Annotated in this window: 49 protein-coding genes and 1 pseudogene (1 of these 50 running past the window's edge); 26 read left to right on the forward strand and 24 right to left on the reverse strand. The window is 59.6% G+C overall.

Annotated elements, in window-relative coordinates; genetic code table 11:
• Positions 1–89 precede the first annotated feature (89 nt).
• The 3 genes from AC3WKX_RS08100 to AC3WKX_RS08110 are packed head-to-tail and all read left to right on the forward strand — an operon-like array spanning position 90 to position 1,944.
• Positions 90–461: a septal ring lytic transglycosylase RlpA family protein gene (locus AC3WKX_RS08100; RefSeq protein WP_003216071.1), complete on the forward strand. Its 372-nt coding sequence runs from the start codon at positions 90–92 to the stop codon at positions 459–461.
• 50 nt (positions 462–511) lie between these two features.
• Positions 512–1,567, forward strand: coding sequence for a calcium/sodium antiporter (locus AC3WKX_RS08105; protein WP_102604561.1), 1,056 nt, complete (start codon positions 512–514; stop codon positions 1,565–1,567).
• The gene (locus tag AC3WKX_RS08110; RefSeq protein ID WP_003216068.1) at positions 1,564–1,944 is read left to right on the forward strand and encodes a carboxymuconolactone decarboxylase family protein; all 381 of its coding nucleotides are present in this window, start codon (positions 1,564–1,566) and stop codon (positions 1,942–1,944) included. The genes AC3WKX_RS08105 and AC3WKX_RS08110 overlap by 4 nt, the downstream gene beginning before the upstream one ends.
• On the opposite strand, the gene AC3WKX_RS08115 is transcribed toward AC3WKX_RS08110, so the two are convergent.
• The 5 genes from AC3WKX_RS08115 to kdgD all read right to left on the reverse strand — a co-directional run bounded on the left by AC3WKX_RS08115 (position 1,941) and on the right by kdgD (position 8,488).
• Complete coding sequence (locus tag AC3WKX_RS08115) at positions 1,941–2,882, reverse strand: AEC family transporter (RefSeq protein ID WP_102604562.1); 942 nt, start codon at positions 2,880–2,882, stop codon at positions 1,941–1,943. The two genes, AC3WKX_RS08110 and AC3WKX_RS08115, sit on opposite strands and share 4 nt — an antisense overlap.
• A gap of 175 nt (positions 2,883–3,057) precedes the next feature.
• On the reverse strand, positions 3,058–4,611 hold the full coding sequence (gene garD / locus AC3WKX_RS08120; RefSeq protein ID WP_088422717.1) for a galactarate dehydratase: 1,554 nt from the start codon (positions 4,609–4,611) through the stop codon (positions 3,058–3,060).
• A 13-nt stretch (positions 4,612–4,624) separates the two neighbouring features.
• Positions 4,625–5,989 carry an MFS transporter gene (locus AC3WKX_RS08125; protein WP_003216062.1) on the reverse strand — a complete coding sequence of 455 codons (1,365 nt, stop codon included), beginning with the start codon at positions 5,987–5,989 and terminating at the stop codon, positions 4,625–4,627.
• Between the two features lie 87 nt (positions 5,990–6,076).
• Positions 6,077–7,522, reverse strand: coding sequence for an aldehyde dehydrogenase family protein (locus AC3WKX_RS08130; protein WP_003216060.1), 1,446 nt, complete (start codon positions 7,520–7,522; stop codon positions 6,077–6,079).
• A gap of 54 nt (positions 7,523–7,576) precedes the next feature.
• Positions 7,577–8,488: a 5-dehydro-4-deoxyglucarate dehydratase gene (kdgD, locus tag AC3WKX_RS08135; protein ID WP_003216058.1), complete on the reverse strand. Its 912-nt coding sequence runs from the start codon at positions 8,486–8,488 to the stop codon at positions 7,577–7,579.
• Between the two features lie 224 nt (positions 8,489–8,712).
• On the opposite strand from kdgD, the gene AC3WKX_RS08140 reads away from it, so the two are divergent.
• Complete coding sequence (locus AC3WKX_RS08140) at positions 8,713–9,867, forward strand: hypothetical protein (protein ID WP_003216055.1); 1,155 nt, start codon at positions 8,713–8,715, stop codon at positions 9,865–9,867.
• A gap of 202 nt (positions 9,868–10,069) precedes the next feature.
• On the opposite strand, the gene AC3WKX_RS08145 is transcribed toward AC3WKX_RS08140, so the two are convergent.
• The 8 genes from AC3WKX_RS08145 to rplM all read right to left on the reverse strand — a co-directional run bounded on the left by AC3WKX_RS08145 (position 10,070) and on the right by rplM (position 15,878).
• Positions 10,070–10,819, reverse strand: a complete 750-nt coding sequence (locus AC3WKX_RS08145; protein WP_008437251.1) for a FadR/GntR family transcriptional regulator — start codon at positions 10,817–10,819, stop codon at positions 10,070–10,072.
• A gap of 170 nt (positions 10,820–10,989) precedes the next feature.
• Positions 10,990–11,409, reverse strand: a complete 420-nt coding sequence (locus tag AC3WKX_RS08150; protein ID WP_003216051.1) for a ClpXP protease specificity-enhancing factor — start codon at positions 11,407–11,409, stop codon at positions 10,990–10,992.
• A 17-nt stretch (positions 11,410–11,426) separates the two neighbouring features.
• The gene (locus AC3WKX_RS08155; protein ID WP_003216049.1) at positions 11,427–12,044 is read right to left on the reverse strand and encodes a glutathione S-transferase N-terminal domain-containing protein; all 618 of its coding nucleotides are present in this window, start codon (positions 12,042–12,044) and stop codon (positions 11,427–11,429) included.
• A 145-nt stretch (positions 12,045–12,189) separates the two neighbouring features.
• Entirely contained in the window at positions 12,190–12,969 is a 780-nt protein-coding gene (locus AC3WKX_RS08160) for a cytochrome c1 (RefSeq protein ID WP_003216044.1), read from the reverse strand.
• Entirely contained in the window at positions 12,969–14,180 is a 1,212-nt protein-coding gene (locus tag AC3WKX_RS08165) for a cytochrome b (RefSeq protein WP_003216042.1), read from the reverse strand. The genes AC3WKX_RS08160 and AC3WKX_RS08165 overlap by 1 nt, the downstream gene beginning before the upstream one ends.
• Positions 14,180–14,776 carry a ubiquinol-cytochrome c reductase iron-sulfur subunit gene (petA, locus tag AC3WKX_RS08170; RefSeq protein ID WP_003216040.1) on the reverse strand — a complete coding sequence of 199 codons (597 nt, stop codon included), beginning with the start codon at positions 14,774–14,776 and terminating at the stop codon, positions 14,180–14,182. Before petA ends, AC3WKX_RS08165 begins: the two co-directional genes overlap by 1 nt.
• Before the next feature lie 266 nt (positions 14,777–15,042).
• On the reverse strand, positions 15,043–15,435 hold the full coding sequence (gene rpsI, locus AC3WKX_RS08175) for a 30S ribosomal protein S9 (protein ID WP_003216038.1): 393 nt from the start codon (positions 15,433–15,435) through the stop codon (positions 15,043–15,045).
• Between the two features lie 14 nt (positions 15,436–15,449).
• Entirely contained in the window at positions 15,450–15,878 is a 429-nt protein-coding gene (gene rplM, locus AC3WKX_RS08180) for a 50S ribosomal protein L13 (protein ID WP_003216032.1), read from the reverse strand.
• Positions 15,879–16,126: 248 nt separating this feature from the next.
• Between rplM and AC3WKX_RS08185 the strand changes: the two genes are divergently transcribed.
• Positions 16,127–17,167: an NADP(H)-dependent aldo-keto reductase gene (locus AC3WKX_RS08185; RefSeq protein WP_008437253.1), complete on the forward strand. Its 1,041-nt coding sequence runs from the start codon at positions 16,127–16,129 to the stop codon at positions 17,165–17,167.
• A gap of 123 nt (positions 17,168–17,290) precedes the next feature.
• On the opposite strand, the gene AC3WKX_RS08190 is transcribed toward AC3WKX_RS08185, so the two are convergent.
• On the reverse strand, positions 17,291–18,427 hold the full coding sequence (locus AC3WKX_RS08190; RefSeq protein WP_003216028.1) for an acyl-CoA dehydrogenase family protein: 1,137 nt from the start codon (positions 18,425–18,427) through the stop codon (positions 17,291–17,293).
• Positions 18,428–18,647: 220 nt separating this feature from the next.
• Here AC3WKX_RS08190 and AC3WKX_RS08195 point away from each other — a divergent pair, with 220 nt between their 5' ends.
• Entirely contained in the window at positions 18,648–19,568 is a 921-nt protein-coding gene (locus tag AC3WKX_RS08195) for a GlxA family transcriptional regulator (protein ID WP_173406101.1), read from the forward strand.
• A gap of 193 nt (positions 19,569–19,761) precedes the next feature.
• Here the strand turns inward: AC3WKX_RS08195 and zapE are convergent, their stop codons facing one another.
• The 3 genes from zapE to AC3WKX_RS08210 form a co-directional block, all read right to left on the reverse strand.
• On the reverse strand, positions 19,762–20,856 hold the full coding sequence (gene zapE, locus AC3WKX_RS08200) for a cell division protein ZapE (protein WP_102604563.1): 1,095 nt from the start codon (positions 20,854–20,856) through the stop codon (positions 19,762–19,764).
• A 78-nt stretch (positions 20,857–20,934) separates the two neighbouring features.
• Positions 20,935–22,290 carry a tryptophan--tRNA ligase gene (locus tag AC3WKX_RS08205; RefSeq protein WP_102604564.1) on the reverse strand — a complete coding sequence of 452 codons (1,356 nt, stop codon included), beginning with the start codon at positions 22,288–22,290 and terminating at the stop codon, positions 20,935–20,937.
• Positions 22,291–22,306: 16 nt separating this feature from the next.
• Positions 22,307–22,936, reverse strand: coding sequence for an alpha/beta hydrolase (locus tag AC3WKX_RS08210; RefSeq protein ID WP_102604577.1), 630 nt, complete (start codon positions 22,934–22,936; stop codon positions 22,307–22,309).
• A gap of 147 nt (positions 22,937–23,083) precedes the next feature.
• Between AC3WKX_RS08210 and AC3WKX_RS08215 the strand changes: the two genes are divergently transcribed.
• Positions 23,084–23,521, forward strand: coding sequence for a Z-ring associated ZapG family protein (locus tag AC3WKX_RS08215; protein ID WP_003216019.1), 438 nt, complete (start codon positions 23,084–23,086; stop codon positions 23,519–23,521).
• Positions 23,522–23,718: 197 nt separating this feature from the next.
• Here AC3WKX_RS08215 and AC3WKX_RS08220 read toward each other — a convergent pair whose 3' ends face one another.
• The 3 genes from AC3WKX_RS08220 to AC3WKX_RS08230 form a co-directional block, all read right to left on the reverse strand.
• Positions 23,719–25,443, reverse strand: coding sequence for an ABC transporter ATP-binding protein/permease (locus AC3WKX_RS08220; RefSeq protein WP_008437256.1), 1,725 nt, complete (start codon positions 25,441–25,443; stop codon positions 23,719–23,721).
• Between the two features lie 101 nt (positions 25,444–25,544).
• Positions 25,545–26,105, reverse strand: coding sequence for a response regulator transcription factor (locus tag AC3WKX_RS08225; RefSeq protein ID WP_003216016.1), 561 nt, complete (start codon positions 26,103–26,105; stop codon positions 25,545–25,547).
• Positions 26,098–27,360 carry an ATP-binding protein gene (locus AC3WKX_RS08230; protein ID WP_008437257.1) on the reverse strand — a complete coding sequence of 421 codons (1,263 nt, stop codon included), beginning with the start codon at positions 27,358–27,360 and terminating at the stop codon, positions 26,098–26,100. Before AC3WKX_RS08230 ends, AC3WKX_RS08225 begins: the two co-directional genes overlap by 8 nt.
• A 206-nt stretch (positions 27,361–27,566) precedes the next feature.
• On the opposite strand from AC3WKX_RS08230, the gene AC3WKX_RS08235 reads away from it, so the two are divergent.
• The 13 genes and pseudogenes from AC3WKX_RS08235 to AC3WKX_RS08295 all read left to right on the forward strand — a co-directional run bounded on the left by AC3WKX_RS08235 (position 27,567) and on the right by AC3WKX_RS08295 (position 47,453).
• Complete coding sequence (locus tag AC3WKX_RS08235; protein WP_102604565.1) at positions 27,567–28,280, forward strand: SIMPL domain-containing protein; 714 nt, start codon at positions 27,567–27,569, stop codon at positions 28,278–28,280.
• Between the two features lie 299 nt (positions 28,281–28,579).
• A complete protein-coding gene (locus AC3WKX_RS08240; protein WP_173883015.1) occupies positions 28,580–31,927 on the forward strand; it encodes a dermonecrotic toxin domain-containing protein in 3,348 nt (1,115 codons plus the stop codon).
• Positions 31,928–32,046: 119 nt separating this feature from the next.
• Complete coding sequence (locus AC3WKX_RS08245) at positions 32,047–32,358, forward strand: hypothetical protein (RefSeq protein ID WP_134327322.1); 312 nt, start codon at positions 32,047–32,049, stop codon at positions 32,356–32,358.
• Positions 32,355–34,727 carry a hypothetical protein gene (locus tag AC3WKX_RS08250; RefSeq protein WP_219736665.1) on the forward strand — a complete coding sequence of 791 codons (2,373 nt, stop codon included), beginning with the start codon at positions 32,355–32,357 and terminating at the stop codon, positions 34,725–34,727. Before AC3WKX_RS08245 ends, AC3WKX_RS08250 begins: the two co-directional genes overlap by 4 nt.
• Positions 34,728–34,862: 135 nt before the next feature.
• Positions 34,863–36,464 (forward strand): ABC transporter substrate-binding protein, encoded by a 1,602-nt coding sequence (locus AC3WKX_RS08255; RefSeq protein ID WP_008437261.1) that lies wholly within the window; start codon positions 34,863–34,865, stop codon positions 36,462–36,464.
• Between the two features lie 258 nt (positions 36,465–36,722).
• Positions 36,723–38,351, forward strand: coding sequence for an ABC transporter substrate-binding protein (locus AC3WKX_RS08260; protein WP_003216000.1), 1,629 nt, complete (start codon positions 36,723–36,725; stop codon positions 38,349–38,351).
• A gap of 364 nt (positions 38,352–38,715) precedes the next feature.
• A complete protein-coding gene (locus tag AC3WKX_RS08265; RefSeq protein ID WP_371135981.1) occupies positions 38,716–40,260 on the forward strand; it encodes an ABC transporter substrate-binding protein in 1,545 nt (514 codons plus the stop codon).
• A 171-nt stretch (positions 40,261–40,431) separates the two neighbouring features.
• Positions 40,432–41,816, forward strand: a pseudogene (locus AC3WKX_RS08270) (OprD family porin).
• An 81-nt stretch (positions 41,817–41,897) separates the two neighbouring features.
• Positions 41,898–43,496, forward strand: coding sequence for an ABC transporter substrate-binding protein (locus AC3WKX_RS08275; protein WP_003215993.1), 1,599 nt, complete (start codon positions 41,898–41,900; stop codon positions 43,494–43,496).
• 74 nt (positions 43,497–43,570) lie between these two features.
• Positions 43,571–44,581, forward strand: coding sequence for an ABC transporter permease subunit (locus AC3WKX_RS08280; RefSeq protein ID WP_003215992.1), 1,011 nt, complete (start codon positions 43,571–43,573; stop codon positions 44,579–44,581).
• Positions 44,582–44,591: 10 nt separating this feature from the next.
• Positions 44,592–45,503, forward strand: coding sequence for an ABC transporter permease subunit (locus AC3WKX_RS08285; protein WP_003215991.1), 912 nt, complete (start codon positions 44,592–44,594; stop codon positions 45,501–45,503).
• A 10-nt stretch (positions 45,504–45,513) separates the two neighbouring features.
• Complete coding sequence (locus tag AC3WKX_RS08290) at positions 45,514–46,482, forward strand: ABC transporter ATP-binding protein (RefSeq protein WP_008437263.1); 969 nt, start codon at positions 45,514–45,516, stop codon at positions 46,480–46,482.
• Complete coding sequence (locus AC3WKX_RS08295; RefSeq protein ID WP_003215987.1) at positions 46,482–47,453, forward strand: peptide ABC transporter ATP-binding protein; 972 nt, start codon at positions 46,482–46,484, stop codon at positions 47,451–47,453. Before AC3WKX_RS08290 ends, AC3WKX_RS08295 begins: the two co-directional genes overlap by 1 nt.
• 113 nt (positions 47,454–47,566) lie before the next feature.
• Here the strand turns inward: AC3WKX_RS08295 and AC3WKX_RS08300 are convergent, their stop codons facing one another.
• Entirely contained in the window at positions 47,567–47,842 is a 276-nt protein-coding gene (locus AC3WKX_RS08300) for a hypothetical protein (protein ID WP_003215984.1), read from the reverse strand.
• 168 nt (positions 47,843–48,010) lie between these two features.
• Positions 48,011–49,594: a peptide chain release factor 3 gene (locus AC3WKX_RS08305; RefSeq protein WP_003215978.1), complete on the reverse strand. Its 1,584-nt coding sequence runs from the start codon at positions 49,592–49,594 to the stop codon at positions 48,011–48,013.
• Positions 49,595–49,889: 295 nt separating this feature from the next.
• Between AC3WKX_RS08305 and AC3WKX_RS08310 the strand changes: the two genes are divergently transcribed.
• The 5 genes from AC3WKX_RS08310 to AC3WKX_RS08330 all read left to right on the forward strand — a co-directional run bounded on the left by AC3WKX_RS08310 (position 49,890) and on the right by AC3WKX_RS08330 (position 55,031).
• On the forward strand, positions 49,890–50,642 hold the full coding sequence (locus AC3WKX_RS08310; RefSeq protein WP_233092015.1) for an ABC transporter permease: 753 nt from the start codon (positions 49,890–49,892) through the stop codon (positions 50,640–50,642).
• A 38-nt stretch (positions 50,643–50,680) separates the two neighbouring features.
• Positions 50,681–51,574: a glycine betaine ABC transporter substrate-binding protein gene (locus AC3WKX_RS08315; protein WP_003215975.1), complete on the forward strand. Its 894-nt coding sequence runs from the start codon at positions 50,681–50,683 to the stop codon at positions 51,572–51,574.
• 11 nt (positions 51,575–51,585) lie between these two features.
• Positions 51,586–52,239, forward strand: coding sequence for an ABC transporter permease (locus tag AC3WKX_RS08320; protein WP_003215973.1), 654 nt, complete (start codon positions 51,586–51,588; stop codon positions 52,237–52,239).
• On the forward strand, positions 52,236–53,393 hold the full coding sequence (locus AC3WKX_RS08325; RefSeq protein WP_003215971.1) for an osmoprotectant ABC transporter ATP-binding protein OsmV: 1,158 nt from the start codon (positions 52,236–52,238) through the stop codon (positions 53,391–53,393). The genes AC3WKX_RS08320 and AC3WKX_RS08325 overlap by 4 nt, the downstream gene beginning before the upstream one ends.
• 474 nt (positions 53,394–53,867) lie before the next feature.
• On the forward strand, positions 53,868–55,031 hold the full coding sequence (locus AC3WKX_RS08330; RefSeq protein WP_003215969.1) for a type III PLP-dependent enzyme: 1,164 nt from the start codon (positions 53,868–53,870) through the stop codon (positions 55,029–55,031).
• Positions 55,032–55,097: 66 nt separating this feature from the next.
• On the opposite strand, the gene AC3WKX_RS08335 is transcribed toward AC3WKX_RS08330, so the two are convergent.
• Positions 55,098–55,898 carry a tetratricopeptide repeat protein gene (locus tag AC3WKX_RS08335; RefSeq protein WP_102604567.1) on the reverse strand — a complete coding sequence of 267 codons (801 nt, stop codon included), beginning with the start codon at positions 55,896–55,898 and terminating at the stop codon, positions 55,098–55,100.
• A 2-nt stretch (positions 55,899–55,900) separates the two neighbouring features.
• The gene (locus AC3WKX_RS08340) at positions 55,901–56,581 is read right to left on the reverse strand and encodes a Fe2+-dependent dioxygenase (protein WP_008437276.1); all 681 of its coding nucleotides are present in this window, start codon (positions 56,579–56,581) and stop codon (positions 55,901–55,903) included.
• A 219-nt stretch (positions 56,582–56,800) separates the two neighbouring features.
• On the opposite strand from AC3WKX_RS08340, the gene AC3WKX_RS08345 reads away from it, so the two are divergent.
• A protein-coding gene (locus AC3WKX_RS08345; RefSeq protein WP_102604568.1) for a TonB-dependent receptor crosses the window boundary here: on the forward strand, positions 56,801–57,671 show its start. The gene runs 1,424 nt beyond the window's last position; the window shows 871 of its 2,295 coding nt (coding positions 1–871); its start codon is at positions 56,801–56,803; its stop codon lies off the right edge, out of view.

The following is a 57,671-nucleotide window of genomic DNA, read 5'->3' on the forward strand; positions in this document are numbered from 1 at the left end:
GCCTATTCGTTGCCTGACACACTGCATTCGCGAGCAAGCCCGCTCCCACCCAAGCCCGCTCCCACATCTGTAAGGGGGAAACCTTGAAAATGAAGCGTCTACTCGGCCTGTTGGCCCTGTTCTCTCTGCTCGCCGGCTGCGCCAGCGGCCTCATCGACCCCAACGGCTATGACGAAACCGGCTCCGCTTCCTACTACGGCGCCAAACACCACGGCAACCGCACTGCCAGCGGTGAACCGTTCAACCAGAATGCCCTGACCGCCGCCCATCGTCGCCTGCCCTTCGGCACGCAGGTGAAGGTCACCAATCTCGACAACAACAAAAGCGTCGTTGTCCGCATCAATGATCGCGGCCCGCATACCCGTGGGCGCCTGATCGACCTTTCACGCAAGGCCGCCGAACAGATCGGTATGATCGGCAGCGGCACCGCGCGCGTTCGCGTGCAAGCCCTCAGCAACTGACCGACGGAGCCCAGGCCATTTCCGCATTAACCGCCCTCTCGCCCTTTAGCCTGATCGAACTGATCAGCGGCCTGCTGCTGTTGATCTTCGGCGCAGAAGTATTAGTGCGCGCCGCCGTGCGCCTGGCCGCCAGCCTCAAGGTGCGCCCGCTGATCATCGGCCTGAGCATCGTCGCCTTCGGCAGCAGCGCGCCGCAGATGGCGATCAGCTTGCAAGCGACCCTGGCGGACAACACCGACATCGCCGTGGGCAGTGTGATCGGCAGCAGCATCTTCAACACCCTCGTGACCCTTGGCCTGGCAGCCCTGATCATTCCGCTGCGGGTCTCCCGGCAACTGGTACGCCTGGATATCCCGATGATGATCATCGCCAGCCTGCTGGTGTTTGTGCTAGCCGCCAATGAAGAACTCACGCAGATCGATGGCCTGTTACTGCTGGTGGCCCTGGTGGCCTACCTCGGCGTGCTGCTCTACCAGACCCGCCACTCCCGCCGCCCGCGCACCCGGGACACTGTGGTGCAGGCGCCGTGGCTGAGCAGCGTGCTGCTGATGCTCGGTGGACTGTTGATCCTCGTACTGGCCGGGCACCTGCTGCTGGGCGCGGCGGTGGACGTGGCCTCTGACCTGGGCCTGTCGGAACGCATCATCGGCCTGACGCTGATTGGCGTCGGCACTTCCCTGCCCTGCCTGGCCACCTCACTGATCGCCGCCCTGCGCGGACAGCGGGAAATTGCCGTGGGCAACGTGATCGGCAGCAACCTGTTCAACCTGCTTGGGGTGCTGGGCTTTACCGCCCTGGTGGCGCCCTCGCCGTTGTCGGTGTCGCCCAATGCCCTGGATTTCGACCTGCCGGTAATGCTCGGCGTGGTCGCCCTGTGCCTGCCGGTGTTTTATTCGGGCTACCGCGTCACCCGGGCCGAAGGCCTGGTATTCCTGGGCCTGTACCTGGTGTACGGGCTGCACGTGGTGTCGTTCACCTTCGGCATGCCGCTGGCCAACAAGCTTGAACAACTGATGCTGTATTACGTCCTGCCAGCGCTGGTGGCTTTCCTGTTGTTCACCTCGCTGCAAGCCTGGCGCCGCCAACACAAGAGGGAATCGCAATGACCGAACAGAAAAAGCCCGGCGTTGAAATGCGCCGCCAGGTGATGGGTGATGTGTTTGTCGATCGGGCGCTGGGCAATGCCACGGAGTTCAGCCAGCCGCTGCAGGATTTCGTCAACGAGCATGCCTGGGGCAGCGTGTGGAATCGCGAAGGGTTGCCGCTGAAAACCCGCAGCCTGATCACCCTCGCCGCGTTGACCGCCCTCAAGTGCCCGCAGGAACTCAAGGGCCACGTGCGCGGCGCGCTGAACAACGGTTGCACCGTGGAGGAGATTCGCGAGGCGCTGCTGCATTGTGCGGTGTATGCCGGTGTGCCGGCGGCGATTGACGCCTTCCGCGCCGCGCAGGAAGTGATCGACAGCTACCAGAAAGACGCCTAGATCCAGCCACCCGCCTGCAACACGAAAATCCCGATATTCGTGGTCACCGCCGCCATCAGGGTGGTGATCACGATAATCGCGGCCGCCAGCTCATGATTGCCCTCCGCCGCCCGCGCCATGACAAAACTGGCCGCCGCCGTGGGCGCGCCGAAGTACAGGAACAGAATCCCCAACTCCGGCCCGCGAAACCCCAGCAGCCACGCCCCCAGGGTCGCGATCACCGGCAGCCAGACCATCTTCATCAGGCTGGCACTCAGGGCCATGTCGCCGCTTTTACGCAGTGCCGCCAACGACAACGTGCCACCGATACAGATCAACGCCAATGGCAACGTCATGTCCGCCAGGTACTGCCCGGAGGATTCCAGCCAGCCAGGCAAGCCAATCTGGAAGTACGCGAAGGGCGCCGCCGCGATCACGCTGATGATCAACGGGTTGGCCAGCACGCTTTTGAAAATGCTCCACGGGTCAGACTTGATCACCGGGCTGTACACCGCCAGCACAATGGTCGACAGGGTGTTGTAGAACAGGATCACCAGCGCCGCGAGCACCGCGCCAAGGGAAATCCCGTAGTCGCCGTACATACTGGCGGCCAGGGCCAGGCCGATCACCCCGTTGTTACCGCGAAACGCGCCTTGGGCGTAGATGCCGCGATCTTCCCGCGGGCATCGAAAGATCGCCCAGCCCCAGGCCAGGGCGAAGCTCACCAGCGTGGCGACGGCGAAGTAGATCAGCAGGCCGGGCTTGAGGGCTGAATGCAGGTCGGCGTGGAGAATCCCGAGGAACAGCAACGCCGGCATGGTGACGTTGAACACCAGGGCCGAAGCGATGTGGATAAAGTTGTCGTTGATCCAGTTGATGCGCTTGAGCAGGACGCCCAGGAACAGCATGGCAAACACCGGCGCGGTGATGTTCAGGGTTTGTAGGAAGATTGCCAGCATGCCGGGGAGAACCTTGGGTGGGCGTCGGTAGGTGGCTAATGATAAGCCAGCATGGCCAGCTTCGTCTGGACTACCGCTTTCGCGAGCAAGCCCGCTCCCACATTTGACCGAGTTCTACCTTTGGAATGCAGTCAAATGTGGGAGCGGGCTTGCTCGCGAAGCAGGCGACTCGGTCTTAAGTAATCGGCGCGGGATTGAACAACGTAATGTCGTTATGCAGCTTGTGCTGCTCCGCCCATGTCTGCTTCTTGCCGCTGGCCACATCCAGGTAGAAGTGGAACAACTCCCAACCCAACTCCTCGATCGTTGCCCGCCCAGTGGCGATCCGCCCGGCATCGATATCAATCAGGTCAGGCCAACGCTGCGCCAGCTCGGTGCGCGTCGAAACCTTCACCACCGGCGCCATCGCCAGCCCATAGGGCGTGCCACGCCCGGTGGTGAACACATGCAAATTCATCCCCGCCGCCAACTGCAACGTGCCGCACACAAAATCACTCGCCGGCGTGGCGCAAAAGATCAGGCCCTTGCGATTGAACCGCTCGCCCGGGCCAAGCACGCCATTGATCGCACTACTGCCCGACTTGACGATGGAACCCAACGACTTCTCGACAATATTCGACAACCCACCCTTCTTGTTCCCCGGCGTAGTGTTGGCGCTGCGATCTGCCTCGCCCTTGGCCAGGTAGCGGTCGTACCAGTCCATTTCCCGCACCAGTTCCCGGGCCACGTCCTGGTTCTCGGCACGGGAAGTGAGCAGGTAGATCGCATCGCGGACTTCGGTCACTTCGGAAAACATTACCGTCGCGCCCGCCCGCAGCAGCAAATCCGAGGCATAGCCCAGCGCCGGGTTGGCGGTAATCCCCGAGAACGCATCACTGCCGCCGCACTGCATGCCGAGGATCAACTCCGACGCCGGTACGGTTTCCCGCCGGCGCAGGTCGAGTTTCTTCAGGCGGGTTTCGGCCAGTTCCATGATCTGTTCGATCATTTCGGTAAAGCCGTGGCTGGAGTCCTGCAACCGATACAGCCATGGCTCGCTCAGGTCTACCGAGCTGTCGTTTTCATGCATCACCTGCCCGGCCTGCAACTTCTCGCAACCCAGGCTGATCACCAGGGCTTCACCGCCCAGGTTCGGATTGCGCGCCAGGTTACGCACGGTGCGGATCGGGATGTAGGCGTCGGTGGCCGTGATCGCCACGCCGCAGCCGTAGCTGTGGGTCAGCGCCACCACGTCATCGACGTTCGGGTACTTGGGCAGCAACTCGTCCTTGATGCGCTTCACCGCATGGTCCAGCACGCCCGTGACGCACTGCACCGTGGTGGTAATCCCGAGGATATTGCGTGTGCCCACGGTGCCGTCGGCATTGCGATAACCCTCGAAGGTAAAACCTTCCAGGGGCGCTTGGGCCTCGGGCACTTCGGTGGACAGCGGCAAGCTGTCCAGCGGCGGCGCCGTGGGCATGCGCAGTTGATCTTCCTGCACCCAACTGCCTCGCGGAATCGGGCGCAGGGCATAACCGATGGTCTGGCCGTAGCGAATGATGCGGCCGCCTTCGGGGATGTCTTCCAGCGTCACCTTGTGGCTTTGGGGAATGAAATCCACCGTCACCAGGCCGTCGGGAAACTCGGTCCCCGCCGGTACGCCCTGGTCGTTGACCACAATCACCACGTTATCCAGCGCGTGCAAACGGATGGAGCGTGGCGAATCGGCATGTTCAATCAACTGCATGACGCGGGCCCCTTCAGGAATGCGCTTGGGAAAGTTTAGTCAGCTCGGGGCCTTTGGCCGGCGGCTCCTTGAGCACTACACGCTTGATCGGGCCAACGATCACCACGTAACTGAACACAGCGACCAGCGCGTTGGCGCCAACGAACACCAGGGCCCACTTGAACGAGCCGGTGGTGCTGATGATGTAGCCGATCACAATCGGGGTGGTGATCGACGCGATGTTGCCGAACATGTTGAACAGACCACCGCTCAAACCGGCGATTTGCTTTGGCGAGGTGTCGGAGACTACCGCCCAACCCAGTGCGCCAACGCCTTTACCGAAGAAGGCCAGGGCCATGAAGCCCACCACCATCCATTCGATGTCTACGTAGTTGCAGGCCACGATACTGCAGGAAATCAGCAATCCACCAATGATCGGCGCCTTGCGGGCGAACGTCAGCGAATGGCCTTTGCGCAGCAGATAGTCGGAAATGATCCCGCCCAACACGCCACCGATAAAACCACAGACCGCAGGCAGGGAAGCAATAAAGCCGGCCTTGAGGATCGTCATGCCGCGCTCCTGGACCAGGTACACCGGGAACCAGGTCAGGAAGAAGTAGGTGATGCCGTTGATGCAGTACTGGCCCAGATACACGCCGAGCATCATGCGATTGGTCAGCAATTGACGAATGTAATCCCACTTCGGCCCGTCGACTTTCTTGCCTTTGCCCTTGTCCTGATCCATATCGACCATGCCGCCGTTCTGGGCGATGTGCTGCAGTTCGGCGTCGTTGATCATCGGGTGTTGGCGCGGGCTGTGGATAAGTTTCAGCCAGATCAACGAGAACAGAATGCCGATGCCGCCCATCACGATAAACACGTGCTGCCAGCCGAAGGTGTAGACGATCCAGCCCATCAACGGCGCGAACAACACAGTCGCAAAGTACTGCGCCGAGTTGAAGATCGCCGAGGCCGTACCCCGCTCAGCCGTAGGAAACCATGCCGCCACGATGCGCGCATTTCCGGGGAAGGATGGCGCTTCAGCCAGGCCCACCAGGAAGCGCAACATGAACAGCGCAACGATGGCCGTGGAAACACCGAACTCACCGACATAGCCTTGCAGCACGGTGAACAGTGACCAGGTGAAGATACTCAGGGCGTAGACTTTTTTCGAACCGAAGCGGTCCAGCAGCCAGCCGCCGGGAATTTGCCCGGCCACGTAGGCCCAACCGAATGCGGAGAAGATATAGCCAAGGGTGACCGCGTCGATGCCGAGGTCTTTTTGCAGGCTGGAGCCGGCAATGGCGATGGTGGCCCGGTCGGCGTAGTTGATCGTGGTCACCAGGAACAGCATGAGCAGGATCAAATAGCGGACATGGGTCGGCTTGGTCGCTTGCATGAAGATGTACTCCCACTAATTATTTTTTTTGCGGGTAATCAAATTGTAAGCCTGTGGCGGGCACGGACCCGCCACAGGGTGCAGCCGTTACGAACCGATGTAGCTGGTTTTCACCACGGTGTAGAACTCTTGCGCATAGCGACCCTGCTCACGCGAACCGTAGGATGAACCCTTACGGCCGCCGAATGGAACGTGGTAATCCACACCGGCAGTCGGCAGATTGACCATCACCATCCCGGCCTGGGAATGACGCTTGAAGTGGTTGGCGTATTTCAGCGAGGTGGTGGCGATACCGGCCGAGAGGCCGAACTCGGTGTCGTTGGCCATCGCCAGCGCCGCCTCGTAATCCGCCACGCGCACCACGTTGGCCACCGGCCCGAAGATCTCTTCACGGCTGATGCGCATCGCGGCTTCGCTGTCGGCAAACAGCGTCGGCGCGAGGAAGTAGCCTTCGGTGTCGCAGGTCACCAGCTCACCGCCGCTGACCAGCCGGGCGCCTTCGCTCTGGCCGATGTCGATGTACTTCAAGTCCTGGTCCAGCTGGGCCTGGGAAACCACCGGGCCGATGTCGGTGCCGGTTTTCAGGGCGTGGCCGACCTTGATCGACTTCATCCGCTCGGCCATGGCCGCGACGAACTGGTCGTGAATCCCGGCGGTGACGATAAAGCGGCTGGACGCGGTGCAACGTTGGCCGGTGGAGTAAAACGCGCTCTGCACCGACAGCTCGACGGCTTGCTTGAGGTCGGCGTCGTCGAGAATGATCTGCGGGTTCTTGCCGCCCATTTCCAACTGCACCTTGGCCTGGCGCGACACGCAGCTGACGGCGATCTGACGACCCACGCCCACCGAGCCGGTGAAGCTGATGCCGTCGACTTTCGGGCTGTTGACCATGGCATCGCCGACCACACGGCCGCTGCCCATCACCAGGTTGAACACACCGGCAGGGAAGCCGGCGCGGGAGATGATTTCGGCCAGGGCCCAGGCGCAGCCCGGTACCAGTTCAGCCGGTTTGAGCACCACGCAGTTGCCGTAGGCCAGGGCCGGGGCGATCTTCCAGGCCGGGATGGCAATCGGGAAGTTCCACGGCGTGATCAGGCCAACCACGCCCAACGCCTCACGGGTCACTTCAACGTTGACGCCCGGACGCACCGACGGCAGGTAGTCGCCGGACAGGCGCAGGCATTCACCGGCGAAGAATTTGAAGATGTTACCGGCGCGGGTCACTTCGCCGATGGCTTCCGGCAGGGTCTTGCCCTCTTCCCGGGCCAGCAGGGTGCCGAGTTCTTCGCGACGGGCGAGGATTTCGGTGCCGACTTTATCCAGCGAATCATGACGCGCCTGGATCCCGGAAGTGGACCACGCCGGAAAAGCAGCGCGCGCAGCGTCGATGGCCGCGTGGACCTGGGCGAGGTCAGCCTTGGCGTATTCGCCAATGACATCAGACAACTCCGACGGATTGATGTTGGCCGAGTAGTCGGCGCCGGCAACCCACTGGCCACCGATGTAGTTTTCGAAACGCTTGGCTTGGGACACGAATTCTCTCCTGACGCAAAAAGCCGCTGATTACTCAGCGGCCTTGGTGATGGGTTATTGCGCGCCTTGCTTGTCGATCAACGCGGCCAGGGCTTCGTATTCTTCCGGCAGCAGATCGGTCAGCGGCGTACGCACGGGGCCTGCGTCGTAACCGACGATTTTCGCCCCGGCCTTGACGATGCTCACCGCGTAACCGGCCTTGCGGTTACGGATGTCGAGGTACGGCAGGAAGAAGTCGTCGATGATCTTGCCGACGGTGGCGTGATCTTCCCGGGCAATGGCGTGGTAGAAATCCATCGCGGTTTTTGGAATGAAGTTGAACACCGCCGAGGAGTACACCGGCACGCCCAGGGCCTTGTAGGCAGCGGCGTAAACCTCTGCAGTCGGCAAGCCGCCCAGGTAGCTGAAACGGTCACCGAGGCGACGACGGATCGACACCATCAATTCAATGTCACCCAGGCCGTCCTTGTAACCGATCAGGTTCGGGCAGCGCTCGGCCAGGCGTTCCAGCAGCGGCGCGGTCAGGCGGCAGACGTTGCGGTTGTAGACCACTACACCGATCTTGACCGACTTGCACACCGCTTCAACGTGGGCGGCAACCCCGTCCTGGCTGGCTTCGGTCAGGTAGTGCGGCAGCAGCAACAGGCCTTTGGCGCCCAGACGCTCGGCTTCCTGGGCGTACTCGATGGCCTGGCGGGTGGCACCGCCGACACCGGCAAGAATCGGCACGCTGGTGGCGCAGGTATCAACGGCGGTTTTCACCACTTGCGAATATTCGCTGGCCGCCAGGGAGAAAAACTCACCGGTGCCGCCAGCGGCGAACAAGGCAGTAGCGCCGTAAGGGGCCAGCCATTCCAGACGCTTGATGTAGCCCGCCTGGTGGAAATCACCCTGGGCATTGAAATCGGTCACCGGGAAAGACAGCAGACCGTGAGAGAGGATGGACTTCAGTTCTTGTGGATTCATTATTCGAACACCCTGGGCGAAGACTTTCTGTTGTGAGATTACGGATGGTTATCTTGATGTCGTACGTCATCGTACAACTATAAAAATATTCGTCAACTGCAATTCATCGCCGCCCTTCTCGATTGCTGCTTTCTTGACGTAGGAAGTTTTTCCTCTATGCTCTGGATAACTGTATATACGTACAGTTATTACGGAAGATTCCTACGACATAGCAAGGAGCTAACATGTCAGATCTTGAACTCGCCACACCTGTGAAAACCCCGCCAACCCTGCGTTTTGAAGGCGGCGAACACACCGCCATCGGCGACGACACCCTGTTGCGTTTCGTCAAGGACGCCCCGCCGATTCCCGCCCGGCAGGTCGAATTGCACCTGCCCAATGGCCTGGCGCTGAGCTACGGCCAGATCATCGCCCTGGGCGGTGATTTCTATGGCATCCCCGGGCGCCCCATCAACGAAGGCACATCGCCCGCTGATCGTGTGCAGCGCTTTACCGATGCATTCAACTCGCTGGCGGTATTGCCAGCATCACGGGAAGAAGCGGGCAAGATCCTCGCGGTGATGCAAAAGGAGATCAATGCGGTCAACCAGGCGATCAAGGATGGCAAGCAACCCCATGAAGCCTATGACGCGCTGGGTGACACCTTGTCCGAGGAATGGAACCGCATCACCGGCGGCGGCAGTGCCGTCTCGGCGCTGATTCCACTGGGGCGCTACCTGAAACTGGCGGCAGACAATGCCGACCACTTTGGCGAATGGGCTTTGGCGGCCTATCTGGCGGGGCATACGGCAGCCTTGCAACAAGCCGTCGTGGCGCATCAGACCGGCACCGACCAGGCGCTGGAACTGGCCTATGCCATGAACAGCTTTGCTGATCACTTTTTGACCGATCTATTTTCCGCCGGGCACCTGCGGGTACCGCGCAAGCAACTGGCGGCGGTGGTGACACCGGGTGAACTGGGCTCGCTGATCAGCCGCTTCATGCACGATGAAGACAGCAAGTTCGGGCTCAATGTGCGCAACGCCCTGGGCGAGCAGTGGCATGCCTACGGTGATAAACGCTATTTCGACAGCAACGATGCGGCCAACCGCGCCATGGTCAAACGCGCCGTGCAGGCCTCGGCCGATGAGATCTTCGAAACGTTTATCAGCGGCATGGCGCCCTCCCCGGCCAACTTCAAGGCACCGCTGTATGTGCCGGACCTGAACGCCGCGCAGAACCCGGCGAACAACTTCTCACCGCTGTTCAAGGCTGAAGGCGACAAGGTGCTGCGACGCAAGGACGTCAACAACCTGAACGACAAGCAGTGGACCAATGACTGGTGGGGTTGGAGCACGTATCTGCTGCTCAAGGACTACAAGCCGAATCAGCCGGCCTGAAAGACGTGAGTTAAGCCTCGCGCATTAACCTGTGGCGAGGGAGCTTGCTCCCGTTGGGCTGCGAAGCAGCCCCGGCAAGAACACGGGGTTCTTTCAGACAGAACTCGGGGCAATGGATTTTGGGGCCGCTGCGCGGCCCAACGGGAGCAAGCTCCCTCGCCACAATGAGCTTTCAAGCCACACGCTTACGTCCAGCCTGGAATCAACCGCGCTGCGCTTCCGCCTCTTCATGGGCATGGCGCAGCCGCTCACGGCTGTTGGTCAGGTGCAACCGCATGGCCGCCCGCGCCGCATCCGAATCCTGGCGCGCGATCGCCTCATAGATCTCTTCGTGTTCGCGGCTCAGGCGGCTCATGTAGTGCTGCTGGTCATCATGGGCCAGGCGTGCCGAGTTCAGCCGCGTGCGCGGAATGATGCTGGTGCCCAGGTGGGTCATGATGTCGGTGAAGTAGCGGTTGCCGGTGGACAGGGCAATCTGCAGGTGGAACTGGAAGTCCGACGCCACCGCATCACCGGCGTGGGCCGCACTTTCGTTCAGCGCATCGAGGGCAGCACGCATGCCGGCCAATTGCTCGTCGCTACGGCGCTGGGCAGCAAGCCCGGCAGACTCCACTTCCAGGCTGATCCGCAGTTCAAGGATGGCCAGCACATCACGCAGGGTGACAACAGTGGCCGGATCAATCCGGAAACCGCTGGGGCTTGGCGTATCCAGCACAAAAGTGCCGATGCCATGGCGGGTTTCTACCTGCCCGGCGGCCTGCAATCGCGAGATGGCTTCACGCACCACGGTGCGGCTGACCCCATGGGCGTCCATGATCGCCGACTCGGTGGGCAGTTTGTCGCCACGTTTGAGTTGGCCGTCGCGGATCTGCTCGGACAACACCGTGACCAATTCCTGGGCAAGGCTGCGGCGCTTGCGGGGAAGACGAGGGGCGGCGCTGGAGTTTTCCATGATGAATCATCTATCTCGGCGATCTGAAGCACGCATGATAGCCCATGGCGGTTGTACGATCACCGTCCTGTCATGACTTTCATCTATAACGGCCGGGGTTTTCGCCAGGCAAAAAAATGCCCCGGCATCACCGAGGCATTTTCAACGCTGGCCCGAGGGCCCGCGCCTTGTTACTTCACCACTTTCAGACTCGGCCGACCGCTTGGACGCGGCGGCTCGGAATCCGGCGGCGGCACATCATCTTCGCCTTCGAGCTCGATCGCTTCGTCATCCTCAAGGGAAGACTCCAGATCAAACACCATGCCCTGGCCATTTTCCCGGGCGTAGATCCCGAGGATGGCACCGATGGGCACGAACAGCGTATGCGGCACACCGCCGAAACGCCCTTCAAAGCTGACCGCTTCATTGTCCATGTGCAGGTGTCGCACGGCACTGGGTGAAACGTTCAGGACGATTTGTCCGTCACTGGCAAAACCTTGCGGTACCTGAACCGCGGGAAACTCGGAATTGACCAGCATGTGCGGGGTGCAATCGTTGTCCACTATCCACTCATAGAGCGCGCGGACCAGGTAAGGTCGACTGGAGTTCATCAACGGCTCCTTAAGCCTTAGCGCATATCGCGTTCGACACCAGACAGACTCGCCTGGAAAGCCTCACGCGCAAACTGGCGCTCCATGTAGTCAAGCAGCGGCTTGGCAGGCCGCGGCAGTTCTATGCCCAAAATCGGCAAGCGCCAGAGTATGGGTAATAGGCAGCAATCCACCAGACTTTGTTCCTCGCTGAGGAAAAAAGGTTTGTCGGCAAACAACGGCGAAACACCGGTCAGGCTCTCGCGCAATTCCTTGCGCGCCTGAACCCGGGCCGCTTCCTTGCTGCGTGAATCCAGAATCAGGTCCACCAGGCCACACCAGTCACGCTGGATCCGATGGATCAGCAGGCGGCTGTTGGCACGCGCCACCGGATACACCGGCAGCAACGGTGGATGGGGATAACGCTCATCCAGGTATTCCATCACCACGGTTGACTCCCACAACGCCAGGTCACGATCGACCAGGGTGGGCAAGCTGCCGTAAGGGTTCACTTCGATCAGTTTCGGCGGGTGACGTCCCACCTCCACACTGATGATCTCTGCGCTGACACCCTTCTCTGCGAGCACGATGCGTACTCGGTGGGAATAGTGGTCGGCGGGGTCGGAGTAACAGGCCAACCGATTGGTCACGCCCATGGCGGTCCTCCTCGCTTGTTGAAATTATCGGAAGCTCAAAAACGAGCGCGCCCAGTGAGCATCTCCGTGATGCCTGGATAAACCAGACTTACCTTCAGAGATGCCGCTGGGCGCGCAAGATTAACAGCAATTACTTACGGTTGGATCAATGCACATCCTTCCAGTATTCGCGTTTCAGCAGATAGGCGAACACGAAGAAGAAGGCCAGGTACAGCAACACATAGGTACCAATGCGCTGATGCTGCAGCTTCACTGGGTTGGCCGAGTAGGCCAGGAAGGTCACCAGATTCTTGACCTTCTCGTCGAACTGCTCTTCGTTCAGCGTGCCGGTCTTCGGCACTATGGTCAGCTGATCGCACGCTTCATGAGTCAAAGGCGTACCGGTGAGCGGATCATACTGCTTCTTGCCGTCTTCGACGATTTGTACTTGCTTGCATCCTACCACTTGGCGACCTTGCAGGCCGACCAGAACGTTAGGCATACCGACGTTCGGGAACACTTTGTTGTTCACGCCGTAGGGACGCGTCGGGTCTTCATAGAAGGATTTCAGGTAGCCATAGAGCCAATCGGTGCCACGCACACGGGCCACCAGGGTCAGGTCGGGCGGTGCAGCCCCGAACCAGGTCTTGGCGTCGGCCGGTTGCATGCCGATGGTCATGTGGTCGCCGATCTTCGCCCCGGTGAACACCGAGTGGCTCAGCATCACGTCATGGGGAATGCCCAGGTCGTCGGCCACTCGCTCGTAACGCTGGAACTTGGCGCTGTGGCAGCCCATGCAGTAGTTGGTGAACGTACGCAGCCCGTCCTGCATTGCGGCTTTGTCCGAGACGTCGATGTCGACTTTTTCCAGCTCTGGGCCGTGTTCAGCGGCGAAAGACAGCAGCGGCAGGGCCGCAAGAATGAATGCAACGAATAATTTTTTCATCAGCCAGTCACCCTTTCCGGTACCGGTTTGGTCTTCTCGAGCCGGGTATAGAACGGCATCAGAATGAAGTAGGCGAAGTACAGGAAGGTGCAGACCTGCGACAGCAACGTACGCTCCGGGGTCGGCGCCAATACGCCCAGTACACCCAGGATCACGAACGCAATGCAGAACACCCACAGCCAGATCTTGCTCAGCCAGCCCTTGTAGCGCATGGACTTGACCGGGCTACGGTCGAGCCACGGCAGCACGAACAGCACCGCAATCGCTGCACCCATGGCGATAACGCCCATGAGTTTGTCGGGAATCGCCCGCAAGATCGCGTAGAACGGAGTGAAGTACCAGACCGGGGCAATGTGTTCCGGGGTCTTGAAGGCGTTCGCCTGTTCGAAGTTCGGTTTCTCGAGGAAATAACCGCCCATCTCCGGGAAAAAGAACACGATCGAGCAGAAGATGAACAGGAACACCACCACACCGACGATATCTTTCACGGTGTAGTACGGGTGGAACGGAATGCCGTCCAGCGGTACGCCGTTTTCGTCCTTGTGCTTCTTGATATCCACGCCGTCGGGGTTGTTCGAACCCACTTCGTGCAACGCCAGGATGTGCAGCACTACCAGGCCCAGGATCACGATCGGCAAGGCCACCACGTGCAAGGCGAAGAAGCGGTTCAGGGTGATCCCGGAGATCAGGTAGTCACCGCGAATCCACTGGGTCAGGTCGTTGCCGATGACCGGGATCGCACCGAACAGCGAGATGATCACCTGGGCGCCCCAATAGGACATCTGGCCCCACGGCAGCAGGTAGCCCATGAAGGCCTCGGCCATCAGCGCCAGGTAGATCAGCATGCCGAACACCCATACCAGCTCGCGGGGCTTCTGGTACGAGCCGTAGAGCAGGCCACGGAACATGTGCATGTAGACGACGATGAAGAACGCCGAGGCGCCGGTGGAGTGCAGCAGACGCAGGATCGAGCCGTACTCGACGTCGCGCATGATGTATTCGACGGAGGCGAAGGCTTCTTCGGCCGACGGGGTGTAGCTCATCGTCAGCCAGACACCGGTAACGATCTGATTGACCAGTACCAGAAGTGCCAGGGAGCCAAAGAAATAGAAGAAGTTGAAGTTCTTCGGTGCGTAGTACTTGCTGAGGTGGTCTTCCCACATCTTGGTCGCGGGGAAGCGCGCATCCACCCAATCCATGAACTTGCTCATCAGGCTTTCTCCCCCTCGTCGACGCCAATGACAATGACACTGTCAGTCTCGTAGTGATGTGGCGGAACTGGCAGGTTCAGTGGTGCAGGTTGTGACTTGTAGACGCGGCCAGCGAGGTCGTAGTGAGAACCGTGGCACGGGCAGAAATAGCCCCCGACCCAGTCCTTGCCCAGGTCCGCGGGCGCCACTTCCGGGCGGAAGGTGGGAGAGCAACCCAAGTGGGTGCAGATACCGATCAGCAGCAGAATTTCCGGCTTGATCGAGCGAATTTCCTTATCGACGTAAGCGGGTTGGTCGGAATTCTTCGAGTCGGGGTCGGACAGCTGGCCCTCGATCTTCTTCAGATTTCCCAAGATTTCCTCGGTACGACGAACGATGAACACTGGCTGACCGCGCCATTCAGCAATCATTTGCTGGCCTGGATCGATCTTGCTGACATTCACCTTCACCGGTGCACCTGCGGCTTTCGCCTTGGCACTGGGAAACCATGACCCCACGAACGGGACCGCAGCCCCCACCGCTCCTGCAGCACCCACCACGGATGTGGCTGCTACCAAGAAGCGACGCCGGCCTGCATTCACGCCGTCATTGCTCATTCAGTCCTCTCCCATCAGCTTTGTGGCCTGTTAAATCAGGCGTCTACTAAGTGTTAAATCTGAACTTATAAAAATTTTGCCGAATGGTAATGAAAAGCCCCACGTCTGACAAGGTAATTACCCCCGGCACTGGCTCCAAGCCTTTGAGTATAGGGGCTCTACGGATGTGGCAAGTTGTCACACAGATTTTTTTACATAAATAGCAGGCAATAAAAAACGCCCAGCTCCGTGAGGAGGCTGGGCGTTTTCTGGAACGTAAAAGCGAATTAACGCTTCGAGTACTGCGGACGCTTACGCGCTTTACGCAGACCAACTTTCTTACGTTCAACTTCACGAGCATCGCGAGTCACGAAGCCAGCTTTGCGCAGAGCGCCACGCAGGGTTTCGTCGTACTGCATCAGAGCGCGAGTGATACCGTGGCGGATTGCGCCAGCTTGACCACTTACACCGCCACCGATAACGGTGACGTAGATGTCGAACTTTTCAACGGTCTCGGTCAATTCCAGCGGCTGACGAACTACCATGCGGGCAGTTTCGCGACCGAAGAAATTTTCCAGAGTGCGGTTGTTGATCGAGATGTTACCAGTACCCGGACGCAGGAAAACGCGAGCGGTAGCGGTTTTGCGACGGCCAGTGCCGTAATTTTGAGTCGCCGACATAATGAACTATTCCGTTAAAACTTCAGTTCTTGGGGCTGCTGAGCAGCATGAGGGTGAGCAGCGCCCGCATAGACTTTCAGCTTGCGATACATGTCGCGACCCAGTGGGCCCTTCGGCAGCATACCTTTGACCGCGATTTCAATCGGGGCTTCAGGCTTTTTGGAGATCAGGCCTTCGAAGTTCGAAGACTTGATACCGCCTGGGAAACCGGAGTGACGGTAGTACATTTTGTCTTGCGCTTTGTTGCCGGTAACACGTACCTGCTCGGCGTTGATGATGACAATGTAGTCACCGGTATCAACGTGAGGGGTGTACTCAGGCTTGTGCTTGCCACGCAGACGGCTGGCGACTTCAGTGGCCAGACGACCCAGGGTCTGACCAGCGGCGTCGACGACAAACCAGTCGCGCTGAACTGTTTCTGGTTTTGCAGTAAAAGTTGTCATTCTTTAATAGCCTCAGGGGCCGCCCTGTAAATTAGACGGCGGATCTTACTGAATAGTGCGTACTTTGACAAGTCAAAGGCAGCCGGATACAGACGCTATCGGGGGCTCGGGTCGGCGCGTCCGTTCAACGGCAAGATTCTTCGGCAGGCGGCGCATCACTTCCACTGCAGAAAGAGGTGGGCAATTATGCAGATTGCCAAAAAAATTTCAACCTGCTTTTATGATTGTTTTCCCCGAAGGAGTACCCGATGGACTATCGACAGCTGGGCCGAACCGATCTGAACGTGAGCGCGATAGCCTTGGGCACCATGACCTGGGGCGAGCAGAACAGCGAGGCAGAGGCCTTCGCACAGATCGAACGGGCCAAGGCCGCGGGGATCAACTTCCTCGACACCGCGGAAATGTACCCGGTGCCGCCCAAGGCCGACACCTACGCCACCACCGAGCGCTACATCGGTAATTACTTCAAAAGCCGCGGCGACCGTGCCGACTGGATCCTCGCCAGCAAGATCGCCGGCCCCGGCAACACCATCGACTACATCCGCGATGGCAGCCTCAAGCACAACCGCAAGCACATCGCCGAAGCCCTGGACGCGAGCCTCAAGCGCCTGCAAACCGACTGGATCGACCTCTACCAGCTGCACTGGCCGGAACGCAGCACCAACTTTTTCGGCCAACTGGGCTACAAGCACAAGGCCGAAGAAGACCTGACGCCGCTGGAAGAAACCCTCGAAGCCCTGGATGAGCAGGTCAAGGCCGGCAAGATCCGCCACATCGGCCTGTCCAACGAAACCCCGTGGGGCACCATGAAGTTCCTGGCCCTGGCCGAAGCCCGTGGCTGGACCCGCGCGGTGTCGATCCAGAACCCCTACAACCTGCTCAACCGCAGCTTTGAAGTGGGCCTGGCGGAAATCGCCATCCGTGAACAGTGCGGTTTGCTGGCGTATTCACCGCTGGCGTTCGGCATGCTCAGCGGCAAGTACGAAGGTGGCGCACGCCCGGCCAAGGGCCGCCTGAGCCTCTATAGCCGCTTCAGCCGCTACTTCAACCCGCAGTCGGAAGCTGCATGCAGCCGTTATGTGGCACTGGCCCGTGAGCACGGCCTGGACCCGGCGCAGATGGCATTGGCGTTTGTAACCCAACAACCGTTCGTGACCAGCAACATCATTGGCGCCACGACCCTGGAGCAGCTGGACAGCAACATCGCCAGCGCCGACCTGAAACTGTCGGATGAGGTGCTGGCGGGGATTGAGGCGATCCAGAAGGATCATCCGAATCCTGCGCCTTGATTGATCTCTAGACCGCCTTCGCGAGCAAGCCCACTCCCACATTCGACCGAGTTCCACCTTTGGAATGCAGTCGAATGTGGGAGCGGGCTTGCTCGCGAAGAGGCCCTCAAAAACACCAAGAATTCAAAGCGCCCGCGCAATAATCTCCTTCATGATCTCATTCGTCCCCGCATAAATCCGCTGCACCCGCGCATCTGCCCACGCCCGCGCAATCGGGTATTCCCACATAAACCCATACCCGCCGTGCAGTTGCACACACTCATCCAGCACCTTGCACTGCAGGTCCGTGGCCCAGTATTTGGCCATCGCGGCCGTGGGCACATCGAGCTTGCCTTCCAGGTGCAACTCCATGCACTTGTCGACAAACACCCGGCCGATCTGGGTTTCAGTGGCAATCTCCGCCAGTTTGAATCGGGTGTTCTGGAAGTCGATGATCGCCTTGCCGAACGCCTTGCGGTCGCGGGTGTATTCCAGCGTCCATTGCAGCGCCGCCTCGGCTGACGACAACGCGCCAATCGCCACCGTCAAACGCTCCTGCGGCAACTCCTGCATCAGGTAGGCAAAGCCCATCCCCGCCTGGCCCAGCAGATTCTCCTTGGGCACCCGCACATCCTGGAAGAACAGCTCCGATGTATCCTGGGCCTTCATCCCGACCTTCTCCAGGCGCTTGCCCTTGTCGAAGCCCGGCGTGTTGGCCTCCACCAGGAACAGGCTGGTGCCCTTGGCGCCGGCCTTGGGATCGGTCTTGGCCACGACGATCACCAGATCAGCCAGGAAGCCATTGGTGATGAACGTCTTGGAGCCGTTGATCACGTATTCATCGCCATCCAGCACCGCCGTGGTCTTGACCCCTTGCAGGTCGGACCCGGCCCCCGGCTCGGTCATGGCAATCGCCGTGACCATTTCCCCGGAGATCAGCTTGGGCAGGTACTTGTGCTTCAGCGCCTCACTGCCGTAATGCAGGATGTAGGGCGCAACAATGTCCGAATGCAGGGAGAAACCAATCCCGGTCAATCCCAGGCGACTGATCTCCTCGATCACCACCGCGCTGTAGAGAAAGTCCGCCCCGAGGCCGCCGTACTCTTCCGGCAAATGCGAGCAGAGCATCCCCGCCTCCCCCGCCTTGTTCCACAGGTTGCGGTCGATGTAGCCCTGCTTTTCCCATTGCCCGTGGAACGGCGCCGCGTCTTTTTCGAGGAAGGTGCGCACGCTCTGGCGGAAGAGTTCGTGCTCCGAGCTGAACAAGGTTCTGGGAATCATGGGTCACCTGTGTGAATTGTCGGACAAGACCGGGATCACAGAGCCTAAGCCGCGAAGGCGTCACAGGACACTGGACACATGCGACAAAAAATAAGACGATCCAGCCGTCTGGTGACCACTTTCCCCTATAAGAATAAATGAAATTATGTCTAACCAAATCTCCACGCCCTTGCGGCGCGTCAGCATTTTGGCCATTGATCGGGTATTCGCTTCAACCCTCATGCAAGCCAAGGATTTCTTCCACCTCGCGAGCCTGCGCTACGGCAAACAGCTGGGCCAGGGCCTCACTCCCGCCTTCGAAACCCGCCTGGTCAGCCCCGACGGGCAGTCGGTGCGCAGCTTCAGCGATGTGATCATGCCGGTGGACGGCGGCCTCGAAAACGCCGACATCATCGTGCTCCCGGCCTTCTGGGACGATTTCGACTCGTTGTGCCAACGCTACCCCCAAGTGCTGCCCTGGCTGCGTGAACAACACGCCCGTGGCGCGGTGCTGTGCGGCGAAGCCACCGGGGTGTTCTGGCTCGCCGAAGCCGGCCTGCTGGATGGCAAGGAAGCGACCACCTATTGGCGCTTCTTCAACGCTTTCACCGAACGCTTTCCCAAGGTGCAGCTGAACCAGGACAAGCACCTGACCGACGCCGACAACCTCTACTGCGCCGGCGGCACCACTTCAGCCTGCGACCTCTACATCTACCTGATCGAACGCTTCTGCGGCGCCAACATCGCCCAGGCCGTAGCCCGCGACATCCTCTACGAAGTGCAACGCAGCTACGCCCCCGGGCGCATCGGTTTTGGCGGGCAGAAGCTGCACCAGGACGTGATCATCCTGCAGATCCAGCATTGGCTCGAAGAGCACTTCGCCGACAAGTTCCGCTTCGAAGACGTGGCCCGGGAACACGGCATGAGCATCCGCAACTTCATGCGCCGCTTCCAGACCGCCACCGGTGACAAGCCGCTGCACTACCTGCAACGGTTGCGCATCGAGACAGCCAAGGGCCTGCTGTCCGGCAGCCGCAAAAGCATCAAGACCATCAGTTACGAGGTGGGCTACGACGACGCGAGCTTCTTTGCGAGGCTGTTCCGCCAGCATACCGAGCTGTCGCCCAACCAGTATCGCCAGCAGTTCCAGCAGGCCGCGTAACCAAAGGGTATACGCAGTAAAAATGTGGGAGCTGGCTTGCCTGCGATGGCGGCGTGCCAGGCACCAGCGGCATCAACCGACAGACCGCTATCGCGGGCAAGCCCGGCTCCCACAGTTGCTTTCTGTTGACCTGGAAATTTGCATAAAAAAAGGCCCGCATCGCTGCGGGCCTTTTTCATTTCAAGCACATCGCTTACGGCTTGTGCGCCCGCGACAGAAACTCGTGGGACTGCATTTCCAGCAAGCGGCTCAAGGTGCGCTGGAATTCGAAGTTCAAGCGGCCGCCGGTGTAGAGGTCCTTGAGCTCGACTTCCGCCGAGATGATCAGCTTGACGTTGCGGTCGTAGAATTCGTCGACCATGTTGATAAAGCGCCGCGCGATGTCGTCGGTGGTGACGCTCATCTGCTCGACACCGCTCAGGATCACCGCGTGGAAGATCTTGCCCAGTTCGATGTAGTCGTTCTGGCTGCGAGGGCCGTCGCACAGTTCGCGAAATTCGAACCAGGCCACGTCATCGCAGGTGCGCAGTGCGATGATTTCGCGGTTTTCGATGATCAGCTTGTCGTTTTCAATCGCCTGGGTGCATTCCGGCGTCAGCGCGCGGAAGCTCTTGCGCAGGCTTTCCTGGGCCACTTCGTTGAGCGGGTAGTGGAACAGTTCGGCTTGTTCAAGGTGACGCAGGCGGTAGTCGACGCCGCTGTCGACGTTGACGATGTCGGTGTTCTGCTTGATCAGGGCGATGGCCGGCAGGAAACGCGCGCGTTGCAGGCCGTCCTTGTACAGGCCGTCGGGCACGATGTTCGAGGTGGCGACAAGGGTCACGCCGTTCTTGAACAACTCTTCCATCAGGGTGCCGAGGATCATCGCGTCGGTGATGTCGGACACGAAGAACTCATCGAAACAGATCACCCGGGCTTCTTCCGAGAAGCGCTTGGCGATGATGGTCAGCGGGTTCTTTTCGCCCGGCAGGGTCTTCATCTCTTCATGCACGCGCTTCATGAAGCGGTGGAAGTGGGTGCGCACCTTTTCCTTGAACGGCAGCGCTTCGAAGAAGGTGTCCACCAGGTAAGTCTTGCCCCGACCAACACCACCCCAGAAATACAGGCCCTTGACCGGCGTATGGTCTTTCTTGCCAAACAGCTTGCTGAGCATGCCCGGCTTGTTCTGCGAGGCCTGGACCAGATCGTCGTACAGGCGCTGCAAATGGCGCACCGCAGTTTCCTGGGCAGCGTCATGGAAGAATTCAGGGCGTTTCAGATCAGCTTGATATCGTTCTAGGGGCGTCATAATTCGTTAGCAAGGCAACAAAAACGGGCCGCCACTGTAACGACGGCCCTGAAGAATGGCAATCAACCCTTGGTCGGGTCAATCCTCGATTGGGGTCAACGCAACGCGCAAGGCTTCGATCGCCGCATCCCGCGAGGCGCTGTCGGCGAACGCCGGGCTATCGGCGACGACTTCACCGTCCAGCCACACGCTGAAGCTCGAGGCTTCACTGCGTACATCCAGCGCCTGACCCGATTGCAGCTGCTTGGTTACGGCGCCTGCGGTTTTACCGTCGGCAAAGTTGCGCGACAGCAGCAGTTGCTCGCCTTCGGCCGCCAGCAAACGGAAGCGGAAGCTGCCGTCGTCTTCGCGGAAGCTGACAAAGCGTGCGGCTTTCGCAGCTTTCTTCTTGGTGGTGGCAGCCACGGCGACCGGATTGACGAACGAGCGCAGGCCCACCGCTTCACGCAGTTCGGCCAGGAACGGTGCAGCCACGGCGCGGGCTTTGCGGGCGCCGACCAGCAGCAGGTCTTCCATGTCCGACGGGCGCGACATCAGTTGGTGATAACGCTCGCGCGCTTCACCCAACTGGCCGTCCAGCAGTTGGAACAGACGGTTCTTCGCCTCGCCCCAGCCCAGGCCTTGCAGCAGTTCACCGCGGAACTCTTCTTCCTGGGTCTGGGTGGCAAATGCCTGGTACAGGGTGAACAGGTGCGAGTTGTCCGGATCCTTGGCTTCGCCCGGCGCGCGGGAGTCGGTGACGATCCGCGAGATCGCGTCCTTCATGTCCTTGGCGCTGGTGAACAACGGGATGGTGTTGTCGTAGCTCTTCGACATCTTGCGGCCATCCAGGCCCGGCAAGGTGGCGACGCTTTCTTCGATCAGCGCTTCGGGCATGGTGAAGAATTCTTTACCCTTGCCGAACAGGTGGTTGAAGCGCTGGCCGATGTCGCGAGCCATTTCCACGTGCTGGATCTGGTCACGACCGACCGGCACCTTGTGGGCGTTGAACATCAGGATGTCCGCGGCCATCAGCACCGGGTAGCTGTACAGGCCCATGGTGATCCCCGCATCCGGGTCTTCGCCGTTCTCCAGGTTCTTGTCCACCGAGGCCTTGTAGGCGTGCGCACGGTTGAGCAGGCCCTTGGCCGCCACGCAGGTCAGCAGCCAGGTCAGCTCGGGGATTTCCGGGATGTCGGACTGGCGGTAGAAGGTTACCCGGTTCACATCCAGGCCACCGGCCAGCCAGGTCGCGGCGATTTCCATGCGCGAGCGCTGGATGCGCTGCGGGTCATCGCACTTGATCAGGGCGTGGTAGTCGGCCAGGAAGTAGAAGGAGTCGGCGTTGGCGTCCTGGCTGGCAAGGATCGCCGGGCGAATCGCGCCGGCGTAGTTGCCCAGGTGCGGCGTGCCGGTGGTGGTGATGCCGGTGAGGATGCGGGTACGGGTCGTCATGGGTGATCGCTTGTCATCAATTCGAAAGACGTGGCAGCACAAGATCCTTGAGATCGGTCAGCTTGCCATGAAAAAAGTGTCCGCATTCTGCCACTTTCAGCAGCTCATGGGGGCGATTCAGGGCCGCGGACCAGTCGTAGACGAGTTGCGGGTCGACCACTTCGTCGGTTTCCGGCTGGATCACGGTCAATGGGCAGCCTTGTGGCAACACGTCGTTATCCCGCAGGCGCATCACGGCCGCGGCCACCATGAACAGGTGCGCGAGTTTTTCGCCCTTGGCTTCCAGGCGGCCGCCGAGGGTGGCCGCGACAAACCCGCCGAAGGAAAAACCCAGCAGGGTGATCGGCAGGTCGGGATGCTTTTCACGCAGCCAGGTGGCTGCCGCTTCGGCGTCGTCGACTTCACCGGTGCCCATATCGTGCGTACCGGCACTGGTGCCGACACCGCGATAATTGAAACGTAACGTGATCAAGCCGGCATCGCGCGCGGTGCGTTGCAGGGTCGATACGACTTTGTTGAGCATGGTGCCGCCCTGCACCGGGTTCGGGTGACAGATCAGCGCCAGGCCACGTGGCTCGGGGTGATCCAGATACAGGGCGTCCAGTTGGCCTACCGGGCCATCGATCAAAACGGGGGTTTCACGCATCAGCAAGGAAGGAACTCCGTGACCTCTCAAGGGGTCGACTCGTCTAGCTAAAAGTCTGTGCATGGCATCATTGCGAGCTTAATCGCGGTATACAGCGCAGGTCCGAGCCGTTAACGTAAAGCAAAGCCGTTTATAGAGGAAGGACTCGTGGAACACTCGCTCTTAGTTTGGTTGTTGCCGACTCTCGCCTTGGTTGCCGGTGTCGCCATTGGATTCCTGGTTGCCCGCCTGCTGCCGAATGCCGCGCCTAACCGCACGCAGCGTCAGCTGGATGACATTCAGGAACGTTTTGACAGTTATCAGAACGAGGTTGTTACCCACTTCAACAGCACCGCGACCCTGGTGAAAAAGCTCACTCAGAGCTATCAGGAAGTACAGGATCATCTCGCCGAGGGTGCCAACCGCCTGGCCCTGGACGACATCACCCGCCAGCGCCTGCTGGCCGCGCTGCATTCCGATGCACCGCACGCTCCACGGGAACGCCTGACCCCTCCGCGGGAAAATCAGGAACCGCCACGGGATTACGCGCCAAAAACGCCAAACGCCCCGGGGATGCTGGATGAGCATTACGGCTTGAAGAAGTAATAGCTTTCAAGCGGCATGAAAAAGCCCGGCTGATCGATGATCAGCCGGGCTTTTTTGTTGGCACCAGGTCGACCAGACGACACTGATCCAATGTGCGAGCGGGCTTGCTCGCGAATGCGGTCTATCAGTCACCCTATGTATTAACTGACCCACCGTATTCGCGAGCAAGCCCGCTCCCACATTGACCGAGTCCGACTTCAGGACACTGGCTGTTCTTGTAGCTGCCCGTCCTGTATCCGCACATGCCGCCCATGGAAACGCTTGAGGCTGCTGCGGTGCCCGACGCTGACGATGCTCAACCCCGGCAACTCATCGATCAACGCCTGATACAGCGCCGCCTCATCTTCCTCGTCCATCGCCGAGGTGGCCTCGTCCATGTACAGCCATTGCGGTTCAAACAACAACGCCCGCGCAAACGCCAGGCGCTGTTGCTCACCCGGCGACAGCATGCGCTGCCAGTGATTGGCTTCGTCCAAGCGTGGAATCAGATGCGCCAGGCGGCAGGTTTCCAGGACCTGTGCATAACGTTGCGCCGGGTACGCGCCCTCCTCCTGTGGATAACTCAACACACCCCGCAAGGTACCAATCGGCAGGTACGGCTTTTGCGGCAGGAACAGATAACGCTCGGCCGGCAAGCGGATGTTGCCGTGGCCGTTTGGCCAGAGATTGCCCATGGCCCGCAGCAAGGTTGACTTGCCGCTGCCGGAACGCCCGCTGAGCATCAATCGCTCACCCTCGGCAACCGTCAGGTTGGCGCCATCGAGCAGGTGACGACCATCCGCCAGATCGAGGCTGAGGTTGCTCATCTGCAAATTGCCGCCCTGGCGTTGCAACTCGATGCCCGTGTTGCGGCCTTCGTTTTCTTCCATCGCCTCGCCAAAGCTCAGCAGACGATCACAGGTCGCACGCCAGCTGGCCAACACGGTGTACGCGTCGACAAACCAGCTCAGGCTGCCCTGCACGCTGCCAAACGCACTGGCCACTTGCATCAGCACGCCCAGCTCTATCTGGCCGGAAAAGTAACGCGGCGCTGCCACCACAAACGGGAAGATGATCGCGATCTGCGAGTAACCACTGGTGAAAAAGTTCAGGCGCTTCTTGAGCTGCATGATGCTCCAGAAGTTGCTCCACACCCGCCCGAAACGTGCACTCAGTTGCTGGTGTTCATTCGGCTCGCCATTGAACAGCGCGATGCTTTCCGCGTTCTCGCGCACCCGCACCAGGCTGAAACGCAAGTCGGCCTCGAAGCGTTGCTGGCGGTTGCTCAAGCCGATCAGTTTTCGACCAATCAAGTGGGTCAACCAACTGCCCAGCACGGCATATACCAGTGCCGCCCAGAACATATAGCCGGGAATCGTGATGCCCCAAACCTCGATACTGCCGGACACGCCCCACAGGATCACCGAGAACGACACCAGGCTCACCAGGTTACTGATAAACCCCAGGCCCAGGCTCAGGGTGCTGCTGGTAAAGGCGTTGAGGTCTTCGGAGATACGTTGGTCGGGGTTATCGGTGTAGCCGCCATATTCCAGGTGGTAGTAGTTCTTCTCGCTCAGCCACTTGGCGAAGTAGGTTTCAGTCAGCCAGCGCCGCCAGCGGATGGTGAGCATTTGCTGCAAATAGGAAGTGAACACCCCGGTGACGATCGCCACCACGGCGATCACGCTGAAATACATCAGCAGGTGGGTGAAGGCGTCGTAGTCCTTCTTTTCCAGGGCGTTATAGAAGTCGCGGTTCCAGCTGTTGAACCACACCGACACGGCCACACTGAACAGCGAAAGCCCCAGCACCACCAGCAACAACAGCCAGGCCTTGAACTTCTCCTCACTGCGCCAGTAGGGGGTGATCAGCGCCCAGACTTTCCTTAAAAATTGCCCACGCACCGCGTCATTGACCGCGGAATACTCAGCGTTCTGATTCATTGTTCAGGCTCGGTAGGAAAAAAAATAACAGGCGTTTGAACCGATCATAAACGATCGGTTCAGGGCTCCGTGCGGCCTGAAGCAGATTGTTCAGTCGCCGTTCAACGTCGAACCGGGCGTTTCTGCAACTTGCGCTGCAACGTTCGACGATGCATGCCCAGGGCGCGGGCCGTGGCGGAGATGTTGCCTTCGTGCTCGGTCAACACCCGCTGGATGTGTTCCCACTGCAGGCGGTCCACCGACATCGGGTTTTCCGGCACCAGGGTGTCGAGGTCGGCGTGCTCGGAGAGCAAGGCGGCCAGCACGTCGTCGGCGTCTGCCGGCTTGCACAGGTAGTTGCAGGCGCCACGCTTGATCGCCTCGACGGCGGTGGCAATGCTGGAATAGCCGGTGAGGATCACCACGCGCATTTCCGGGTCCAGCTCCAGCAGCTTGGGCAGCAGCACCAGGCCGGAGTCGCCGTCCATTTTCAGGTCCAGGGCCGCGTATTCCGGCAGGTCGGCCGTGGCGATGGCCAGGCCTTCCTCGGCGGAACCTGCGGTGCTGACGCGAAAGCCACGACGGCTCATGGCGCGGGCCATCACGCGGGTAAAGGTGGCGTCGTCATCTACCAGCAGCAGGTGCGGCAGTTCTTCGCCTTCGACTTGGATCTCGTCACTCATCGATGTCTCCTCGTGCGACACGGGGCAGGCGCAGCTCGGTGAGCGTGCCGCCTTCCTCATGACTATAGAGTTTCACTGAGCCGCCCGCGCGGGTCACGCTGGCCTTGCTCAAAAACAGGCCCAGGCCGAAGCCTTTGCCCTTGGTGGTAAAGAAGGGCTTGCCGATCTGCTCGGCAATCGCCAGCGGCACACCGGCGCCGTGGTCGCGAATGCTGATGGTGAAGTCTTCCGTATCCCAGTCCAGGGTCACTTCCAACCCTTCCGGGCAGGCATCGGCGGCGTTGTTCAGCAGGTTCAGCAGCGCCTGGGTCAGGTCCGGCGGCGGTGCCATGCGCGGCACCGTGCCCTGGCCCAGCAGGTGGAACCGGTAACTGGCTTCGGGACGCATCAGGTGCCAGCGGTTCAGGGCTTCGTCCAGCCACTGGGTGACGTCTTGCATCTCCACCGCCAGGCGGCGATTGGCCTCGGCGGCGCGCACCAGCTGCTGCAAGGTCAGCTTGCACTGCTTGACCTGTTCCTGCAGCACGCTCAGGTCGTCTTGCAGGGCCGGGTCGTGATGGTCCTGGGTCATTTCCTTGAGCAGTACGCTCATGGTCGCCAGCGGCGTCCCCAATTCGTGGGCCGCGCCGGCGGCCTGGGTGGCGACGGCCAGCAACTGCTGGTCCCGCAGGCCTTCTTCACGGCGAATGGCGCGCAGCTCTTCCTGGCGGCGCAGCTCTTCCGCCATTCGTGCGGCAAAAAAGGTGATGACCGCCGCCGACAGGGCAAAGCTCAGCCACATGCCGTAGATCTGCAGGTTTTCCCGGGCGATGGGGAAGGTCTGCAACGGGTAGAACTGTGCCAGCAGCAGGGTGTACAGGGTCAGGGCAATACCCGACAGCACCACCGAATAACGCCACGGCAAGGTCACCGCCGCGATGGTCAGTGGCACCAGGTAATAGGACACGAACGGGTTGGTGGAGCCGCCGGAGAAGTACAGCAACACGCTGTGGATAAACAGGTCGCAGGCCAGTTGCAGGGCGTATTCCAGCTCGGTCACAGGCCACGTGGTGCGCAGCCGGATCACGGTAAATACACACAGCACCGTGGAGAAGCCGAGGGTCACGGCCAACTGCAACCAGGGCAGCGGCAGCAGCTTGAACCAATAGGCGAGCCCCACCGAACCGGCCTGTGCGGCCAGCACCAGGGTGCGGATGAACGTCAGGCGCCAAAGGTTCTGGCGGGTGGCGGAAGTCAGTTTTACGGCGGCGAGCATGAGCTCTCCCGATGAGCGCTGCAGGCGGATCGCACGGAGTATAAACGAAGCGACAGCGCTGGCACGGCGTGTGTGGCTCTTTGACGCAGGGGTCAGGATCATGACCGTTCGTCGGCATCCGCCAACTTGTAGCGAATGTGTAAACCCGAAGAACTGAAACCTTGCGTCTACAGTCTTACCGAACACGAACATCTCAAGGAGCTTACATGTCTCGTTTCATTCGCAGTGCAGCCACCCTCACCCTCGGCGCCGCTACCCTCGCCAGCCTGCCGGCCATGGCTGCTGACGAACTGCATTACAACCAGATTTCCCTGCGTGCCGAAGTCAGCCAGGAAGTGGCGCGCGACCAGATGATCGTCACCCTGTACACCGAGTCGCAGAACACCGACCCGGCCAAGCTTGCCGCCGAAATCACCACCACCATGAACAAGGCGCTGGCCCAGGCCCGCGAAGTCAAAGGCGTGACCCTGCGCCAGGGTAGCCGCAACAGCTACCCGATCTACGACGACAAGAACCAGAAAATCACCGGCTGGCGTGAACGCGCTGAGCTGCGCATGGAAAGTGCCGACTTCGCCGCCCTGTCCAAGCTCACCGGCGACATGCTGACCAACCTGAAAATGGACAGCATGGACTTCGCCATCGCCAACCCGACCCGCAAGGCCAGCGAAGATGCCCTGCTTAAAGAAGCGGTCACCGCATTCAAGGCCCGTGCCCAACTGGCCACCGATGCGCTGGGCGGCAAGGGCTACAAGATCGTCAACCTGAACTTCAACACCAACGGTTATCCACAGCCGTATGCACGTGGCGGGATGATGATGAAAGCCGCAGCGATGGATTCGGCACCGACGCCGGAAGTCGAAGCCGGCACCAGCCAGGTCAACATGACCGCAGATGGCGTGATCGAAGTCCAGATGCCTTGATCGAGCGGTACCCCAGTTGCAATGACGCTGCCCACGGGCAGCGTTTTTTTTGCCTGCGCACTTCATTCAAGAAGTATCAGCGGTAATAACCGGATATCAGCTTAAGAAAATACTCAATGGCTGAGAGTGTTCTGGTCCACACACCTTGAAGCGCACCGGCGATAAATCTTTTCAGCTTATAACCCGCGTAATGGCGAACTACATCTTCCCCATCAAAGAACGGAACACGCCTACACGCTGAACCACCTATGGCGGACATCACATCATTCCTGCACACCATGCACATCAGGATTTGTCATATGACCACCATAGGTTCCATCGCGGCAAACAACGGCTTCTTCCTTGATACCCCCTCCTCGGCAGGTATTGCCGAAGAACAGGGAAAACCCCGCCAAGGTACGGATACTTCACGGCAGACATATTCGCCAGGGCAGCCCGTAAAGGCAGCCGATCGGGCCACCGACACTCCCGCATCACGACCCCGCCGTCACACTCACGACGTGTTGATCCCGGGATTGCCATACAACAAGACAGTCGAAAACTACATTCGCAGTGCAACGACAGGGTTCGAGACGCCCCTGGAAAGCACCGCCAACCTTATCAAGGCCGAAATCAAGAAAAAGTGGGGCGAGGACGTTGATCCGGACAACACGTTTATTACTACCTTCAACTACGACCCGACACGGGGAAGGCCTCCTCGCAATGCAAAGGTACTGAACCGGATAACCTTGACCCAGGCGGCCCTGCAAGATGTGCAGAAAAAAAACAACACCGATGAACACCAGACGCCCGAGGAAAAAACACGCACGACCCTGCATACCTGGCTGGAACGGCTACTGACGTTTTCGCCGCTGGGCCAGGCGGGGCTTGCCATTGACTCTGCCGTCAATGCCCAGCAGACCTATGAGTTTATATACCGCGCCTCCCCGCCCGGCCAGCGCCAGCAATACAACGAGTCGATGCGGATCAAAAAGACCCCGGAGCAATTCAGGGAATTGGTGTGGAACACCGAACGCGCCGCGCCGTATAAAACATTCCTGGATACGTTCTGGCCCAGCCACGAAAGCAAATACACGGCATTGACCAAGGCCTCCTTCGTTGCCGCCATCCTGCTCCAGGAAAAGACCGGCAGCCTGAGCCCAAGCGACAAGGAACTGGCGCTACGCGCAGCGAACTTGACCACCGATAAAGACTGGTCGAACCTCCGCGTCGAGGACCTGAAAGCCTCTGCCGCCCAGGACCCAGGCCTGGAAATGGGTCTGCTCAGCATCAACGGTTTTCAATCTTCGGACCTGCTGTACATCACCGACAAAAACCCCAAGGTCACCGATGACGGCAAGATCATCAGCCCCACGCTTTTGTATATTCCCGGCAACTCGTCGCCTATTCATCGCTTTGACAGCCAGGCCCAGATGAAAAACTGGCTGGCTGAGCAAGCTGCCGACCCCACCAAGCGCGAAGCCCTTTCAACCCATTTCACGCTGCGTGACCAGGCCGACCGGACGTTCTCCGACGGCGTGAACCAGACACTGACCGGGCTGGGTGGCTGGCACCGCAAAGACGCGCCGGATGCCGATGTGTTGGAGCGCCTGAATGAATTCAACCCGCAGACTTTCATCACCACCGAACCCCTCGCCCAGGACCCATTCGAGGCCATTACTGCCCGCCAGAAAGATCGCTCGTACAAGGATGCCGAGACCCAAATCGTCACCGACAGCGACGTGACCAAAGCCAACATCCTCAAAGGCCTGGAAACCGCCACCAAGGTCGCGATGCTGATGACGCCGCTGGCACTGGTGATGCCCGAAGTCGCCGTGGCCCTCGAGGTGTTCTACGTCGCCTCCGGCGTAGCGGAGGCCGGTATCGGCATCGATGACGTCAAGCACGGCAAGAAAGGCGGGGCCGACCATATCGTGTTCGGAGTGCTCAATGCGCTGCCGACGGTGGCTTCGGGCGCAACTTCACTGGTGGAGAAAGGGACAGAGAGGGCCTCGAAAGCCCTTGAGTCCTCCACCCGCATCGCCCTCACGCGCGAAGTCGAGCCGGGAGCTGCAGGGGCAAGCGTGCTGGTACCTGAGGGCCTGTCCGCAGACCAGACCTTCCTGATCAAGCGTGCAACCCATACCGATGTAGTGGTCGGGGATGACGTTTACCGCTACGACCCCGCACAACCGGACGCCTTGACCAAGATGGGGCCTACCGAGCATGCCGAGCCGCTGGAGGATTTTGAAGCCGTTTGTGCGCCGGTTGGGCGCCGCGTAAAGCGCAACATTGACAGCTTGTGCTACACAAAAATGATCGAGGACGCCGATACATCGGTCGCTCAAGACGCCCAGGCACTTGAGCATCGGCGTCTCTTGCCGGGCGCCCCAACGCAGGAAGGCGCGCGGACCGTGGTGCATGAGCACAGGCTGTATAGAGTGAGCGACACATCCAGCCAGGAGCTGATGTCGGTGCCCGGGCACACGCCGGTTACCTACCGCAACCAAACCAGCGGGGTGGTGCTCAATGAGCCGGACTTCGGCTATGAAGATATCGGTCAACCACGGGCGCTCAACCAGGAAACCGTGGTTGTAAAGCTGGACCAGATCAGTGATCTCAGTGATGACCAGCGCGTCCTGAGGGGCATAAAAATACCCTACGCAGGAATAGATTATGTGGTGGTCGAGGGCGATACCGGCATTTACTACGTGGCCGAATACGACGGTTCGAACCCTGCGCTCAACTTTCAACGCATCGCCGCAAACACCGATCCGGCCAGCCGGGACATCATCAGGCTGCATGACGAGTACAAGGACCTCTATCGTGACATTTCCGGAAAAACCCACAATAACGATCTGGTGATACTGCCCTCCCTGGACTCACTGGCAAAAAAACTGAGCCTTGAATACAACTTCACACCCGATCAAGCCACCCAACTGGACCGAGTCCTGGCCGGACTGTCCGATGAAAAGAAACGTGAAGTTCTACTGGCAGTCTATGCCTGGGACAAGAAGGTAGAGGTGGCCGCCAAGACCATACAACTTGAGCCCCTTCAAAAGCCTCACTATTTCGGGCAGCTCACGGTCAACGAGCAAAACAAGGCCTACGCCCGTTGGGGCAAGAGAACGGTGGAGGAACAGTTCCAGACAACCGGTATACGGTCGGCCAACCAGAAAACCCTGGCCGATGCCGGTAACAGTCTGCGCAGCGACGTGGCCAATGAAATAGTGACCTGGCTATACACTCGAACCGGCGCGCCCAACTACTCGGAGGTCATCCTGAAAACGGGGGCCGGCAATTGCGACCAGATGGCCAGGGTCGCCACCGATACCGTTAACGCCAGTGGCGGCTTTGCCCGCATTGCACAAGTGCAGGGACACACCTTCAGCGTGGTCGGCGGCCCCGCAAGTCAGCCTAACCTCTTGACCGCTGGATTTGCCGAGCCCGAATGGGCTGATGCGTGGATAGTGGACCCATGGGCCGGTATCACTTGTCCGGCCAACGAGTACCACGGCCAATTCGCACAACGCATGCAGGAATGGAGCGACGAGGGCCGGCAAATCCTGATCGGAGATGGTGGTACGCCGCCTCGGCACGTCTGGAGCGATCCTATGGACCCGCGGTGGATACAGTCCACCGTTTATGGCGGCGCACAGGTGTTTTAAGGCGATCGCCGCGACGCAGGCGCTTATCTCAACCTGGGTAACCCGAACGGCGGCAACCGTGGTGACCGCCGTTCTCGTTCGCGTAGCGTTTACCTGCCATTTCAGGGAGCAGGACTGCAATGCCGCTGCCTTCGGGCAGCATTTTTTTTGCCTGGCACTTAATTCAAGAAGTTTCAGCGGTAATAACCGGTTACCAGCTTCAGAAAATGCTTAATCGCCGGGCGTCTGCTGGTCCGGACACATTGAAGTGCGTTGGTGATAAATCTTTTCAACTTATAACCCGTGCAATGGACAACTACATCCTCACCCTCAACGAGCGGAACACGCCTGGACGCTGCACCACTCATGGCGTAGATCACCGTACTCCTCATCCACAGTTTATGGCGGCGCAGATGCGTGCAATCAACATCCAGCCAGGTAATCTGAAATGACAAGCTCAGTTCAACTTAACATTGTCCATTACCCAAAAACACCGCTACCCGGTACGACTCAAGAACAACGTACCGAGGCGCTGGAACGGATACCGCCAACGCCATTGAAGAGTACCGATATTTATGAAACGGACAACGTTGGCACTGCCGCCAGGAACGAGTCTGATATCTACAAGGCAACCATTTACGGACCCGACTTTGTTCACGCGCCAGGCGATGGGTATATCTACAATGAGCGAGAGGCTCATATCGATGCCTATGCCAATCGTGTAAAGACGCAGATCGAAAATATAGAAAGTGGCACTGAAGGCGAACGAAACGTCAAGTTCCAGAACGTGCGCCTGTTCATGGACCCCGCAGGATACTTCAGTGGGGGTTTATTGGCAGCCGGGTTCGACCCGCATGAAAAGTTCACGGTAACGTTCAATACCTATGTCGGTATGGGCACAGCACAAAATCTCTCTGATACCCAGACACACACTTATTTCGCATGGGAAATTGCAGCGGGTGCTCTAGCGCACGACAGACCCGCACGTGGTGGGGTTTTAAATTTTCCTGAAATGGAAATAGAAAAAAAAGACCGGACAAAAATCAATGATTTGGAAGCGTTCGGCCGACAACTTCAAGCTCGCTGGGAGAAAGACATAGCCGCGCCGATGCGCGAGGGCTCCGGAACAATAGCAGAGCGATCGGGAAAAGCAGACGCCTATGTAACACGGGGCACGTTGCTGAGCCTTCGTAGTGACACGGAAAATTTCGCAAGGTTAAGCCCTGCCGGCCAGGAAGCGGTGAATCGCACGCTGGACAAGAATGGGCAAGTGATTATCCCCAATATTTACGGCTACCCCATGAGCGGGTATGCCTTTATCCCCTACACGCCTTACGATGGCAATACCGCCAATCGCCCCAATCAGGGAGTCATGATCGACTTGAAGAACGGCGCTGTCCGCGAGATAAAAGGCGATGACGAATTTGCGAACTGGGCCAAAGACAATCGTGATGAATTGATGCGCCGTTTCAATACCGGTGATATGCAAGGGCGACACAATGCCCACTGGCCACCGGCCGGGGCGGTGCTCGACAGCCTCATCCAGGATAATCGGTCGCGATATCCGGGGTACGAACACTGGTACAAAGATAAATCCGTGCCGGTACGAGAGCTATTCAACTACACCGAATCGCGAAAAGCAGGTTATGGGCTGCAATTTGGCGATCTGAACAAAGGTATCGCCCCCCACTATCAGGAGCAGAACGCCAACAATGCGGTGTGGGCCGACCAGACGGATGTGTTTGGTGCCTCGCAGCAAGCCTGGAAGTCGGTGAAAGACACCTGGGGCAAAACCTTTGGTAATCTGCCCATTGTTGGCAATATAGGCAATATCGTGTTTGGCGTGCATGACAGCCTCTATGGCAAGACCGCAGGCGAGCGCACAGGGGGAACTGCTGCGGCCGTCATCTCAAGCCTGATGCTGGCACACGAAGTTGCACCCGGTTTGGTCGAGGCGAGCCTGGGTGAAACTCCGATCACGTTCAACTCCACCGTTACTGAAGACTACCGCTGGAACTATAATTCGCAGAAGAGCGAATTTGAGCTGACACGCGTTTCGAAAGTATCCGGCGATAGTCATCCGGACCCGTCGTTAAATGAAATTGAGTCGAGTGGACCAGAGGTCCCCCCGGCATCTATCAACGTAGACGGCGTCGAACTGCCGCCCCTGAAAACGGTTAAAAATCTGCCGGTCGGCGAGGCCCTTTTTTCTACTGCTGAAAAAACCAGTATTCTCAGTGGAGAAATAGATAGCCTGAACACTATCAACGATAAACTTTACACGTTCGTGGATGTGAACAAACAAGGTTCGGCCCAGCGATTGAACATACTGGTACACGGTAAAGTCGATGAGACTACCGGGGTCGCAAAAGTTTCTTATGATGGAAAGCTCAATAGTCCGGAAGAATTGCTGGATACGCTTCACAGCAAAGGGATCCATCCGGAAGAGTTCGACAACGTGCGCCTGCTGTCATGTGATTCCGCAACCGGTGGGGATGCTTCGTTTGCCGCTCAATTCCAAAAGTTGATTGGCCGCCCTGTCAAAGGTTATAGCGGCACCTTGAGTGCCAACCTGGCCCCTGAAGAGATAAAAGCTGCCATTGACAAGGTAGAAAAAATCTACCTGGAGAACTTATCCGCACAAAATATTCAGATCACCGATAACGTCCGTACCGCAGTAAGAGCTGAGGCTGAACAGTATGTCAGCGAAGAAATGGCGCGGATCAAGAAATTCAAGCCGTCAAAGAGCAACCCGTACTGGAATCCGCTCAAGTGGTGGGCGTTCACTTATAAACCCGAACACTTTCCGGCTAAATCGTAGCGACCTGGAATAGCCGAATCCCGGAGACACTGGGGCCTCGCATGCTTATCTCTACCTGAGTGACAAGAACGGCGGTAACCTCGGTGACTGCCGTTTTCGTTCGGGCACTATTTGCCTGCCACTTCAGGGGTCTCCATGGAAAGAATCACCTTAAAACCGCTGCTCCTTGCTGCCGGCCTGCTGGCATTCATGCCCATGGCCCAGGCAGCCGGCACCCTGGTCTACTGCTCCGAAGCCAGCCCTGCCGGCTTCGACCCCAGCCAGTACACCAGCGGCACCGATTTCGATGCCTCCGCCGAAACCGTGTTCAACCGCCTGACCCAGTTCAAGCGTGGCGGCACTGAAGTCGAACCCGGCCTGGCAACCAATTGGGACGTGTCCAAAGACGGCCTGATGTATACCTTCCACCTGCGCGATGGCGTCAAGTTCCACACCACCGACTATTTCACCCCGACCCGTGATTTCAACGCCGACGACGTGCTCTTCACCTTCCAGCGCCTGCTGGATCCCGAGACCCCGTTCCGCAAGGCCTATCCATCGGAGTCGCCCTACTTCACCGACATGGGCTTGAACACCACGATCAAGAGCGTCGAAAAACTCGACGAGCACACCGTGCGCTTCAACCTGAACAACGTTGACGCCTCCTTCGTGCAGAACCTGGCCATGAGCTTCGCCTCGGTGCAGTCCGCCGAATATGCCGCGCAGTTGCTCAAGGAAGGCAAGGCCGCGGACATCAATCAGAAGCCGGTGGGCACCGGGCCATTTGTGTTCAAGCGTTACCAGAAGGATTCGCAGATTCGCTACAGCGCCAATAAACAGTATTGGAAGCCCGAAGATGTGAAGCTCGACAACCTGGTGTTCTCGATCACCCCGGACGCCGCCGTGCGCCTGCAAAAGCTCAAGGCCGGCGAGTGCCAGGTCAGCGGTTACCCGCGCCCTTCCGACATCGAAGTGATGAAGCAAGACCCCAACCTGCGGGTTCTTCAGCAAGCCGGCTTCAACCTGGGCTTTCTCGCCTACAACGTGACCCACCCGCCCCTGGACCAGCTCAAGGTGCGCCAGGCGCTGGACATGGCCATCGACAAGCCGGCAATTATCAAGGCGGTGTACCAGAGCGCCGGACAATTGGCGCAGAACGCCCTGCCTCCGGCCCAGTGGTCTTATGACCCGACAATCAAGGACGCGCCCTACGATCCGGCCAAGGCGCGGGCGCTACTAAAAGAAGCAGGGGTTGCACCAGGTACCACCCTCAACCTGTGGGCGATGACCGTACAACGCGCGTCGAATCCCAATGCCCGGATGTCGGCGCAGATGATCCAGCAGGATTGGGAAAAGATTGGCATCAAGGCCAATATCGTCAGCTATGAGTGGGGCGAGTACATCAAACGCGCCAAAGCCGGCGAGCACGACGTGATGATCTACGGCTGGACCGGCGACAACGGCGACCCGGATAACTGGCTCGGCGTGCTCTACAGTTGTGCCGCGGTGAAGGGCAGCAACTATGCAAAATGGTGTAACCCGGCCTACGACAAACTGGTACAGCAGGCCAAGGTCAGCAGCGACCGCGAGCAGCGCATCAAGTGGTATCAACAGGCACAAAAAATCCTTAAGGAACAAGTACCTATAACGCCTATCGCAAACTCGACGGTTTTCCAGCCCCTGCGAAAGGAAGTGCAGGACTTCAAGATCAGTCCTTTTGGACTCACTCCCTTCTACGGCGTCAGTCTGAATAAGTAACAGCCGCGCCCCAACCGAGTGCGCCAGACGCCTCGGTTGGGCATTCCTGGTGCAGCCCTCGCACCGAAAAAAACCCTCAAAAGTGCGTAAATGTGTCTGAACTTACACATATGCGACATTCGTGTACGTTCGTACCACTGTTTAGCCGTTGTAGGCTCTCAACATCTTGCATTGGGTATGGGCCCTGCATAAGTATCCGCAGGTCGACTCACGAGGTCGCCCTCACTACCAAAAATGACAACAAATCATGAGGCCAACATGCTTAAACACGCAGTCATTCCGTTATTAGTCAGCGCCGGTTTAATGGCTGCTGCACCTTTCGCCCAAGCGGCGAGCAACCTGGTGTTCTGCTCCGAAGGGAGCCCGGCCGGTTTTGATCCAGGCCAGTACACCACCGGAACAGACTTCGATGCTTCGGCCGAAACCATGTTCAACCGTCTGACCCAGTTCGAGCGCGGCGGCACCGCTGTTGTTCCTGGGCTCGCCACGACCTGGGACGTTTCCCCGGATGGCCTGACGTACACCTTCCACCTGCGTGAAGGCGTCAAGTTCCACACCACCCCGTACTTCAAGCCAACTCGTGAATTCACGGCTGACGACGTACTGTTCACCTTCAACCGGATGATCAATAAAGACGATCCGTTCCGTAAAGCCTACCCGACCGAGTTCCCGTACTTCACGGACATGGGTATGGACACCAACATCAAGAACATCGAGAAAGTCGATGACCACACCGTCAAGTTCACCCTTGGCACCGTGGACGCCGCCTTCATCCAGAACCTGGCAATGAGCTTCGCCTCCATCCAGTCGGCTGAATACGCCGCCCAGCTGTTGAAGGAAGGCAAGGCACAGGACATCAACCAGAAGCCAATCGGCACTGGTCCGTTCGTGTTCAAGAGCTACCAGAAAGACTCCAACATCCGTTACACCGGCAACAAGGATTACTGGAAACCTGAAGACGTGAAGATCGACAACCTGATCTTCGCCATCACTACCGACCCGTCGGTGCGTATCCAGAAGCTGAAGAAAAACGAATGCCAGGTGACCCTGTTCCCACGTCCGGCCGACCTCAAGGCGCTGGGTGAAGACAAGGACCTGAAACTGCCGCACCAGGCCGGTTTCAACCTGGGCTACATCGCCTACAACGTAATGCCGGTCCTCAAGGGCCAGACCGCGCCTAACCCGCTGTCCGACCTGCGCGTGCGTGAGGCCCTGGACATGTCGGTGAACAAGCAGCAGATCATCGACTCGGTGTACCAGGGCGCAGGCCAACTGGCTGTCAACGCCATGCCGCCAACCCAGTGGTCCTATGACACCACCATCAAGGATGCGCCGTTTGATGTGACCAAAGCCAAGGCTTTGCTCAAGGAAGCCGGCGTCAAGGAAGGCACCGAGATCACCCTGTGGGCGATGCCGGTCCAGCGTCCGTACAACCCGAACGCCAAGCTGATGGCCGAGATGCTGCAGAACGACTGGAAACAGATCGGCCTGAAAGTGAACATCGTCAGCTATGAGTGGGGCGAGTACATCAAGCGTTCCAAAGGCGGCGAGAACCAAGCCATGATCATTGGCTGGAGCGGCGACAATGGTGACCCGGACAACTGGCTGAACGTGCTGTTCGGCTGCGATTCCCTGGCCGGCAACAACTTCTCCAAGTGGTGCGACAAGAAATTCGACGGCATCGTGAAAGAAGCCAAGGCGACTTCCGACGTAGCCAAACGCACCGAGCTGTACAAGCAGGCGCAACATATCCTCAAAGATGCAGTCCCGATGACACCTATCGCGCACTCGACGGTGTATCAACCCATGCGCAACAACGTGCAGGACTTCAAGATCAGCCCATTTGGCTTGAACTCCTTCTACGGCGTGAGCGTAAGCGGCAAGTAAGGATCTCTGGCGGCGACGTTTCATAACGTCGCCGTTATTGCATCCGCCAAGACCGTAGGAAACAGACCACCTCCGCACACGCTGCCGTCCTACGGCAGCTAACTGCGAATCGCGGCTCCGTTACCTACAAGGTCTGTCAGATTCGTTGCATTTACTGCCTGGCTCCCGACCCATAACGTCGTGGTACGGCAGACGCATCGTCTCTGTAGGGCAACTGCCGTTGTGGGATCAGTGTTGTCGCAAGGTCGTGAATGACCTTGCGATTGCTCACTGACGAAAACAACAAACAAGGATCGGGATTGTTATGCGCCATACCACCGTTCTATCCGCGATATTTGGCACCAGCCTGCTGGCTGTGGCCTCGATGGGCCAGGCTGCCGAGAAAAAGAGCCTGGTGTTTTGCTCCGAAGGCAGCCCGGCGGGCTTCGACACCGCGCAATACACGACGGCCACCGATAACGACGCCGCCGAGCCTATCTACAACCGCTTGGCCGAGTTTGAAAAAGGCGCGACCAATGTCGTACCGGGCCTGGCAACCCGTTGGGATATTTCCGAAGACGGCCTGACCTATACCTTCCACCTGCGTGAAGGGGTGAAATTCCACGGCAACAAGGACTTCAAGCCGACGCGCGACTTCAACGCCGACGACGTGCTGTTCACCTTCAATCGCATGCTTGACCCCGAACACCCGTTCCGCAAGGCCTACCCCACCGAGTTTCCGTACTTCAACGGAATGAGCCTGAACAAGAATATCGCCAAGGTCGAGAAAACCGACCCGCACACCGTGGTGATGACCCTGAACACGGTCGACGCCGCGTTTATCCAGAACATCGCCATGAGCTTCGCCTCGATCCTGTCGGCCGAATACGCCGACCATTTGCTCAAGGTCGGCAAGCCCAGCGACATCAACCAGAAGCCGATCGGCACCGGGCCGTTCGTGTTCCAGCGCTACCAGAAAGACTCGCAGATTCGCTACACCGGCAACAAACAGTACTGGGACCCGAGCCGCGTGAAGCTCGACCAGCTGATCTTTGCGATCAACACCGACGCCTCGGTACGGGTACAAAAGCTCAAGGCCGGCGAATGCCAGATCACCCTGCACCCGCGCCCGGCCGACGTCGAAGCCCTGAAGGCCGACCCGAACCTGCAACTGCTGACCAAGCCGGGTTTCAACCTGGGCTACATCGCCTATAACGTGCGGCACAAGCCCTTCGACCAGCTCGAAGTGCGCCAGGCCCTGGACATGGCGGTGAACAAGCAGAGCATCCTCAACGCCGTGTACCAGGGCGCGGGGCAACTGGCGGTCAACGCCATGCCGCCGACCCAGTGGTCTTACGACGACACCATCAAGGACGCCGCCTACAACCCGGAAAAAGCCAAGGAATTGCTCAAGGCTGCCGGCGTGAAGGAAGGCACCGAGATCACCCTGTGGGCGATGCCGGTACAACGGCCGTACAACCCCAACGCCAAGCTGATGGCCGAAATGCTGCAAAGCGATTGGGCAAAGATTGGCCTCAAGGTCAAGATCGTCAGCTATGAATGGGGCGAGTACATCAAGCGCACCAAGAATGGCGAGCATGACATCAGCCTGATCGGCTGGACCGGCGACAACGGTGACCCGGACAACTGGCTGGGCACCCTCTACAGCTGCGACGCCATCGGCGGGAACAACTACTCCATGTGGTGTGACCCGGCGTACGACAAGCTGATCAAGCAAGCCAAGGTCGTCACCGACCGCGAACAAAGGACTGTTCTATACAAACAGGCGCAGCAACTGCTCAAGCAGCAGGTGCCGATCACGCCAGTCGCCCACTCGACGGTCAACCAGCCGTTAAGCGCCAAAGTCGAAGGTTTCAAAGTGAGCCCCTTCGGCCGCAACGTGTTCTCGGGCGTCAGCATCAACCCATAAAAAGATAACCGGATTGCGCAGGGCGAGCATTCGCCTTGCTGCAAACGTGCAGCCTTATTTCGGGTTTTACCCATGGGCAAACGTTTGCAAAGGCTTGAACGAGTTACACACCCAATAGCCGGTTCACCTAAAAAGACCGGCATTAAAAAGAGAACCAAAGGAGCTTCACCCATGAAACTGAGCAGCACCGCGCTACTGGCCCTGGCCATCAGCAGCATCACGGCTAACGCCTACGCTGATCCTGCAAGCCAGGACTTCGTTCCAACCACACTGGCCGGCACCAGCGCCCAAAGCGAGGCCAAAGGCTTTATCGACGGCGCAAGCCTGGGCGGTACAACCCGCAACTGGTTCTCCAACGAACAACGCTTCCGTGGCAGCAAGTTCACTTACCAGAAGCACGGCGAAGCCCGTACTGACAACTACCGTACCAACTGGGTGCAAGGCACCATCCTCAACGCTACCTCGGGTTTCACCCAAGGCACCGTTGGCGTGAGCACTGAAGTGGCGGTCTACAACGCTCTGGTCCTGGACCGCAGCAAGCGCGACATCAAGGGCGGCTCCAACCGTACCCTGGCCGACTCCGACGGCGACGCTGTAGACCAGTGGAGCAAACTGGGCCTGGCCAACGTCAAGTTCCGTGTCTCGAACACCACCTTGACCGCCGGTCGCCAGAACTTCAGCAGCGGCATCATCGACACCATCGGTAACCGTGCGCTGCCTTCGAGCTTCGAAGGTGTGAGCTTCAACAGCGAAGAGTTCAGCAACCTGTCCTTCCAGGGCGGCGTGTTCGACCGCGTTTCGCCACGGACCGAGCAGAGCCTGTCGAAATTCCGTACCGAATACGGCAATGGTCGCCAGGAAACCGACAAGGTCAACACCCTGGGCGTCAACTACCAGCCGTTCAAGAGCCTGAAGACCAGCCTGTTCGCCGCTAACGTGGAAGACTTCTGGAACCAGTACTACTTCGGTGCTACCCACGAGCTGGGTGACAGCCAGACCCTGTCCCTGACCACGGGCCTGAACTACTACAAGACCGTCGACGAAGGCAAAAAGTTGATGGGCAAGATCGACAACGACACCTACTCGCTGTCGTTCGGCCTGACCCACCAGGCTCACAGCCTGACCTTCTCCTACCAGGCCGTGAACGGCGACGAGTACTTCGACTACCTGCACGAAACCAACGGCATCTACCTGGCCAACTCCCTGACGTCCGACTTCAACGGTCCGAACGAGAAGTCCTTCCAGATCGCCTACGGCATCAACATGGCCGAATACGGCGTGCCGGGCCTGAAGTTCAACGTCTACTCGGCACGTGGCTGGGGTATCGACGGTACTCACTACACCGGCGACGGCGGCCGCGCTGGCTTTGCCTACAACGGCATTCAGGCCCAGGACGGCGAGAAGCTGTAGGCGCGGCTTACGCGATCCAGAGCGGCGCACTCAAGGCCACCACCATTCGTGGTACCTACGTGACTCACCGTGCCAGCGCCAACCAGGCTGACGGCAACCTGCGTGAGTTCCGCCTGGTGACCACCATCCCGTTCAACATTCTTTAATCAGCGCCAGGTCGGCGGCGGGCTCAGGACGAGCCCGCCGCCTACGCTTGTCTGGTCCAATCGATTGCAGAGGGCTCTTAGATGAAAATGCTCCCGTTACAAGCCGCCATTGCCGCTGCGCTGTTGAGCGTTGCTGTCGGCATCTCGGCCAAACCGTTGGTCGTCTGCACCGAAGCCAGCCCGGAAGGCTTCGATCCGGTCCTGTACACCACGGCTGTCACCGCCGACGCCGCGGCCGAAACCATCTTCAACCGCCTGGTGGACTTCAAGCCCGGCACCACCGAAGTGATCCCGGCACTGGCCAAAGACCTGCCCGAGATCAGCGCCGATGGCCTGACCTACACCTTTCACCTGCGTGACGACATCAAGTTCCACACCACCGACTACTTCAAACCCACGCGCAACATGAACGCCGACGACGTGCTTTGGAGCTTCCAGCGCCAGCTGGACCCGAATCACCCGTGGCACAAAAAGTCCAACGTGGGCTACCCATACTTTGAAAGCATGGGCTTCAAGGAACTGCTCAAGAGCGTAGAGAAGACCGATGACCACACCGTGGTCTTCACCCTGACCCGCCCTGAAGCACCGTTCCTGGCCGACCTGGCCATGGCGTTTTCCTCGATTCACTCCGCCGAATACGCCGACCAATTGCTCAAGTCCGGCAAGACCGACGACCTGAACGCCAAGCCCATCGGCACCGGCCCGTTCATCTTCACCCGCTACGCCAAAGACGCCCAAGTGCGCTTCAAGGCCAACCCGGACTACTTCCGTGGCAAGCCGCCGGCTGACCCGCTGATCCTGGCCATCACCACCGACAACAACGTGCGCCTGCAAAAGCTCAAGGCCAACGAATGCCAGATCGCGCTGTATCCGAAACCGGATGACGTGCCGAGCATGAAGGCCGACCCGAACCTGAAGGTGGCGGAACTGGCGGCGATGACCACCGCCTACACCGCCATGAACACCACCCACAAGTACATGAGCGACGCGCGGGTGCGTCACGCGATCAACATCGCGTTCGACAAGAAGGGCTACAACGAATCCCTGTACGGCAAAGGCAACGCGGTCGACGCCACCGGCCCGTACCCGCCAACCCTGCTGGGTTTCAGCGACAAGCTGAAAAACCCGCCCCGCGACCTCGACAAGGCCCGCGCCCTGCTCAAGGAAGCCGGCGTACCGGAAGGCACCGAGTTCACCCTGTTTACCCGCAACGGCGGCGGCCCGACCAACCCCAACCCAATGCTCGGCGCCCAGCGCATGCAGGCGGATCTGGCGCAGATCGGCCTGAAAGTGAACATCAAGGTCATGGAATGGGGCGAAATGCTCAAGCGCGCCAAGAATGGCGAACATGACATGGTCTCCGCCGGCTGGGCGGGGGATAACGGGGACCCGGATAACTTCCTCACCCCGAACTTGAGTTGCGATGCAGCGAAAAACGGCGAAAACTACGCCCGCTGGTGTAACAAGGAGTTTCAAGACTTGATCGACAAGGCGCGCGCCATCGCTGAACCCACCCAGCGCGCTGCACTCTATGAACAAGCAATGGACGTTTTCGACAAGGACCAACCATGGATTCCCATGGCTTACCCGAAAATGTTCACCGCCATGCGTAAAAACGTCGAGGGTTATACCCAAAGCCCTCTGACCACAAATAACTTCGCCACCACCCAGGTGAAGTAGATAAGAGACGCTCGGCACCGTCGACATTGACGGTGCCGAACCTGCCTAACCGGCTGATTGAGGTACACAACAAGATGTTTAGTTTTATTGCCCGCCGATTGGGGTTATTGATCCCCACGTTTTTCGGCATCACCTTGCTGACCTTCGCGTTGATTCGCATGATCCCTGGCGACCCCGTCGAAGTCATGATGGGCGAACGACGAGTCGACCCCGAGATGCACGCTCAGGCAATGGAACGCCTTGGTCTGAATAAACCGCTCTACGCGCAATACCTGGATTATGTCGGCAAGCTCGCCCACGGCGACCTCGGCGAATCCCTGCGCACCCGTACCAGCGTGTGGACTGAATTCACCGCCCTTTTCCCTGCGACCCTGGAACTGTCCATGGCCGCCCTGTTGTTCGCCGGCATCCTGGGGCTGTTAGCCGGGGTGATCGCGGCCTTGAAGCGAGGATCCCTGTTCGACCATGGGGTGATGGGCATCTCCCTGGCGGGATATTCGATGCCGATCTTCTGGTGGGGCCTGATCCTGATCATGTTCTTTTCCGTCAGCCTGGGCTGGACGCCAGTCTCCGGACGGATCGACCTGCTCTACGACATCGAGCCGCGCACCGGCTTCATGCTGATCGACACCCTGCTGGCCGACGAGCCAGACGCATTCTGGGACGCGTTGCACCACCTGATCCTGCCGGCCATCGTGCTCGGCACCATCCCGCTGGCCGTTATCGCGCGGATGACCCGTTCGTCGATGCTCGAAGTACTGCGCGAAGACTACATCCGCACCGCCAAGGCCAAGGGCCTGTCGCCGGCACGCGTGGTGTTCGTCCACGGCCTGCGTAACGCCTTGATCCCGGTACTCACCGTGGTCGGCCTGCAAGTCGGCACATTGCTGGCCGGTGCGGTCCTGACCGAAACCATCTTCTCGTGGCCCGGCATCGGCAAATGGCTGATCGAAGCCATTGGCGCACGGGATTATCCCGTGGTGCAAAACGGCATCCTGTTAATCGCCTGCCTGGTGATTCTGGTGAACTTCGTGGTGGATATCCTCTACGGCTTCGCCAACCCACGCATCCGTCACCAGCGCTGAGATCATGACCATGACCACACCTACTCCCGCGGTAGCAGTCGATCAAAGCCTGCTGTACCCGTCCCCGTACAAAGAATTCTGGCAAGCCTTCTCCAAGAACAAAGGCGCGGTTGCCGGCCTGCTGTTCATGTTGCTGGTGGTGTTTTGCGCGCTGTTCGCCCCTTGGGTGGCCCCGCACAACCCGAGCGAGCAATACCGTGACTTCCTGCTGACCCCTCCGGCCTGGCTGGAAGGTGGGCAGATCCAGTTCCTGCTGGGCACCGATGAACTGGGCCGTGACCTGCTGTCGCGCCTGATCCAGGGTTCGCGCCTGTCGCTGTTGATCGGCTTGTCGTCGGTGGTGATGTCGCTAATCCCGGGAATCCTGCTGGGCCTGTTCGCCGGTTTCTTCCCGCGCCTGCTTGGCCCAACCATCATGCGTCTGATGGACATCATGCTGGCCCTGCCATCGCTGCTGCTGGCTGTGGCGATTGTCGCGATCCTCGGCCCTGGCCTGATCAACACCGTGATCGCCATCGCGATCGTATCGCTGCCGTCCTATGTCCGTCTGACCCGCGCTGCGGTGATGGGCGAACTGAACCGTGACTACGTGACTGCCGCCCGCCTCGCCGGCGCCGGCCTGCCACGCCTGATGTTCGTCACCGTGCTGCCGAACTGCATGGCGCCGCTGATCGTTCAGGCCACCCTGAGTTTCTCCTCGGCAATTCTCGATGCTGCTGCCCTGGGCTTCCTGGGCCTTGGCGTACAACCGCCAACCCCTGAGTGGGGCACCATGCTGGCCTCGGCCCGCGACTATATCGAACGCGCCTGGTGGGTCGTGAGCCTGCCTGGCTTGACCATTTTGCTCAGCGTGCTGGCAATCAACCTGATGGGCGACGGCCTGCGCGATGCGCTGGACCCGAAACTCAAGAACGCCGCCTGAGGAGATTCCCATGTCACTGCTAGAAATCAAGAATCTCAATGTCCGCTTCGGCGACAAGACCGCCGTGCCGGTGGTCGATGGCCTCGACATCTCCGTCGACAAAGGTGAAGTACTGGCGATCGTTGGCGAGTCGGGTTCGGGTAAATCCGTGACCATGATGGCGCTGATGGGCCTGATCGAGCACCCCGGTATCGTCACCGCCGACGCCCTGAACTTCGACGGCAAGGACATGCTCAAGCTGAGCAACCGCCAGCGTCGGCAGATCGTCGGCAAAGACCTGGCGATGGTGTTCCAGGACCCGATGACCGCCCTGAACCCCAGCTACACCGTGGGTTTCCAGATCGAAGAAGTGCTGCGCCTGCATTTGAAAATGTCCGGCAAGCAAGCGCGCAAGCGTGCCATCGAACTGCTCGAAAAGGTGGAAATCCCGGGCGCAGCCAGCCGTATGGATGCCTACCCGCACCAGCTGTCCGGTGGTATGAGCCAACGTGTGGCCATCGCCATGGCGATTGCCGGCGAGCCGAAACTGCTGATCGCCGATGAACCGACCACCGCCCTCGACGTGACCATCCAGGCCCAGATCATGGACCTGCTGCTGGCCTTGCAGAAAGAGCAGAACATGGGCCTGGTGCTGATCACCCACGACCTCGCGGTAGTGGCCGAAACCGCCCAGCGCGTGTGCGTGATGTATGCCGGCCAGGCCGTGGAAGTCGGCCAGGTGCCGCAGTTGTTCGACATCCCGGCGCACCCGTACAGCGAGGCGCTGCTCAAGGCGATCCCCGAGCACAGCCTGGGCGCCACGCGCCTGGCCACGCTGCCGGGTATCGTTCCCGGCCGTTATGACCGCCCGCAGGGTTGCCTGCTGTCGCCGCGGTGCCCGTATGTGCAGGAGTCCTGCCGCGCCCAACGCCCGGGCCTTGACCCGAAAAGCAACAGCCTTGCCCGCTGCTTCTACCCGCTGAATCAGGAGGTGGCGTAATGGCCGTCGTACTTACCGCCCGCGACCTGACCCGTCACTACGAAGTGTCCCGTGGCCTGTTCAAGGGCCATGCCCTGGTGCGCGCACTCAACGGTGTGTCGTTCGAACTGGAAGCCGGCAAGACCCTCGCGGTCGTAGGCGAGTCCGGTTGCGGCAAATCCACCCTGGCCCGCGCCCTGACCTTGATTGAAGAGCCGTCTTCCGGTTCGCTGAAAATCGCCGGGCAAGAAGTCGCCGGTGCCGACAAGGCCCAGCGCAAGCAACTGCGCAAAGACGTGCAGATGGTGTTCCAGAGCCCTTACGCCTCGCTGAACCCGCGCCAGAAGGTCGGCGACCAACTGGGCGAGCCGCTGCTGATCAACACCAACCTGTCTGCCGCCGAGCGCCGGGAAAAGGTCCAGGCGATGATGAAGCAAGTGGGCCTGCGCCCTGAGCATTATCAGCGCTACCCGCACATGTTCTCCGGCGGCCAGCGCCAGCGGATCGCACTGGCGCGGGCGATGATGCTGCAACCCAAGGTGCTGGTGGCGGATGAACCGACCTCGGCGCTGGACGTATCGATCCAGGCCCAGGTGCTGAACCTGTTCATGGATTTGCAGCAGGAATTCAACACCGCCTACGTGTTCATCTCCCACAACCTGGCGGTGGTGCAGCACGTCGCCGATGACGTGATGGTGATGTACCTCGGCCGCCCGGTGGAAGTGGGCCCGAAGGAAGACATCTATGCGCGCCCGCTGCACCCGTACACCCAGGCGTTGCTGTCGGCGACCCCGACCATTCATCCGGACCCGAACAAACCGAAGATCAAAATCGTCGGCGAGTTGCCCAACCCGTTGAACCCGCCGTCTGGCTGCGCCTTCCACAAGCGCTGCCCGTACGCGACCCAGCTGTGCAGTACCGATGAACCGGTGCTGCGACCACTCGACAACCGCCAGGTGGCTTGCCACTACGCGGAGCAATTTGTGGTCTGACGTGCAAAAAAAATGCTCTGGAGGGTGAGTCCAGAGCATTCCAGTGTTCTACAGCCCTGCTTGTCGGATAGCGCATCTGTTCGGCAAGCGGGGCTTTCTTTTGCCTGCGTTACTTACGTATCGCTGTCGCCATCGTTGTAAGTGTCGCTGTCTTCGCCATCATTGTCCGGGTTCTCGGCATCGTCATCGTCCTTGGAACCGCCCTGGTTTTCGTCACCGGGCTCGGATTCACTCTTGGCCAACTGCAAGCCACCCGCCTGCACCGTCTTCGCCGCCACAAACCCCGTGCCATGGCTTTGCACAGCCGTATTGGCCCACGCGGCAGACATGCCCAATGACATCATCACCAGCACTTTGAGCAACAGCACCACACGTTGAAAGATACTCATGGTCGAATTCCGCCCAGTCAGGAGTTGAACTGCGTACGACAGCTGTCCACCGTCGCTTTGCTTCAAACTAGTCCCGAACTGAAGTTTTCGCCAATGAAACAACCTGAATAGCAGCCAAAGAAAAAGGCGAAGCCATCACAGCTTCGCCCTCTCTTATATCGCTAACCCTTAGTGATGCTCACGGGTCGCGCGGAATTTCACATCCGGCCAGCGCTCTTCCATCAGCGCCAGGTTGACCCGGGTCGGGGCCAGGTAGGTCAGGTGACCACCGCCGTCAATCGCCAGGTTTTCCACGGCCTTGATCTTGAACTCTTCCAGCTTCTTCTTATCGCTGCAATCGATCCAGCGCGCGGAGTACACGGTGATCGGCTCATAGGAGCATTCCACCTTGTATTCCTCTTTCAGGCGACTGGCCACTACATCGAACTGCAGCACACCGACGGCGCCGAGGATGATGTCGTTGCTGCGCTCCGGGAAGAACACCTGAGTGGCGCCCTCTTCCGCCAACTGCTGCAAACCCTGGCGCAGTTGCTTGGATTTCAGCGGGTCACGCAGGCGTACGCGGCGGAACAGTTCCGGGGCGAAGTGCGGGATACCGGTGAAGCCCAGCACTTCGCCTTCGGTGAAGGTGTCACCGATCTGGATGGTGCCGTGGTTGTGCAAGCCGATGATGTCGCCGGCATACGCTTCTTCAAGCTGCTCACGCTCGGAGGAGAAGAAGGTCAGGGCGTCGCCGATGCGCACGTCCTTGCCGGTACGCACGTGGCGCATTTTCATGCCTTTTTCGTATTTGCCGGAGCAGATACGCATGAAGGCGATACGGTCGCGGTGCTTGGGGTCCATGTTCGCCTGGATCTTGAACACGAAGCCGGCGAATTTCTCTTCCACAGGCTCCACGGTACGCTCGTTGGCAACCCGGGCCAGCGGCTTGGGGGCCCAATTGACCACGGCATCCAGCACGTGATCGACACCGAAGTTGCCCAGGGCGGTACCGAAGAACACCGGCGTCAGCTGGCCGTCGAGGAATTCCTGCTGGTTGAACTCGTGGCAGGCGCCCTGCACCAGTTCCAGCTGGTCGACAAACCGGTCGTACTCGTCACCCAGGTGGGCGCGGGCTTCGTCGGAGTCGAGCTTCTCGATGATTTTCACATCGGTACGTTCGTGGCCGTGGCCAGCGGTGTACACAATGATGTAGTCGTCGGCCAGGTGGTACACGCCCTTGAAGTCGCGGTAGCAACCAATCGGCCAGGTGATCGGCGCAGCCTTGATCTTCAGGACGGCTTCGATTTCGTCCAGCAGTTCGATCGGGTCGCGGATGTCACGGTCGAGTTTGTTGATAAAGCTGACAATCGGCGTATCCCGCAGGCGGCACACGTCCATCAGCGCGATGGTGCGGGGCTCGACGCCTTTACCGCCGTCGAGGACCATCAGCGCCGAGTCCACCGCCGTCAGGGTGCGGTAGGTGTCTTCGGAGAAGTCTTCGTGGCCCGGGGTGTCGAGCAGGTTGATCATGTGGTCGCGATACGGGAACTGCATGACCGACGTGGTAATGGAAATACCACGCTGCTTTTCCATTTCCATCCAGTCGGAGGTGGCATGGCGGTCGGATTTACGGGATTTCACCGTGCCGGCCACCGCGATCGCCTTGCCCATCAGCAACAGCTTTTCGGTGATGGTGGTTTTACCGGCATCGGGGTGGGAAATAATGGCGAAAGTGCGGCGTTTCGCGACTTCGGCGGCCTGGTGGGTCATGGGAAATCGCCTGGCAGGTGAGTCAAAAAAGGGCGGCGAGTATAGCGCAAACCCGGGGTGACGGACCACCGTTCACCCCATTGGGGGTGGCTAATTGCTGCCAAGTATGGAACCTTTTAAAAGGTAGAGACGTCCACTCCCCTGCTATCGCACTCGTAACAGGGGCTGAAAAATCAGCAAGTTAGCCTGACGAGGCTGCGCTCATGGCTCGACCGCATACCGCGTTGCCGGTAGGGGCGAGCTGCTATTCGCGACCACATTCGCCGACAGCCAGGAATGGCATTGCCGCTCGGAAATGTGTTCGCCGACAAAAGAAAAAAGGAGTCCGCCTGTGGCTATTCGCTATGGCAAAGGGCTGATAGGAGGAGCGGTTGTCGTCGCTCTCCTGGCCCTGCTGGTCCACTGGATCGGCATCAACACGATCGAACTGTACCGCGACGATTTGTTGTTTTACCTGCAAGCTCACTTGATCCTCGTCCTTGTTTCGATGCTGGCCGCCCTGATCGTAGGGATTCCCGCCGGTATCCTGCTGAGCCGACCCAACATGGTCGGGCGCGCAGAACGCTTCATGCAGATCTTCAACATCGGCAATACCGTCCCTCCCCTGGCCGTACTGGCCATCGCCCTCGGTGTCCTTGGCATCGGCAGCGGCCCCGCGATCTTCGCGCTGTTCCTCGCCTCGTTGCTGCCCATCGTGCGCAACACCTATGAAGGCCTGAAAAACGTTCAAGGTTCCCTGAAAGAAGCCGCCGTCGGCATCGGCATGACGCCGCGCCAGGTGCTGTTTCGCGTGGAATTGCCCAACGCCGTGCCGATCATCATCGGTGGTGTACGCGTGGCCCTGGCGATCAACGTCGGTACCGCGCCCCTGGCGTTCCTGATTGGCGCCAACAGCCTGGGCAGCCTGATCTTCCCCGGCATCGCCCTGAACAATCAGCCGCAACTGCTGCTCGGCGCCGCATGCACCGCGCTGCTGGCCTTGCTGCTCGACGGTCTGGTGACCATGGCCAGCCGCCTTTGGCTGGAACGCGGGTTGCGTCCGTCTTAAGGCTTTGGCCCCGTCTTGGGCCTGAAACAGGAATTCACATGAAAAAACTGACATTGATATTGAGCTGCGTCCTGCTGTTCGCAGGGTTTGCGCAAGCCGCTGAAAAACCGGTCATCCGCATCGGTGCCCGGGTGTTCACTGAACAGACCCTGCTCGCCGAAATCACCTCCCAGTACCTGCGCACCAAGGGTTACGACACCCGTGTGACCGGCGGCCTGGGCAGCAACCTGGCACGCAGTGCCCAGGAAAGCGGGCAACTGGACCTGATCTGGGAATACACCGGCGTGTCGCTGGTGGCCTACAACCACGTCGACGAGAAGCTCGACAGCGAACAGTCCTACGCCCGAGTGAAAGAACTCGACGCGAAAAAAGGCCTGGTCTGGCTCTCCCCGTCGAAATTCAGCAACACCTACGCCCTGGCCCTGCCAGAGAACGTGGCCAAGGAATTCCCGCAGATCAACAGCATCAGCGACCTGACCGCGGCACTGGCCGAGAAAACCAAGGAAAACCGCCTGGTGGCCCTGGACACCGAGTTCGCCAACCGTTCCGACGGCATGGCCGGCATGGTCAAGCTGTACGACATGAACCTGACCCGCAAGAACACCCGGCAGATGGACGCCGGCCTGGTGTACACCGCGCTGCGTAATGGCCAGGTGTTTGCCGGCTTGGTCTACACCACCGACGGTCGCCTGAACGCCTTCAAATTGAAGCTGCTGGAAGACGACAAGCACTACTTCCCGGACTACACCGCCGCGCCGGTGGTGCGTCAGGTTTACCTCGATGCCCATCCGCAACTGGCCGCTGATCTCAAGCCACTGGCTGCGCTGTTCGACGACGAAACCATGCGCCAGCTGAACGCGCGGGTCGACGTCGACCACGAAAGCCCGTCCGCCGTGGCCGCAGATTTCCTGCGCCAGCATCCGATCAACTAAGAGGAGAAGACATGGAATTCCTGAACGCCTTTTCCCATCTTGATTGGGCCCAAGTCCTGCACCTGACCTGGCAGCACATCACCCTGGTCGGCATTGCAGTGATCCTCGCAATCGTCGTCGGCGTGCCCCTGGGCGTGCTGATGACCCGCTTCCCGACGCTCGCCGGCCCATTGCAAGCCAGTGCCACGGTGTTGCTGACCGTGCCGTCGATTGCGCTGTTCGGCCTGCTGCTGCCGTTCTACTCCAAGTTCGGCCAGGGCCTGGGGCCGATGCCGGCGATCACCGCCGTGTTCCTCTATTCCCTGTTGCCCATCATGCGTAACACCTACCTCGCCCTCACCGGCGTTGAGCCAGGCATTCGCGAGGCCGCCAAAGGCATCGGCATGACCTTCGGCCAGCGCTTGCGCATGGTCGAGCTACCGATTGCCGTACCGGTGATCCTCGCCGGTGTGCGCACCGCCGTCGTCATGAACATTGGTGTGATGACCATCGCCGCCACCATCGGCGCCGGTGGCCTGGGTGTACTTATTCTGGCTTCCATCAGCCGCAGCGACATGTCGATGCTGATCGTTGGCGCCGTGCTGGTCAGTCTCCTGGCCATCTTCGCCGACCTGCTTCTGCAATGGCTGCAACGCACGCTGACTCCAAAAGGACTGCTCAAATGATCGAACTTCAAAACCTGACCAAGACCTTCCAAAGCAACGGCAAGACCATCACCGCCGTTGATTCCGTAAGCCTGACCGTCAACGAAGGCGAAATTTGCGTATTCCTCGGCCCCTCGGGCTGCGGCAAGAGCACCACGCTGAAGATGATCAACCGCCTGATCAAGCCGACCTCCGGCAAGATCCTGATCAACGGCGAAGACACCACCGACCTCGACGAAGTGACCCTGCGTCGCAACATCGGCTACGTGATCCAGCAGATCGGTCTGTTCCCGAACATGACCATCGAAGAGAACATCGTGGTGGTGCCCAAGCTGCTGGGCTGGGACAAGCAGAAATGCCACGACCGCGCCCGCGAGTTGATGAGCATGATCAAGCTCGAACCCAAGCAGTACCTGCATCGCTACCCGCGTGAACTGTCCGGCGGCCAGCAACAGCGGATCGGCGTGATCCGCGCCCTGGCGGCGGATGCGCCGTTGCTGCTGATGGATGAGCCGTTCGGCGCGGTCGACCCGATCAACCGCGAGATGATCCAGAACGAGTTTTTCGAGATGCAGCGCGCGCTGAACAAGACCGTGATCATGGTCAGCCACGACATCGACGAAGCCATCAAGCTGGGTGACAAGATCGCGATCTTCCGCGCCGGCAAGCTGCTGCAGATCGACCACCCGGACACCCTGCTGGCCCACCCTGCCGACGAATTCGTCAGCAACTTCGTTGGCCAGGACAGCACCCTCAAGCGCCTGCTGCTGGTGAAGGCTGAAGATGCGGCGGACAACGCGCCGTCGGTCAGCCCGGAAACCCCGGTGGCGGAGGCCCTGGAGCAGATGGATGAGTTGGACCGTCGCTACGTGGTGGTCACCGATGCCGAGAACAAGGCCCTGGGTTATGTGCGACGTCGCGACCTGCATCGTCAGACCGGTACCTGCGGCCAGTACCTGCGGGAATTCAACGCCACGGCGGCGTATGACGAGCATTTGCGCATCCTGCTGTCGCGCATGTACGAGTTCAACCGCTCGTGGTTGCCGGTGATGGATGCGGAGCGGGTGTTCCTGGGGGAAGTGACCCAGGAGTCGATTGCCGAGTATCTGAGTTCCGGTAAGTCCCGTGGGGGCAAGACCAGCATTGTGTCGCCTGCCGAGACAGCACTGGCCTGACCTGACACACAGCGGTCAAAATGTGGGAGCGGGCTTGCTCGCGAAGGCGGAGTGTCAGTCACCGGATGCATTGGCTGATACACCGCCTTCGCGAGCAAGCCCGCTCCCACATTGGATCTTCACTGTACCCGCAACACCTCAAATTGCCCCTACCGGGGAACATCAATCCGTCATACCGGTCGGTTACATAAGTAGCTGCACGCGGCCGCACGACGAACGCGTGCAAAAACGCGACATTTTTAGTTGATCTATAGCCCCTCACGTCCTAAAGTTCGCGCCGAACGTCCATGCTGGAAACGATCCATCCGGCTCAAGTACTGACGACGAGACAGCAAGGCCAAGGGAAGCGGTTGATCCCATGGCCTTTTTGCTTTCGGCGACATGCCTTGGGAAGTAGGCGAACCAAAGTGGGGATACGGAGGACGTTCATTTGCACCCATTGATCAATCTAGTTTGCCAGTAGGAGTTCCCAGCATGTCGATCCAGGTCGAAGACTATTTCGCGCGCGCCACTTTTGACAAAATGAAGGCGTTCGCCGACACCCAGGAAACCCCGTTCGTGGTGATCGACACCGCGATGATCAGCCAGGCCTACGATGACCTGCGCGCCGGTTTCGAATTCGCCAAGGTGTATTACGCCGTCAAGGCCAACCCGGCCGTCGAGATCATCGACCTGCTCAAGGACAAGGGTTCGAGCTTCGACATCGCGTCGATCTACGAGCTGGACAAGGTCATGGACCGCGGCGTCAGCCCCGACCGTATCAGCTACGGCAACACCATCAAGAAATCCAAGGACATCCGTTACTTCTACGAGAAGGGCGTGCGCCTGTTCTCCACCGACTCCGAAGCCGACCTGCGCAATATCGCCAAGGCCGCCCCGGGTTCGAAAGTGTATGTACGTATCCTCACCGAAGGCTCGACCACGGCCGACTGGCCGCTGTCGCGCAAATTCGGCTGCCAGACCGACATGGCCATGGACCTGCTGATTCTCGCCCGCGACCTGGGCCTGGTGCCTTACGGCATCTCCTTCCACGTCGGCTCGCAGCAGCGTGACATCAGCGTGTGGGACGCGGCGATTGCCAAGGTCAAAGTGATCTTCGAGCGCCTGAAGGAAGAAGACGGCATCCACCTGAAGCTGATCAACATGGGCGGCGGCTTCCCGGCCAACTACATCACCCGCACCAACAGCCTGGAAACCTACGCCGAGGAAATCATCCGCTTCCTCAAGGAAGACTTCGGTGACGATCTGCCGGAAATCATCCTGGAGCCGGGCCGTTCGTTGATCGCCAACGCCGGGATCCTGGTCAGCGAAGTGGTACTGGTTGCGCGTAAATCCCGCACCGCCGTCGAGCGCTGGGTATACACCGACGTGGGCAAATTCTCCGGCCTGATCGAAACCATGGACGAAGCCATCAAGTTCCCGATCTGGACCGAGAAGAAAGGCGAGATGGAAGAAGTGGTCATCGCCGGCCCGACCTGCGACAGCGCCGACATCATGTACGAGAACTACAAGTACGGCCTGCCGCTGAACCTGGCGATTGGTGACCGGATGTACTGGTTGTCCACCGGTGCGTACACCACCAGCTACAGCGCAGTTGAATTCAATGGCTTCCCGCCATTGAAATCGTTCTACCTGTAAACGCACGCCCTGATCGTTCCCACGCTCTGCGTGGGAACGCATCCGGTGACGCTCTGCGTCACGCCGTTAGAGCGGACGCAGAGCGTCCAGGGCGGCATTTCCACGCAGCGCGTGGGAACGATCAAGTTCAATCGCATGCTCTTGATAGATCTCGGCCATTGCCCGTATCTGCGGCTCATTGGCGGCACACAACGCCTTGTGCGCCACCCGCAAGAACTTCAAATTCCCGCCCGCCAGTGCCTTGCGCAACCATTCCAGTGCCGTTTCTATCTCGCCCCGGTCCGCCAACACCGCCGCATAACTGAACTGCCCGCGAAAATCCCCGCCTTCTGCTGACTGGCGATACCACGCCACCGCCGCCTCCAGATCCCTCGGGCAGTACTGCCCTTCTTCCAGATAACGCCCCAGCAGGTTCATCGACTTGGCATGGCCCAGTTCCGCGGCCTGTCGATAACACGCCAGCGCCTGGGTTTGATCCTCGGCAACCCCGCGCCCGGTCGCCAGCAGGTTAGCGTAGTTGTACAAACCCCAATCCAGCCCGGCCTCGGCCGCCCGACGATATTCCCGGGCCGCCGCCACGGCATCCGCCTCGCAACCCCAGCCATGCTCCAGGCAACGCCCGAGCATATTGCGCGCCATCAAATGCCCGCCCTTGGCGGCGATGCGGAACCAGCGCATTGCCAGTGCTTCATCGCGCTCGATGCCGCGCCCTTCCAGCAGGATTTGCCCGAGCAGCGCCTGGGCATCCACCACGCCCTCTTTCGCGGCGATCAAAATCGCCTGGGCGGCGCGCACCGGGGAGTCGTCGAGCATGCTCTGCAATTGCTCAACGTTGAGGACTTCTTCACGGCGCAATAAAAAGCCCACGGTCAGACCTCAACCCAGCGGCGCAGCAGGTTGTGATAGGTGCCGGTGAGCTGGATCAGCGCGGGGTGGTCGGGCACGTCGCGGCTCAGTTGCTGGATCGCCCCGTCCATCTCGAACAGCAAGGTGCGCTGGCTGTCCTCGCGCACCAGGCTTTGGGTCCAGAAAAACGAGGCGTAGCGCGCGCCGCGGGTCACGGCGTTGACCTTGTGCAGGCTGGAGCCGGGGTACAGCACCATGTCGCCCGCCGGCAACTTGACCCGCTGCAGGCCGAAGGTGTCCTGGATTTCCAGCTCGCCGCCGTCGTAGTCGTCGGGGTCGCTGAAAAATACGGTGGAGGAAAGGTCAGTGCGCACCCGCTCGTGGCTGCCCTTGGACTGGCGCACGGCGTTGTCGATATGGAAGTCGAAACTGCCGCCGGCGGTGTAACAGTTGAGCAATGGCGGGAAGACCTTGTGCGGTAACGCCGCCGACATGAACAGCGGATTTTTCCACAGTCGATCGAGGATAGCCGCGCCGATTTCCTTTGCCAGCGGGTGGCCTTCCGGCAGTTGCAGGTTGTGTTTGGCCTTGGCCGATTGGTGCCCGGCAGTGATTTTGCCGTCGGCCCATTCGGTGTGCGCCAGGGCTTCGCGGATGCGCAGCACTTCCTCGCGAGAGAACAGGCCGGGAATGTGCAGCAACATGGAGGCATTACCTGAAAACAGTGAGGCGCCAATGGTAGTGATTCTTATTGACTGTGTACAACCCTACTCCCGCCCAAAGGACGAACGAGATCGTAAAAACCGTAAGCAAAAAGTGTAAAGAACGTAAATTCAGTGCGAATAGTAATGTATCGCAATTGATATGAAGTCTTGTTCTCCCTATATTCCGCGGCCTCACCTCCTTGGGGAAAGGACACACTCATGCCGCGCACTTCGATAAAAACACCTGCCAGTTCACCACGTTTGCTGGCCTCGGCCATCGGCGTTGCCATCAGCGCCAGCTCTGCCGCCCAACTGGCGCAAGCTGCTGAAGACACCGAGCAGAAAGGCGAGCGCAACAGCATTTCCCTGGGAGCCACCAGCATCACCGGCCAGGAACAGGACAGCACGTCCTACCAGGTCGAAAAAGCCTCCTCGCAGAAGTACACCGCGCCGCTGGTAGATACTCCTCGCTCGGTCACCGTCGTACCGCAGCAAGTGCTCAAGGACACCGCCGCCACCTCGTTGCAGGACGCCTTGCGCACCGTGCCGGGGATTACCTTCGGCGCCGGTGAAGGCGGCAACCCGCAGGGCGACCGTCCGTTCATTCGCGGCTTCGACGCCCAGGGCGATACCTACCTCGACGGCGTGCGCGACACGGGCGGCCAGAGCCGCGAGATCTTCGACATCGAATCCATCGAAGTCAGCAAAGGCCCCAACTCGTCATTCGGCGGCCGCGGCTCGGCCGGCGGCAGCCTCAACCTGGTGAGCAAGACGCCACAGGCGCGGGACTTCACCAACGGTGGCTTCACCTACGGCTCCGACCAGACCCGCCGCTATGTGCTCGACGTCAACCGTCAGTTCCTCGACAGCGCGGCCTTCCGCCTGAACCTGATGAGCCACGAACAGAACGTCGCCGGGCGTGATGCCGTCAACTACGACCGCTGGGGCGTGGCGCCGTCGCTGACCTTCGGCCTGGGCACTCCGACCCGAGTCAACTTCAGCTACTACCACATGGAAAGCAACGACCTGCCGGATTCGGGCATTCCGTATGGCTACAGCAACAGCGGCGCAAGAGCCGCCCACGTGCATG

The organism is Pseudomonas sp. GP01-A4 (assembly GCF_058780865.1).

Coding starts and splice junctions, on each gene's coding strand:
- AC3WKX_RS08285 (WP_003215991.1), top strand. CDS start 44,592: ATGACCACACCTACTCCCGCGGTAGCAGTCGATCAAAGCCTGCTGTAC.
- AC3WKX_RS08155 (WP_003216049.1), bottom strand. CDS start 12,044: ATGGGCGTGACCAATCGGTTGGCCTGTTACTCCGACCCCGCCGACCAC.
- AC3WKX_RS08290 (WP_008437263.1), top strand. CDS start 45,514: ATGTCACTGCTAGAAATCAAGAATCTCAATGTCCGCTTCGGCGACAAG.
- AC3WKX_RS08110 (WP_003216068.1), top strand. CDS start 1,564: ATGACCGAACAGAAAAAGCCCGGCGTTGAAATGCGCCGCCAGGTGATG.
- AC3WKX_RS08260 (WP_003216000.1), top strand. CDS start 36,723: ATGCTTAAACACGCAGTCATTCCGTTATTAGTCAGCGCCGGTTTAATG.
- rpsI (WP_003216038.1), bottom strand. CDS start 15,435: ATGTCGGCGACTCAAAATTACGGCACTGGCCGTCGCAAAACCGCTACC.
- AC3WKX_RS08150 (WP_003216051.1), bottom strand. CDS start 11,409: ATGAACTCCAGTCGACCTTACCTGGTCCGCGCGCTCTATGAGTGGATA.
- AC3WKX_RS08300 (WP_003215984.1), bottom strand. CDS start 47,842: ATGAGTATCTTTCAACGTGTGGTGCTGTTGCTCAAAGTGCTGGTGATG.
- AC3WKX_RS08220 (WP_008437256.1), bottom strand. CDS start 25,443: ATGAATCAGAACGCTGAGTATTCCGCGGTCAATGACGCGGTGCGTGGG.
- AC3WKX_RS08280 (WP_003215992.1), top strand. CDS start 43,571: ATGTTTAGTTTTATTGCCCGCCGATTGGGGTTATTGATCCCCACGTTT.
- AC3WKX_RS08245 (WP_134327322.1), top strand. CDS start 32,047: ATGCCGCTGCCTTCGGGCAGCATTTTTTTTGCCTGGCACTTAATTCAA.
- AC3WKX_RS08205 (WP_102604564.1), bottom strand. CDS start 22,290: ATGACGACCCGTACCCGCATCCTCACCGGCATCACCACCACCGGCACG.
- AC3WKX_RS08210 (WP_102604577.1), bottom strand. CDS start 22,936: ATGCGTGAAACCCCCGTTTTGATCGATGGCCCGGTAGGCCAACTGGAC.
- AC3WKX_RS08115 (WP_102604562.1), bottom strand. CDS start 2,882: ATGCTGGCAATCTTCCTACAAACCCTGAACATCACCGCGCCGGTGTTT.
- rplM (WP_003216032.1), bottom strand. CDS start 15,878: ATGACAACTTTTACTGCAAAACCAGAAACAGTTCAGCGCGACTGGTTT.
- AC3WKX_RS08310 (WP_233092015.1), top strand. CDS start 49,890: ATGTGTTCGCCGACAAAAGAAAAAAGGAGTCCGCCTGTGGCTATTCGC.
- AC3WKX_RS08140 (WP_003216055.1), top strand. CDS start 8,713: ATGTCAGATCTTGAACTCGCCACACCTGTGAAAACCCCGCCAACCCTG.
- AC3WKX_RS08265 (WP_371135981.1), top strand. CDS start 38,716: ATGGGCCAGGCTGCCGAGAAAAAGAGCCTGGTGTTTTGCTCCGAAGGC.
- kdgD (WP_003216058.1), bottom strand. CDS start 8,488: ATGAATCCACAAGAACTGAAGTCCATCCTCTCTCACGGTCTGCTGTCT.
- AC3WKX_RS08100 (WP_003216071.1), top strand. CDS start 90: ATGAAGCGTCTACTCGGCCTGTTGGCCCTGTTCTCTCTGCTCGCCGGC.
- AC3WKX_RS08250 (WP_219736665.1), top strand. CDS start 32,355: ATGACAAGCTCAGTTCAACTTAACATTGTCCATTACCCAAAAACACCG.
- AC3WKX_RS08255 (WP_008437261.1), top strand. CDS start 34,863: ATGGAAAGAATCACCTTAAAACCGCTGCTCCTTGCTGCCGGCCTGCTG.
- zapE (WP_102604563.1), bottom strand. CDS start 20,856: ATGACGCCCCTAGAACGATATCAAGCTGATCTGAAACGCCCTGAATTC.
- AC3WKX_RS08160 (WP_003216044.1), bottom strand. CDS start 12,969: ATGAAAAAATTATTCGTTGCATTCATTCTTGCGGCCCTGCCGCTGCTG.
- AC3WKX_RS08315 (WP_003215975.1), top strand. CDS start 50,681: ATGAAAAAACTGACATTGATATTGAGCTGCGTCCTGCTGTTCGCAGGG.
- AC3WKX_RS08305 (WP_003215978.1), bottom strand. CDS start 49,594: ATGACCCACCAGGCCGCCGAAGTCGCGAAACGCCGCACTTTCGCCATT.
- AC3WKX_RS08330 (WP_003215969.1), top strand. CDS start 53,868: ATGTCGATCCAGGTCGAAGACTATTTCGCGCGCGCCACTTTTGACAAA.
- AC3WKX_RS08185 (WP_008437253.1), top strand. CDS start 16,127: ATGGACTATCGACAGCTGGGCCGAACCGATCTGAACGTGAGCGCGATA.
- AC3WKX_RS08235 (WP_102604565.1), top strand. CDS start 27,567: ATGTCTCGTTTCATTCGCAGTGCAGCCACCCTCACCCTCGGCGCCGCT.
- AC3WKX_RS08320 (WP_003215973.1), top strand. CDS start 51,586: ATGGAATTCCTGAACGCCTTTTCCCATCTTGATTGGGCCCAAGTCCTG.
- AC3WKX_RS08190 (WP_003216028.1), bottom strand. CDS start 18,427: ATGATTCCCAGAACCTTGTTCAGCTCGGAGCACGAACTCTTCCGCCAG.
- AC3WKX_RS08240 (WP_173883015.1), top strand. CDS start 28,580: ATGACCACCATAGGTTCCATCGCGGCAAACAACGGCTTCTTCCTTGAT.
- AC3WKX_RS08145 (WP_008437251.1), bottom strand. CDS start 10,819: ATGGAAAACTCCAGCGCCGCCCCTCGTCTTCCCCGCAAGCGCCGCAGC.
- AC3WKX_RS08165 (WP_003216042.1), bottom strand. CDS start 14,180: ATGAGCAAGTTCATGGATTGGGTGGATGCGCGCTTCCCCGCGACCAAG.
- AC3WKX_RS08125 (WP_003216062.1), bottom strand. CDS start 5,989: ATGCAAGCGACCAAGCCGACCCATGTCCGCTATTTGATCCTGCTCATG.
- garD (WP_088422717.1), bottom strand. CDS start 4,611: ATGCAGTTGATTGAACATGCCGATTCGCCACGCTCCATCCGTTTGCAC.
- AC3WKX_RS08295 (WP_003215987.1), top strand. CDS start 46,482: ATGGCCGTCGTACTTACCGCCCGCGACCTGACCCGTCACTACGAAGTG.
- petA (WP_003216040.1), bottom strand. CDS start 14,776: ATGAGCAATGACGGCGTGAATGCAGGCCGGCGTCGCTTCTTGGTAGCA.
- AC3WKX_RS08195 (WP_173406101.1), top strand. CDS start 18,648: ATGCAAGCCAAGGATTTCTTCCACCTCGCGAGCCTGCGCTACGGCAAA.
- AC3WKX_RS08275 (WP_003215993.1), top strand. CDS start 41,898: ATGAAAATGCTCCCGTTACAAGCCGCCATTGCCGCTGCGCTGTTGAGC.
- AC3WKX_RS08230 (WP_008437257.1), bottom strand. CDS start 27,360: ATGCTCGCCGCCGTAAAACTGACTTCCGCCACCCGCCAGAACCTTTGG.
- AC3WKX_RS08340 (WP_008437276.1), bottom strand. CDS start 56,581: ATGTTGCTGCACATTCCCGGCCTGTTCTCTCGCGAGGAAGTGCTGCGC.
- AC3WKX_RS08225 (WP_003216016.1), bottom strand. CDS start 26,105: ATGAGTGACGAGATCCAAGTCGAAGGCGAAGAACTGCCGCACCTGCTG.
- AC3WKX_RS08325 (WP_003215971.1), top strand. CDS start 52,236: ATGATCGAACTTCAAAACCTGACCAAGACCTTCCAAAGCAACGGCAAG.